Origin of the sequence: Winogradskya humida, assembly GCF_016862215.1 — a bacterium.
GTDB classification, from domain to species: Bacteria; Actinomycetota; Actinomycetes; order Mycobacteriales; family Micromonosporaceae; genus Actinoplanes; species Actinoplanes humidus.
Window position 1 is genome coordinate 1 of record NZ_BOMN01000097.1, and the last position, 57,671, is coordinate 57,671.

At 69.8% G+C, this 57,671-nt stretch carries 46 protein-coding genes (1 of these 46 running past the window's edge); 27 read left to right on the forward strand and 19 right to left on the reverse strand.

All coding sequences use genetic code 11. The features are described from left to right. Positions 1-72 precede the first annotated feature (72 nt). Together Ahu01nite_RS33835 and Ahu01nite_RS33840 are read right to left on the reverse strand one after the other, a co-directional pair. Positions 73-888 (reverse strand): alpha/beta fold hydrolase, encoded by an 816-nt coding sequence (locus Ahu01nite_RS33835; protein ID WP_203840783.1) that lies wholly within the window; start codon positions 886-888, stop codon positions 73-75. Positions 889-1,010: 122 nt separating this feature from the next. Further along, positions 1,011-1,763 (reverse strand): hypothetical protein, encoded by a 753-nt coding sequence (locus Ahu01nite_RS33840; RefSeq protein ID WP_203840784.1) that lies wholly within the window; start codon positions 1,761-1,763, stop codon positions 1,011-1,013. Positions 1,764-1,933: 170 nt separating this feature from the next. Here Ahu01nite_RS33840 and Ahu01nite_RS33845 point away from each other — a divergent pair, with 170 nt between their 5' ends. The 3 genes from Ahu01nite_RS33845 to Ahu01nite_RS33855 all read left to right on the forward strand — a co-directional run bounded on the left by Ahu01nite_RS33845 (position 1,934) and on the right by Ahu01nite_RS33855 (position 6,166). After that, a complete protein-coding gene (locus Ahu01nite_RS33845) occupies positions 1,934-2,371 on the forward strand; it encodes a winged helix-turn-helix transcriptional regulator (protein ID WP_203840785.1) in 438 nt (145 codons plus the stop codon). 21 nt (positions 2,372-2,392) lie between these two features. Further along, complete coding sequence (locus Ahu01nite_RS33850; protein WP_203840786.1) at positions 2,393-5,188, forward strand: ATP-binding protein; 2,796 nt, start codon at positions 2,393-2,395, stop codon at positions 5,186-5,188. Between the two features lie 168 nt (positions 5,189-5,356). After that, on the forward strand, positions 5,357-6,166 hold the full coding sequence (locus Ahu01nite_RS33855; protein WP_203840787.1) for an alpha/beta fold hydrolase: 810 nt from the start codon (positions 5,357-5,359) through the stop codon (positions 6,164-6,166). 304 nt (positions 6,167-6,470) lie between these two features. Here the strand turns inward: Ahu01nite_RS33855 and Ahu01nite_RS33860 are convergent, their stop codons facing one another. The 4 genes from Ahu01nite_RS33860 to Ahu01nite_RS33875 form a co-directional block, all read right to left on the reverse strand. Next, positions 6,471-6,743, reverse strand: coding sequence for a hypothetical protein (locus tag Ahu01nite_RS33860; protein ID WP_203840788.1), 273 nt, complete (start codon positions 6,741-6,743; stop codon positions 6,471-6,473). Between the two features lie 99 nt (positions 6,744-6,842). Then, positions 6,843-8,132 carry a DUF4062 domain-containing protein gene (locus Ahu01nite_RS33865; RefSeq protein WP_203840789.1) on the reverse strand — a complete coding sequence of 430 codons (1,290 nt, stop codon included), beginning with the start codon at positions 8,130-8,132 and terminating at the stop codon, positions 6,843-6,845. A gap of 249 nt (positions 8,133-8,381) precedes the next feature. Then, positions 8,382-9,146: a hypothetical protein gene (locus Ahu01nite_RS33870; RefSeq protein ID WP_239159344.1), complete on the reverse strand. Its 765-nt coding sequence runs from the start codon at positions 9,144-9,146 to the stop codon at positions 8,382-8,384. A 63-nt stretch (positions 9,147-9,209) separates the two neighbouring features. Continuing rightward, the gene (locus Ahu01nite_RS33875; protein WP_203840790.1) at positions 9,210-10,250 is read right to left on the reverse strand and encodes a hypothetical protein; all 1,041 of its coding nucleotides are present in this window, start codon (positions 10,248-10,250) and stop codon (positions 9,210-9,212) included. 64 nt (positions 10,251-10,314) lie between these two features. Here Ahu01nite_RS33875 and Ahu01nite_RS33880 point away from each other — a divergent pair, with 64 nt between their 5' ends. Then, on the forward strand, positions 10,315-11,139 hold the full coding sequence (locus Ahu01nite_RS33880) for a DUF4253 domain-containing protein (RefSeq protein ID WP_203840791.1): 825 nt from the start codon (positions 10,315-10,317) through the stop codon (positions 11,137-11,139). A gap of 123 nt (positions 11,140-11,262) precedes the next feature. Continuing rightward, positions 11,263-13,158 carry a glycosyl hydrolase family 28-related protein gene (locus Ahu01nite_RS33885; protein ID WP_203840792.1) on the forward strand — a complete coding sequence of 632 codons (1,896 nt, stop codon included), beginning with the start codon at positions 11,263-11,265 and terminating at the stop codon, positions 13,156-13,158. A gap of 79 nt (positions 13,159-13,237) precedes the next feature. On the opposite strand, the gene Ahu01nite_RS33890 is transcribed toward Ahu01nite_RS33885, so the two are convergent. Both Ahu01nite_RS33890 and Ahu01nite_RS33895 read right to left on the reverse strand, forming a co-directional pair. Then, positions 13,238-13,957 carry a discoidin domain-containing protein gene (locus Ahu01nite_RS33890; protein WP_203840793.1) on the reverse strand — a complete coding sequence of 240 codons (720 nt, stop codon included), beginning with the start codon at positions 13,955-13,957 and terminating at the stop codon, positions 13,238-13,240. Between the two features lie 112 nt (positions 13,958-14,069). Next, positions 14,070-15,062 (reverse strand): aldo/keto reductase, encoded by a 993-nt coding sequence (locus Ahu01nite_RS33895; RefSeq protein WP_203840794.1) that lies wholly within the window; start codon positions 15,060-15,062, stop codon positions 14,070-14,072. A gap of 57 nt (positions 15,063-15,119) precedes the next feature. Here Ahu01nite_RS33895 and Ahu01nite_RS33900 point away from each other — a divergent pair, with 57 nt between their 5' ends. Beyond that, positions 15,120-16,736, forward strand: a complete 1,617-nt coding sequence (locus tag Ahu01nite_RS33900; protein ID WP_203840795.1) for an amidohydrolase — start codon at positions 15,120-15,122, stop codon at positions 16,734-16,736. Here Ahu01nite_RS33900 and Ahu01nite_RS33905 read toward each other — a convergent pair. Both Ahu01nite_RS33905 and Ahu01nite_RS33910 read right to left on the reverse strand, forming a co-directional pair. Beyond that, positions 16,715-17,563 carry a hypothetical protein gene (locus Ahu01nite_RS33905; RefSeq protein ID WP_203840796.1) on the reverse strand — a complete coding sequence of 283 codons (849 nt, stop codon included), beginning with the start codon at positions 17,561-17,563 and terminating at the stop codon, positions 16,715-16,717. The genes Ahu01nite_RS33900 and Ahu01nite_RS33905 overlap by 22 nt on opposite strands. 107 nt (positions 17,564-17,670) lie before the next feature. Then, positions 17,671-18,108, reverse strand: a complete 438-nt coding sequence (locus Ahu01nite_RS33910) for a hypothetical protein (RefSeq protein WP_203840797.1) — start codon at positions 18,106-18,108, stop codon at positions 17,671-17,673. Between the two features lie 243 nt (positions 18,109-18,351). Here Ahu01nite_RS33910 and Ahu01nite_RS33915 point away from each other — a divergent pair, with 243 nt between their 5' ends. From Ahu01nite_RS33915 to Ahu01nite_RS33925, 3 genes are all read left to right on the forward strand, one after another. Next, on the forward strand, positions 18,352-20,217 hold the full coding sequence (locus tag Ahu01nite_RS33915; protein WP_203840798.1) for a ricin-type beta-trefoil lectin domain protein: 1,866 nt from the start codon (positions 18,352-18,354) through the stop codon (positions 20,215-20,217). A gap of 131 nt (positions 20,218-20,348) precedes the next feature. Then, the gene (locus Ahu01nite_RS33920) at positions 20,349-22,121 is read left to right on the forward strand and encodes a DUF4832 domain-containing protein (RefSeq protein ID WP_203840799.1); all 1,773 of its coding nucleotides are present in this window, start codon (positions 20,349-20,351) and stop codon (positions 22,119-22,121) included. A 95-nt stretch (positions 22,122-22,216) separates the two neighbouring features. After that, positions 22,217-23,599, forward strand: a complete 1,383-nt coding sequence (locus Ahu01nite_RS33925) for a DUF4832 domain-containing protein (protein ID WP_239159345.1) — start codon at positions 22,217-22,219, stop codon at positions 23,597-23,599. A 134-nt stretch (positions 23,600-23,733) separates the two neighbouring features. On the opposite strand, the gene Ahu01nite_RS33930 is transcribed toward Ahu01nite_RS33925, so the two are convergent. Then, positions 23,734-24,144 (reverse strand): hypothetical protein, encoded by a 411-nt coding sequence (locus Ahu01nite_RS33930; RefSeq protein ID WP_203840800.1) that lies wholly within the window; start codon positions 24,142-24,144, stop codon positions 23,734-23,736. A gap of 96 nt (positions 24,145-24,240) precedes the next feature. Between Ahu01nite_RS33930 and Ahu01nite_RS33935 the strand changes: the two genes are divergently transcribed. After that, a complete protein-coding gene (locus Ahu01nite_RS33935) occupies positions 24,241-25,110 on the forward strand; it encodes a Pr6Pr family membrane protein (RefSeq protein ID WP_203840801.1) in 870 nt (289 codons plus the stop codon). Here Ahu01nite_RS33935 and Ahu01nite_RS33940 read toward each other — a convergent pair. From Ahu01nite_RS33940 to Ahu01nite_RS33970, 7 genes are all read right to left on the reverse strand, one after another. Further along, positions 25,064-25,921: a polysaccharide deacetylase family protein gene (locus Ahu01nite_RS33940; protein WP_203840802.1), complete on the reverse strand. Its 858-nt coding sequence runs from the start codon at positions 25,919-25,921 to the stop codon at positions 25,064-25,066. The two genes, Ahu01nite_RS33935 and Ahu01nite_RS33940, sit on opposite strands and share 47 nt — an antisense overlap. Before the next feature lie 303 nt (positions 25,922-26,224). Beyond that, positions 26,225-27,511 (reverse strand): HNH endonuclease signature motif containing protein, encoded by a 1,287-nt coding sequence (locus Ahu01nite_RS33945; RefSeq protein WP_203840843.1) that lies wholly within the window; start codon positions 27,509-27,511, stop codon positions 26,225-26,227. A gap of 58 nt (positions 27,512-27,569) precedes the next feature. After that, entirely contained in the window at positions 27,570-27,932 is a 363-nt protein-coding gene (locus Ahu01nite_RS33950) for a hypothetical protein (protein WP_203840803.1), read from the reverse strand. Positions 27,933-28,165: 233 nt separating this feature from the next. Next, complete coding sequence (locus Ahu01nite_RS33955) at positions 28,166-29,737, reverse strand: hypothetical protein (protein WP_203840804.1); 1,572 nt, start codon at positions 29,735-29,737, stop codon at positions 28,166-28,168. Beyond that, positions 29,727-31,145 (reverse strand): glycosyltransferase, encoded by a 1,419-nt coding sequence (locus Ahu01nite_RS33960; RefSeq protein ID WP_203840805.1) that lies wholly within the window; start codon positions 31,143-31,145, stop codon positions 29,727-29,729. The genes Ahu01nite_RS33955 and Ahu01nite_RS33960 overlap by 11 nt, the downstream gene beginning before the upstream one ends. Continuing rightward, entirely contained in the window at positions 31,145-33,199 is a 2,055-nt protein-coding gene (locus tag Ahu01nite_RS33965; protein WP_203840806.1) for a glycosyltransferase family 2 protein, read from the reverse strand. Before Ahu01nite_RS33965 ends, Ahu01nite_RS33960 begins: the two co-directional genes overlap by 1 nt. Positions 33,200-33,317: 118 nt before the next feature. Next, positions 33,318-36,800 carry a PQQ-dependent sugar dehydrogenase gene (locus tag Ahu01nite_RS33970; protein ID WP_203840807.1) on the reverse strand — a complete coding sequence of 1,161 codons (3,483 nt, stop codon included), beginning with the start codon at positions 36,798-36,800 and terminating at the stop codon, positions 33,318-33,320. Between the two features lie 450 nt (positions 36,801-37,250). Here Ahu01nite_RS33970 and Ahu01nite_RS33975 point away from each other — a divergent pair, with 450 nt between their 5' ends. From Ahu01nite_RS33975 to solA, 4 genes are all read left to right on the forward strand, one after another. Continuing rightward, positions 37,251-38,567: a Rieske 2Fe-2S domain-containing protein gene (locus Ahu01nite_RS33975; RefSeq protein WP_203840808.1), complete on the forward strand. Its 1,317-nt coding sequence runs from the start codon at positions 37,251-37,253 to the stop codon at positions 38,565-38,567. Further along, complete coding sequence (locus Ahu01nite_RS33980) at positions 38,560-40,074, forward strand: glutamine synthetase family protein (RefSeq protein WP_203840809.1); 1,515 nt, start codon at positions 38,560-38,562, stop codon at positions 40,072-40,074. Before Ahu01nite_RS33975 ends, Ahu01nite_RS33980 begins: the two co-directional genes overlap by 8 nt. Next, a complete protein-coding gene (locus tag Ahu01nite_RS33985; protein ID WP_203840810.1) occupies positions 40,052-41,497 on the forward strand; it encodes an aldehyde dehydrogenase family protein in 1,446 nt (481 codons plus the stop codon). The genes Ahu01nite_RS33980 and Ahu01nite_RS33985 overlap by 23 nt, the downstream gene beginning before the upstream one ends. Positions 41,498-41,565: 68 nt before the next feature. Continuing rightward, positions 41,566-43,821 carry an N-methyl-L-tryptophan oxidase gene (solA, locus tag Ahu01nite_RS33990; RefSeq protein WP_203840811.1) on the forward strand — a complete coding sequence of 752 codons (2,256 nt, stop codon included), beginning with the start codon at positions 41,566-41,568 and terminating at the stop codon, positions 43,819-43,821. A 28-nt stretch (positions 43,822-43,849) separates the two neighbouring features. Here solA and Ahu01nite_RS33995 read toward each other — a convergent pair whose 3' ends face one another. Next, positions 43,850-44,530 (reverse strand): GntR family transcriptional regulator, encoded by a 681-nt coding sequence (locus tag Ahu01nite_RS33995; protein ID WP_203840812.1) that lies wholly within the window; start codon positions 44,528-44,530, stop codon positions 43,850-43,852. A gap of 174 nt (positions 44,531-44,704) precedes the next feature. Between Ahu01nite_RS33995 and Ahu01nite_RS34000 the strand changes: the two genes are divergently transcribed. The 13 genes from Ahu01nite_RS34000 to Ahu01nite_RS34060 all read left to right on the forward strand — a co-directional run. Continuing rightward, a complete protein-coding gene (locus Ahu01nite_RS34000) occupies positions 44,705-46,678 on the forward strand; it encodes a primary-amine oxidase (RefSeq protein WP_203840813.1) in 1,974 nt (657 codons plus the stop codon). A 160-nt stretch (positions 46,679-46,838) separates the two neighbouring features. Continuing rightward, on the forward strand, positions 46,839-48,482 hold the full coding sequence (locus Ahu01nite_RS34005; RefSeq protein ID WP_203840814.1) for an ABC transporter substrate-binding protein: 1,644 nt from the start codon (positions 46,839-46,841) through the stop codon (positions 48,480-48,482). Beyond that, positions 48,475-49,356, forward strand: coding sequence for an ABC transporter permease (locus Ahu01nite_RS34010; RefSeq protein WP_203840815.1), 882 nt, complete (start codon positions 48,475-48,477; stop codon positions 49,354-49,356). Before Ahu01nite_RS34005 ends, Ahu01nite_RS34010 begins: the two co-directional genes overlap by 8 nt. Further along, positions 49,353-50,435, forward strand: coding sequence for an ABC transporter permease (locus Ahu01nite_RS34015; RefSeq protein WP_203840816.1), 1,083 nt, complete (start codon positions 49,353-49,355; stop codon positions 50,433-50,435). Before Ahu01nite_RS34010 ends, Ahu01nite_RS34015 begins: the two co-directional genes overlap by 4 nt. Positions 50,436-50,440: 5 nt before the next feature. Beyond that, complete coding sequence (locus Ahu01nite_RS34020; RefSeq protein ID WP_203840817.1) at positions 50,441-51,118, forward strand: alpha/beta hydrolase; 678 nt, start codon at positions 50,441-50,443, stop codon at positions 51,116-51,118. 95 nt (positions 51,119-51,213) lie between these two features. After that, complete coding sequence (locus tag Ahu01nite_RS34025) at positions 51,214-52,200, forward strand: ABC transporter ATP-binding protein (RefSeq protein ID WP_239159346.1); 987 nt, start codon at positions 51,214-51,216, stop codon at positions 52,198-52,200. Further along, on the forward strand, positions 52,197-53,165 hold the full coding sequence (locus Ahu01nite_RS34030; protein ID WP_203840818.1) for an ABC transporter ATP-binding protein: 969 nt from the start codon (positions 52,197-52,199) through the stop codon (positions 53,163-53,165). The genes Ahu01nite_RS34025 and Ahu01nite_RS34030 overlap by 4 nt, the downstream gene beginning before the upstream one ends. Next, positions 53,162-53,920: an amidohydrolase family protein gene (locus tag Ahu01nite_RS34035; protein ID WP_203840819.1), complete on the forward strand. Its 759-nt coding sequence runs from the start codon at positions 53,162-53,164 to the stop codon at positions 53,918-53,920. The genes Ahu01nite_RS34030 and Ahu01nite_RS34035 overlap by 4 nt, the downstream gene beginning before the upstream one ends. Continuing rightward, complete coding sequence (locus tag Ahu01nite_RS34040; protein WP_203840820.1) at positions 53,917-54,357, forward strand: cytidine/deoxycytidylate deaminase family protein; 441 nt, start codon at positions 53,917-53,919, stop codon at positions 54,355-54,357. Before Ahu01nite_RS34035 ends, Ahu01nite_RS34040 begins: the two co-directional genes overlap by 4 nt. After that, complete coding sequence (locus tag Ahu01nite_RS34045; RefSeq protein WP_203840821.1) at positions 54,351-55,097, forward strand: creatininase family protein; 747 nt, start codon at positions 54,351-54,353, stop codon at positions 55,095-55,097. Before Ahu01nite_RS34040 ends, Ahu01nite_RS34045 begins: the two co-directional genes overlap by 7 nt. A 10-nt stretch (positions 55,098-55,107) precedes the next feature. Then, positions 55,108-55,746 carry a cyclase family protein gene (locus tag Ahu01nite_RS34050; RefSeq protein WP_203840822.1) on the forward strand — a complete coding sequence of 213 codons (639 nt, stop codon included), beginning with the start codon at positions 55,108-55,110 and terminating at the stop codon, positions 55,744-55,746. Further along, positions 55,743-57,287 (forward strand): gamma-glutamyltransferase family protein, encoded by a 1,545-nt coding sequence (locus Ahu01nite_RS34055; RefSeq protein WP_203840823.1) that lies wholly within the window; start codon positions 55,743-55,745, stop codon positions 57,285-57,287. Before Ahu01nite_RS34050 ends, Ahu01nite_RS34055 begins: the two co-directional genes overlap by 4 nt. Further along, positions 57,284-57,671, forward strand: the 5' portion of a protein-coding gene (locus Ahu01nite_RS34060; protein ID WP_203840824.1) for an amidohydrolase. 1,106 nt of this gene lie beyond the right edge of the window; the window shows 388 of its 1,494 coding nt (coding positions 1-388); its start codon is at positions 57,284-57,286; the stop codon falls past the right edge of the window. The genes Ahu01nite_RS34055 and Ahu01nite_RS34060 overlap by 4 nt, the downstream gene beginning before the upstream one ends.

Genomic DNA, 57,671 nt, shown 5'->3' on the forward strand with positions numbered 1-57,671 from the left:
CCCCCCCCCCCCCGGCCGAACGATTCGGACACCCATCTCACCGCGGTCTCCCCGCCTCGTCCAGCGGCCCGGTCATGGCAGGAAGTCCAGGAGTTCCTTGTTGAAGTCCTCCTGGAACTTTCCGACCAGGCCGTGCGGCGCACCCGGGTGTACGTGCAGCGTGGCGTTGGGCAGCAGCTTGATCGAGCGTTCCGAGGAGGCCTGGATCGGTACGATCTGGTCGTCGTCGCCGTGCGACAGCAGCACCGGAACGTCGATGCCGCGCAGGTCCCCGGTCATGTTCGTCTCGGAGAACGCGGCGATGCACTCGTACGCCGCCTTGAGCCCGACCGTCATGCTGATCAGCCAGAACGCGTCCCGGACCCCCTGCGAGACGTTCGCGCCGGGCCGGTTGTTGCCGTAGAACGGCTCGGCGAGCCCGCGGTAGAACTCGGAGCGGTCGGCGAGCCCGGCGCGCAGCTGGTCGAAGACCTCGATCGGGGCGCCGCCCGGGTCGTCGCTGGTGCCGAGCAGGTGCGGGGGCACGGCACCGCGCAGCACGACCCTGGCGACGCGTGCCGTGCCGTGCCGGCCGAGGTAGCGGACCACCTCGCCGCCGCCGGTCGAGTGCCCGACGAGGGTGACGCCGGTGAGGTCGAGGGTGTCGAGCAGCGCGGCGAGGTCGTCGGCGTACGTGTCCATGTCGTTGCCGCCCGACGTCTGGGTCGAGCGGCCGTGCCCGCGCCGGTCGTGGGCGATGCCCCGGTAGCCGTGGTCGGCGACGAGCTTGAGCTGCGGGTCCCAGATGTCGGCGTTCAGCGGCCAGCCGTGGCTGAAGACGACCGGCTGCCCGTCGCCCCAGTCCTTGTAGAAGATCTGTGCGTTGTCGGCGGTGGTGATGAAAGGCATGGTGGGTTCCTTCCGTGGTGGGTGCCTTTCCAGGCAACCGCCATCGCCGCCGGCGCGGATCACCCGACCGGATCAGAGCGTCCGCGTGGCCGGTGCGCGCCACCGCGCCGGGGCTCACCCGTTCAGATGAGGAGCGCCTTCCTGACCAGCTCCTCCCGGAACCGCAGCCGCCCACCGTCCTCGATCAACAGTCCGTCCCGCAGCAGCGCCGCGAGGAGCTCAACCGCGAGCGAGTCCGCGGGGAACGACGGGCCGAGGGCCGCGGCGGCGACGAGCGGTTCCCGCACGGCCGGGGGCAGCGAGTCCAGCAGGGTCCGCACCGCCCGCTGTACCCGTTGCTGCGCCAGCACGACGGCGGTCAGCGGCTCCGGGGACCCGAGGGTGATCTCCTGCACCGGCACGTCGTCCGCGACCAGGTCGAGCGGGATCCTGCTGGTGAGGGTCCAGACGATGGGCGAGGCCGCGAGCTGGCCGGGCAGGACGCGCAGGGCGTAGCGGGTGACCGCGTCGGCCCATTGCAGGTCCTCGACGCAGACGAGCAGGGCGGTGGTGGCGGCCCGGGCCCGTAGCTGACCGGCGAGCCGGTCGACGAGCCAGATCGGCTGGGACGCGTACGCCGCGAGCGCCCCGAAGTCCGCCTGTGACAGCACCGGGGCGGGCCCCGAGCGCAGCGCGGTGAGAAGGGGTGCGAGCGGCGCGATGCCCCCGGACGCCGGTGCCGCGGCACGCCCGGTCGCGAAGCCGGCCGCCCGGTCGCGCAGCGCTGTCACGAAGGCGGCGCTCCCCTCGCCGGTGACCGCGATGACGGCGCCGGTCCCGCGGGACAGGGTCCGGCGCAACACTGCGGCAGCGGGAGTGAGATGTCCTGGAAACATCTGTTCAGCAGACCAGGGTCCGGTGTGCCGGGAATCACCTCAACGGATCACCTCGGCGGGCGACAGCGAGCGACGCACCGGCCGGCCTGGTCGTGGACTCATCCGAACAGGTCAGTCCTGACCGTCGGTGACAGCCAGATCCCCAGAGGGAGCCGGAGTAACGTACGCCCATGAAGCGCTCCTCCGTCGGACATCTCCCCTGCTCGATCGCCCGGTCGCTGGATGTCGTCGGCGAGTGGTGGACCCCGGTGATCCTCCGCGAGATCTTCCACGGGCACCGGCGGTTCGAGCAGGTCCTGGGCCGGATCGGGATCAGCCGCAACATCCTGACCGAGCGGCTAGGCACCCTGGTCGAGGCGGGCGTGATCCGCCAGGAGCAATACCAGGAGCGCCCCGCACGGTACGAGTACCACCTCACCGAGCGTGGCCGGGAGCTGCTGCCGGTGCTGGTGGCGCTGATGCAGTGGGGCGACAAGTGGCTGCCCGGGGAGCCGGAGCAGATCGCGGTGCACGGTCCCGCGCAGCATCCCGTACGCGTCATCCTGTCCTGTGTGGAGTGCGGTGAGGTCGACGTCGCGGATGGTAACTTCGCCCCGTCCGTCTCGTAACGCAACTGATAAGGTCCGCGGATGGCGGAGACCGAGCTGCGCGGGCGTGGCGCCGAGTTGACCCGGGCGATCGCGGCGCTGCGCGCGGCGGCGCACACCGGCCAGGGCACGATCATCCTGATCACCGGTGAGGCCGGCATCGGCAAGACGGCGATGCTGCACGCGGTCGCGGAGCAGGCCACCCGGCAGGGCTACGCGGCCGGGTTCGGCAAGGCCGAGGAGATGGACCAGATCGCGCCCGGCGCCCCGCTGCTGGTGGCGCTGCGCTCCGGCGCCCGGCCCCTGCTCGACAGCGACGGCTTCACGGGGCTCGCGAGCCTCTACGGCCAGCACCTGTGGCTGATCGACCGGATCGCGACGCTGCTGGAGGAGCTCGCCGCCCGCGGTCCCGTCCTGATCGCGATCGACGACGCGCAGTGGGCCGACCGGCTCAGCCGCTTCGCGCTGCGCATCCTGCCCGGGCGGCTCGCCGGTTCCCCTGTCGTGTGGCTACTGACCAGCCGCGAGGACCGCGGCACGGCGATCGAGGAGCTGACCGCCGCCGCGGACGCCGACGGCGTCGTGGTGCACCGGCTGGAGCTCGGACCGCTGACCTCGGACGACGTCGAGCACCTGGCCGTCGCCCGGCTCGGGGAACTGCCGGGCGGTCGTGCGTACGAGCTGCTCAGGGGTGTCGGCGGCAACCCCTTCCTCACCGTGCAGCTGCTCGACGGCCTCGCCCGGGAGCAGGCCGAAGGCCGGATCGAGGGCGCCGTCCCGGCCGGGCTGATCACCCTCACCCGCCGCCGGATGGCCACGCTCCCCGCCGGCCTGGCCGACCTCGTGCGCGCCGCCGCCGTCCTGGGCCGGCCACTGCCCGTGGAGGAGGCCGCCCAGCTGCGCGGCGAACCGCTACCGCCCGGCTGGTCCGAACTGGTCGTCGCGACCGGGCTGATGACCGGGCTGATGACCGGGACCGGCGCCCGCGTCACGTTCCGGCACGACCTGGTGCGCGAGTCGGTCTACGCCGACCTGCTCCCGGCGGACCGGCGCGCGCTGCACCGGCGCTGCTGGCACTACCTGATCGCCGCGGGTTACGGGCCGGCCGCCGCGGCCCCGCACGTGCAGGCCTGCGCCGAGCCGGGCGACAACGAGGCCGCCGCTGTGCTGCGCGAGGCCGCCGCGCTGAGCCCGCCGGACACCGCCGGCGACCTGCTCCGGCACGCCCTGAAACTGATCGACCCCGGCCCGGAGAAGTGCCAGGTCGGGCTCGAGGCCGTCGACGCGCTCGTCCGCGCCCAGCGCCCCGCCGACGCGATCGCCACCGCGGACCGGGTGCTCGCGCAGATCCCCGGCGACGACGGCGCGGCCCGGATCCAGGTGCTGGTCGTCCGGGCGCTCTGGCACATGGGCCGGCACGCCGAGATGGTCCGCCGGATCCACGAGACCCTCGCGCTGCCGGCCGTCTCCGCGGACCAGCGGGCCCGGCTCATCTCCGCCGAGGCGCTCACGATGACCCGGACCGAGCCCGCCGCCGTCGCACTCGCCGCCGCCCGGGACGCCCTTGCCGAGGCGCTTCGGCTCGGCGACGTCACCGCGGAGGAGATCGCCACCGAGGCGCTCGGCGAGGTCGCCCGCAACGAGGGCCGGCACGCCGACGCCCTCACCTGCTTCCGCCGCCTCCGGGAGCTCGCCGGCGACCGCTACCTCGGCGAGGAGATCACCGCGCTGCAGCTGCTCGACCGCTACGACGAGGCCGGCGAGCTGCTGGCCGCCGCCCGGCGCGACGACACCCTGCCCCCGTCCGTGCTGTTCGCGCAGATGTGGCAGGACTTCAACCTGAGCCGCTTCGACGACGCGGAGGCCGACGCGCTCACCCTGGTGCGCATCGGTGACGAGCTGGGCAGTCACGCGTACGCCGTCGAGGGCTGGATGATCCTCAGCGCCATCGCCCTCGGCCGCGGTGACCTGGAGAAGGCGTACGAGTACCTGGCCCCCGCCGAGCGCCGGGCGCAGGCCGACGCCGATATCCCGATGCCGGGCCTGGTGCTGATGCGGGGCTGGATCGCGTCGGCGCGCGGCGATGCCGCGGAGAGCGTACGCATCCTGAAACCGCACTTGATGGGCGCGCGGGAATCCCGCAGCTACTGGCCCTGGTGGCCGGGATGGATGCGGGTCTTCACCCAGATCGGGCTGGCCACCGGGGACGAGGAGTTCGTCGCCGAGGCGACGGCCCTGGCCGCCCTCGGGGCCGAGCGCAACCCGGGCGTCCGCAGCTTCGCCGGCCTGGACGCCCAGATCCGCGGAATCGTCGCCGGCGACCTGACCCTGCTCGCCGAGGCCGTCGAGATCCTGCGCCCGGCTCCCCGGCCGATGCTGCTGGCCAGCGCCCTGATCGACCACGGCTTCGCCCTGCTGGAGGCGGGCGCGCACCGGGAGGCCGTCGACCAGCTCGGCGACGCGTGGCACTTCTTCGACAGGGTGGGCAACAAGCCGGCGCTGGCGGCGCTGCAACGGGGCCTGCAGGCCGCGGGCAGCCGTCGCAAACCGTGGGCGGCACCGGCCCGGCCGGTCAGCGGCTGGGGTGCGCTGACCGACAGCGAGCTGCGGGTGGCCCGGCTGATCGGCGCGGGCCGCACCAACCGGGAGGCCGGCGCCGAGCTCGACCTGTCCCCCAACACCGTCGCCACCCACCTGCGGGCGATCTTCGCCAAGCTGGGCGTCCGGTCCCGCGTGCAGCTCGCCAACCTGATGCACACCCTGCCGGAATCCTCCGATGTGGCCCAGGACACGGCGGTGGTCGCGCTCTCCGACCTGGGTCACCCTGAGCGTCCCTGACTGCGGAAACCCGGTCACGCTGATCTGTTCGGGTGAGGCCTTTTTCACCGTACGCGGTGACGGGCCCCACCCCACGTGATCTGTTTCGAGGGTCCCGCGGCCCGCCGTGGCTGATGTCCTGCGGTTACGGGTGCCGAGCACGGCGCCCCCTTCGCGCAAAGGACCACCATGAAACTCTCCCTCCGTAAGGCCGTCATCGGCCTGGCCCTGACCGGTGGCGTCGCAGCGCTGATCCCGGGTGTGGCGGCAGCGTCCACCACCCACGGCCCCAAGCCCACCGTCGTCCTGGTCCACGGCGCCTGGGCCGACGGCTCCAGCTGGAACGGCGTCACCAAGCGTCTCCAGGACGACGGCTACACCGTCGCCGTCCCGCCGAACACCCTGCGCGGCGTCACCGCCGACTCGACCTACCTGGCCGACTACCTCGCCACGGTCAAGGGCCCGATCGTCCTGGTCGGACACTCGTACGGCGGCTTCCTGATCAGCAACGCCGCGCTCGGCAACACCAATGTCAAGGCCCTGGTCTACGTCGACGCCTACGTCCCGGCCGCCGGCGACACCCTGACCAGCCTCACCGCCCTCAACCCGGGCGGCCAGGTCACCGAGGCGAACCTCAACTTCGTCCAGCCCCTCGACAAGACGGCGTCGTACACCGACACCTACATCAAGCCGGAACTCTTCCCGGCCATCTTCGCCAACGACCAGCCCGTCAAGAAGGCCGCCGTCCTCGCCTCGGCCCAGCGCCCCCTGAACGCCGCCGCCCTGCAGCAGCCGTCAGGCACCCCCGCCTGGACCACCATCCCCGTCTGGGACGTGGTCGGCACGGTCGACAACGTCATCCCGGCAGCCACCCAGCGCTTCATGGCCAAGCGCGCCAACGCCCACACCACCGAGATCAAGGCCGCCCACCTCTCCATGGTGTCGCAGCCGGAGAAGGTCGAGAACGTGATCGTCGAGGCCGCCCGTAAGACCTCCTGACCTCGGTCACAAGATGACGGGCCCGGGATCACCCTCCCGGCCCGTCATGCCTCTCCCGCGTTCTGGGATGACGTTCAACGCTCGAAGTACTCGCTCGCCACCGCTTCGTCCCCATTGAAGGTCGCCCGCTCTTCCCACGGCGTTCAGGTGGTGCACCACTCAAACTTCAGTCCGCCGATGATCACTGTGTTCGGCGTCGACCCACCCGCCCCCACCGCGATCCCGTACTCCCCGGCCGCAGCACCACCGACATGCCCGTCCAGCACCAGTCGATCGGCCCGCGCAAACTCGCCACTAACCCGCGCTACATCCGCGGAATCCCCGCTGTGGCCCCGTCGATTGGCCGGCCGAGCTGCCCGGCGCCGGCTTCAGGCGATTCCCCTATGTAAGCGCCTCGCAGCTCGCGGTTGTCAAGGCGCAGATTCACCCCAAGTCGACGGTGAACATGTTGACGACATGTGTGCGGCGGAGAAACACCCAGATCCAGCAGATGAGCCTGCTGCGAAGCAAGCGGCACCGCCTGCAACGACATGAACACCGTCGCCGCAGCCGCCACCCGATTGTCGAAGAGCTCCACCGGGTAATCGGTCGTTGATCCTGGCGCCAAGGGTATCGATGGTGAAGAACGTGCAGCAGCGGGACACTCGACAGTGACTTTTCGCATCAAAACGCTGCACTACTCATCTTCAAATTCCCGCAAAATTTCCCGGTAAGTAATTTTTCGTTGAACTACCTGCACAGTCAACTTAAGCTGCGTCTCCGCAGGCATGCCACTATTCGAATATATCTTGGCGACGAGAACCATCTCCGTATCCAACGAGGATTTTATCTCCAATTCGTTGCTCGAATACACAGTCCGCTGAGGTTGCACGGCTGGAATTTCCAATTCAAGTCTCGACGCCGATCCACCATCGTCGCCTTTCTCTGACCTGATAAATCCTTGCACGTCCCGCGCCGAGGTCATCGTGAAAATGTTGTCACCTACAAAAATTCCACTTGAGCGCTTTTCGGGTGCAGGACGGTACTCACGTGGCCCGACATGAATGCTCTCATATTCACTGACAGGTCGCATCTCTATATATACGTCGCGAACCCCTTCCTCGGAGATATTTGTGACAGCAAGCCTAAAAACTTGTCGGCTCTTTTTCCATTTGAAGTACTCAACCACTTCACGAATGTAGTTTGGGTTTGATCTGCCAACACCGCCGATGCCAAGAATCTCCGCAGCGCCCACCCGGTTTACAGAAATATCAGCCGACGAAGTTGACATCGAACGACCTCCCCGCTCCCCCTCTTCCACGTATTCTGGTATTGAGTCCTCATCAAGGCAGATTACGTGTTCTAACGTTAACAACACTGGCGACGGTGTCGGCGCTGGAGGGTCGCCGATACCAAGAGAGATAATGAGAGGCTGAGGCTTTTCTTCAGCGACCGCGTGCGCATCATCCACACCTCGCGCAATTACTTCCATGATCTTGATTGCAAGCTGCCGACTTATCTTTGTACGGAATTCAGCAATTGATTCATAGCTCTCATTCAGGCCCTCAGGGTATGTGCGATCTTTAAATTCCTTGAGTCGTGAGTACTCAGCTAGATCCAGGCTGTCCAAGTCAGCTTTGGCTCTAGAAAAATACAACATTACAGGCTTACCCGCATCTCCTACACGGCCAATCTCTTCGGCAGTACCACTCACCGCGCTTGCCGTAGGCGTGCCGAGGCGCGTCCAGAAAACCCCGATTGCCATGTCACACTGATCAACTATTTGCCTATTAATCGAAACCTGCGGCGAGGCGTTCATTTCCGGGGCGGTGTCCATTTCCCAGCGCAGCGGGAGGAGCACAAGCCGACGATCCCGAGAGTTAATCGCGTTCCACTCGTGCATTACCTCAGTGAGAATCTGTCGTTCAGTCTGCACATCGCCGGGAGAAGCGATAAGAATCTGTAGCACGCGCGCTTCGAATGACATGCGGTTACACCCTCCAACCCGACCACTATACGGGCATCCACCTAATAAGACAGCGGTGTAGCGAGTGCCTGCAGTCTCTCGCTTGCCGAGCAGATCGGCCATCATCGGATCAGGTAATCGTGGCCACACCGGTGGAAAGATCAACGGGGCGCCCTCGCAAAATCACCGACCCCTTTCCGACTCTAGAGCTCTCGACAGTCCCCGCACCTATGACCTGTCCCCACCCGGGCCCGGCGCATCCCGTTCGAGTCAGACCACCGAATCGTTGGCCAGGAAGGTCCGGGCCTGGTCGGTCAGGCGGGATGCTCCGATGGCGTCTGCCCAGCGGGCGATCTCCGTGGCGAGGCGGACAGCGCCTGCTTCGTCGCCGGTCTCGCGGGCGAGCTCCGCGAGGAGCATCTGCTGGGAGAGGGTGCCGCACACGAGCCCGTGGCGGGCGCCGAGCTCAGTTGCCCGTTCCCAGCGGGCGCGGGCCGATACGAGATCGCCGCGCTCACGGTCGTGGTCGCCGAGGTGCCGCAGCGCTTCGCGGGTGAGCAGGTCGTCCCCCGCATCCAGGGCCGCGGCGTAGTGAGCGGGAGCCGCCTCCCGCTCACCGAACACGTTGTCCGTGATGAGCCCCAGATACATACGCGCCCAGCCCCGGCGTACGGCGTCGGGGGCTTTCTGCGCGAGCTCGCCGGCTCGTTCCCGCAACCGGGGCTCCTGCCCGCCCGCACCGGTCACCTGCCGCAGGTAGTCATGTCGCAGCCGGAGAAATTCCAGATCCCAGCCGCTGCCACCCGGCCCCTCGGCCGCACCCTCCCGGTCCGCGCCGGCCAACCGCCCGGCGGTCAGCGCCGTCCCGGCGAACCAATCGCTCTCCAGGGCAACCTCGACCGCCGCCACGGCCATCCGGCGCCGGTCGCTCTCCCCGACCGGCTGCACGGCGTCGAGCAGCCGCAACGCCATTTGCCACCGTGCCGCGCGGGCGAGGTCAAGCGCGGCGGCGATCGTCTCATCGAGCGAAGTCATGAGCAGCAGGCTATCCACAAGGGATCTGTTATCTGCTCCGAGCGACCGCTTGCGGCCCGCAGGTCAGGCGGGAAGCGCGCCGACCGGGTCAGGGGCCTCGCCTGCGGGGTGCGGACGGGCGGCGATGGCGGCTACCGCGATGAGGGTGAAGCCGGCCAGGGTGCAGTTCAGGTAGGTGCCGGTCTGGCCGAAAAGTCCCTGAACACCGGCCGCCCGCACCAGGTCCGTGGTCGGGCCGAAGGTGAAGGCATCGCCGGCGTGGAGGCGGCCGCCCGTGCCCGCGGTGTCCGGGCCGGTCAGGTAGTAGGCCAGTGACGCGAAGAAGGTGGTCGCCGGGAGGAGCAGGAGGGTGAGGCCCGCCCCGCCGAGCAATGCGACCGGTCGCCGTCGCCGGGCTGCCGCGATGCGGTGGGTGAGCGCCGCCGCTACGAGCCATCCGACGATCATGCCCAGCATGAGCCCCGCGATGGTCAGCGGCACGAAGGCGGCGGGGCGGGAGGGCCATCCGGCGATGGAGATCATCGGGTCGACGTCGGCGGTGGCGTAGTACGCGTACACGCTCAGCTCGGTGTTGCCGTTCGTCGCGTGGAAGTGGGCGTTCCGCAGGAGACCGTCGGAGCCGTCACCCGTACCGACGGATGTGGTGTCCCAGCCGTCGGCTTCCATCCGCTGCCTTGACACCTCGGCCGCTTCGGCGGGGTCCAGGCCGGCGGCGATCGTGTCCATCACATTGAGGTACGAGCTGTCCCCGGTATGGCTGAGCGGCGCACCACCCGGAGGCAGCATCTGCGCCGCGACCGACTCGGCGCCGGGCAGGTCGGCGTACAACGTGGTGCCCACCCAGGACCCGCCTGCCGCCCCCAGCGCCCCACCTACCACCAGCGCCAGCACCGCGGCCACCACGGCCAGCGGCCGCCCACCCGGCAACCGGAACCGCTCCCGCAGCCCATCGGCGGCCAGCTGCCACCGGGCAGCCCGGCTCGGCCTCCCATCCGGCCCGGCCATCTCAATCAAAGTCGCGATCAGTTCCGCCCCGTGCCGCCGCCGCATCCGAGCGGGGTACGCAGCGAGCAGCGGCCCGAAGCCGTGAGTTGAGTTCTGCACGGGCCACACAGTACGGAAGCCGTCATATAACGTCAACCGAGTGGTGGCGTGCATAATCGGAAGCATGCTCGGATTGACGGAAGTGACCGCCGCCCTGCAGGGCAGGCCGGTTCAGGAAGGGCCCAAGGGAGCACTGGTGGTGCCTGGGATCGACCCTGACGGTCTGCACGAGGCCTGGCGGTCGGCGCACGCGCTGCTCCCGGTGACCGGTCGGTGGCCCATTCTCGTCACCACCGACTGGGACGAGGACGTGGTGGCGCCTTCGCCCTTCGACGACGAGGCACAGACGGCGCTGGCCGCCCTCGATCACGCGGCACGCACGGTCGACCCCTGGCTGCATTACCGGCGGGACGACGACGAGGATCCCGAGGTTGAGTCGTCGTTCTACACCGAGGGCTTCTACGGCGTCGACGTCACAGCGCACGTGCAACCGGCGATCGGACCGGGCGCGGGAGCTCAGCAGGTGCTGCGCGCCGCCTACGATCACGTCCTGTCCGATCCCGAGCTGACCGGCCGGGTGCGCGAGCGCACGCGTAACGCCGTGAGCACCGACTTCTGGTTCAAGCCGGACGAGGTGTCTCTGCTTCTGTTGCCCACCGCGTCGCCCTGGCTCGCGCCTTTCTGGGTCGACTTCTACGGCGCCCTGCACGGCATCGACGACTTCGCCGCCGCACTGTGGCAGTGGCACCGGCGATGGGACGTCAGGCTGGTGGCGAGCTGGGACACGATGCTCCAGTTCGAGGTGCACCGGCCGCCGGTTCCGGGCGATGACGCGTGGACGGCGGCCCGGCAACTGCTCGCATTGGGCCCTGACTTCGACATCCATGAGTGGGAGTTGGCGGTCGCGGTGACCAGCGGGGACGCCTGGTTCGTGCACAACCGGCCGTAGTGAAAGGGCACTCGCGATCCCCTCCCCTTAGGCAGCTCTTAACTTTGCTTACTGACGCTGCGTCGCTGGTGGGCGGGTCTATAGCGTCCGGGAGGCTGTCGGCTTTCTTGGAGGTGTCCGCTGATGAGTTTCCACGGCGAAGGTCCCGGTGCGCCCGCTCGGCACCGGCGGGCGCGGCGGCGGGCGACGACCGGGGTGGCTGTCCTGGGGGCGGCGGCGGTTGTCGCTGCGGGGTTGAGCCTGTCGTCGTGGTGGTCGTCGCCGTCGGCTGATGCTGCAACGACCGCAAGCACCGCCGCGACCACGGCCGCGTCGCCGTTCGCGGTGGATGGGCGGGGTGCGCGGGTGCCGTTCACCGAGCTGGAGGCGGAGGATGCGGCGACCAATGGGACCGTGCTGGCGCCGGACCGGCGGTACGGGACCCTCGCGACCGAGGCTTCGGGGCGCCGGGCCGTCACTTTGGACGCGGCCGGGGAGTATGTCGAGTTCACGCTGACCGCGCCGGCTGATGCGATGTCCTTCCGCTACAGCGTGCCGGACAACGCGGCCGGGACCGGGCGGACCGCGAGCGTCGATGTGCAGGCCGGGGGCAACAGCATCGCGGTGGGAGTCACGTCGCGGTATGCGTTCTACTACGGGTCGTTCCCGTTCACCAACACGCCGGGTACGGGTGCGCATCACTTCTACGACGAGACGCGGACCATGTTCGGGCAGACGCTGCCGGCCGGGTCGACGGTGCGGGTGGAGCTGGCGTCGACCGCGCAGACGCCCTCGATCACCGTGGACCTGGCCGACTTCGAGCTGGTCGGGGCGCCGGTCGCCAAGCCCGCCGGCGCGTTGGACGTCGTGGCCGACTTCGGGGCTGACCCGACCGGCTCAGTCGACGCGACGGCGAAATTCCAAGCAGCAGTCGATGCGGGGCGTACGCAGGGCCGCGCGGTGTTCGTACCCAGGGGCAATTTCCTGCTCTTCGGGCATGTGACCGTGGACAAGGTGACCGTGCAGGGGGCGGGACCCTGGTACTCCGTGCTGGGCGGGCGTGACCCCGGCGATCGGTCGCGGGCGGCAGGGCTGTTCGGAAGGTACGCGGGGGCGGGCGGCGCGCCGAGCACCGACGTGACCATCCGTGACCTGGCGATCATCGGTGACATCACCGAACGCGACGACAGTGCGCCGACCAACGCGATCGGTGGTTCGCTGACCGACTCCGTCGTCGACAACGTGTGGTTGCAGCACACCAAGGTCGGGCTGTGGCTGGACGGGGTGACGACGAACTTCACGCTGCGCAACAGCCGGATCCTGGACCAGACCGCGGACGGCGTGAACTTCCACCGGGGCATCACCGGGTCCACCGTGGAGAACACGTTCGTCCGCAACACGGGGGACGACGGTCTGGCGATGTGGTCCCAGACCAACGTCGACGCCGGCAACACGTTCCGCGACAACACCGTCGTGGCGCCGATGCTGGCGAACGCGATCGCGGTCTACGGGGGCACCGACATCACGGTGACGGACAACGTGGTGGCCGACACGATCGTCAGCGGCGGCGGGGTGCACGTGGGCAACAGGTTCGACGACGTGAGCGGGCCGACGGCGGTCGCCGGGACGTTCACGCTCGCGCGGAACACGCTGATCCGGACCGGGTCGCCCAGCGAGTGGGAGTCGGGCATCGGGGCGCTGTGGTTCGACGCCCTGAACGCGCCGCTGACCGGGGCGTCGATCAAGGTGAGCGACACCGACATCATCGACAGCACGTACGCCGCGGTGCAGACCGTGGAGGGCAGCGCGGTGACCGGGCTCGACCTGGACGGTGTACGGATCGCGGGCGCCGGGACGTACGCGCTGCTCTTCCAGACGGCCGGCGCGGCGACCCTGAGCGGGGTCACGGTGACCGGTGCCGCCCAGTCGCCGCCGGTCTACCGCTGCGGCACCGGCTTCACCATCACCGCCGGCGCCGGCAACTCGGGCTGGTCGTCCGACGCCACCACCTGCCCGCCGACCTGGCCCGCCCCGCAGTAGACCGGCGCCGCAACCGGGCGGCCGGCAGCCCCCGTTGCCGGCGTGTCCGCGTCACCGCGAACACCGGCTGGGAGGCCGGTCAGACCGCGGGCTTCACCTCGGCGACGCGGCTCGACTGGTTCACGACGCCGGTGACCACGACTCGTACCTTGGTGGTCGTCACCGGGTCCGCGAAGGCGATCGTGCGGGTCATCGCCGTGCTGGCGCTGACCTTGCCCTGGGTGACCCAGGCGCTGCCGTTCCAGGTCTGCACCTGGTATTCGGAGATGATGCCGTCGACGTGCGAGGTGACGGCGACCCCGGCGACGGTGACCTTGGCCGGGGTGGTGATCGTGAGGGTGTCGGGCTGCTGGTCGGCGGTGTCGTCGTTCCAGAACGTGGCGGCGTCACCGTCGATGGCGCCGGCGGCCTCGTAGTGGCGGGTCACGCCGTCGACCACGTTCGAGGCGTGGACGGTGGACGCGCTCGCCTTCGTGCCGGACGGCCAGGACTTGATCGGGGGTGTGGTCTTCGAGGGGGTCGGCGACGGGGATTTCGAGGGGGTCTTCTTCTTCGACTTGCTGGGATGAGCCGAGGGGGAGGCCGGCGCCGACGCCGACGGTGAGCCGGACGGCGAGGGCTCGGGAGAAGAGGACGGGACCACGGGCGGCGACGCCAGGTTCACCGCGCTCTCGGTGATCACCTGAGTCGCGGGCGGCTCGCTCGCCATCATCATGCCGACGGTGACGACAACGATCGAACCCGCTGTGACGAGGCCGGCGGCGAGCGCCATACCCAGCTGCTTCCTGGTCAGTGACACCGGATTCCCTCAGTTCGCGCATCGACGGGCAGAACGCCGGAACCCTACGCCATCGGTGATCACCGCACGAATTCACGATCCTGTTTAGACGAGCGGCTACTGACTCGTCCGGTCAGGACAGGAGATCCAGCTGGTCGGGGGTCAGTTTGAGGTCGAGGGCGGGAACGGCGGCCTCGAACTGCTCGATCGTCCGGGGGCCGATCAGCGGGATCGCCGTGGGGGCGTCCTGGTGCATCATCCAGGCCAGGACGAGCTGGTTCGGGGTGACGCCGAGGTCGCCGGCGAGGGAGGTGAGTGCCGCGAGCCGGGCGTCGGAGTCCGCACCTGCATACGCTGACATCGCGCTGTGCCCGGCCCGTTTCGCCGGGTCGTCGTAGATGCCCTTGAGGATCGGGGAGTACGCGACGAGCGTCTGGTCGTCGTGTTCGGCGAGGTAGTCGAGCTGTTCGGCGTTGCTGACCGAGAGGTAGGAGCCGTTCGGGCGCAGGTACGAGTGCTGCTGCTGGACGGCGACCGGCAGCGGCCAGCCGTGGCGCTTGCAGAGCTGGCGGATCCGTTCCAGGCGCCAGGTGTAGACGTTGGACCAGCCCAGGTGGCGTACCTTCCCGGCCCGCACGAAGCCGGCCAGGGTCTCCAGGGTCTCCTCGAGCGGGGTGACCCGGTCGTCGACGTGGATGTAGTAGAGGTCGACGTGGTCGGTGCCGAGGCGGCGCAGGCTGCCGTCGAGCGCGTCACGCAGGACCGTGGCGCCGGCGCCGGCGAACGTACGGCGGGCCAGGTCCCAGTTCGCGGTGCCGTCGGCGGCCCACAGATCTGGGGAGTGGACGGGCAGGGCGCTGCCCTTGGTGGCCAGGAAGACCTCGTCGCGGTGGTTGCCGGCGCGCAGCCAGCGGCCCAGCAGTTCCTCGCTCTCGCCGCCACGGCTGCCGGGGGTGGCCCACCACTCGTAGCAGTCGGCGGTGTCGATGAAGCTGCCGCCGACCTCGAGGTAGCGGTTCAGGATGTGAATCGAGTCGGGCTCACCGGTGGCGTTGCCCATCTGCATGGCGCCGAGGGCGAGCCGGCTGATCTGCGTACCCGTGTGTCCCAGTTCTGTCGTCTGCACGGAAACGACGCTAGGACCTGGAGCGCGCTCCAGGTCAAGGACTGCCATTCTCAGTGCATGGACGTTCTTTTCACCGGCGGCCGGCTCTTCGGCACGGACGCTTCCTTCCTGTTGGTACGCGGTGAGCACATCGTCGCGCTCGGCGGCGACGAGGTGAAGGACCGCGCAGCACCCGGCGCGGAGACCGTCGACCTGCGCGGCCGGCTGCTGCTGCCGGGGTTCCAGGACGCCCACGTGCACGCCGTGCTGGGCGGGCTCGAGCTGGGGCTCTGCGACCTGAGCGGCACCACGGACGCCGGCGAGTATCTGCGTCGGATCCGGAACTACGCGGACACACATCCCGAGGCCGGGTGGATCACCGGGGGCGGGTGGTCGATGGAGAGCTTCGCCGGCGGCGTACCCGGCAAAGCGCTGCTGGACGGCATAGCCGGCGGCAGGCCGGTGTTCCTGATGAACCGCGACCACCACGCCGGGTGGGTGAACAGCCGTGCGCTGGAGCTGGCCGGGATCACCGCGGGTACGCCCGACCCGGCGGACGGGCGCATCGACCGCGACGCGGACGGCGAGCCCGTGGGGTGCCTGCAGGAGGGGGCGATGGCGCTGGTCGCCGGGCTCGTCCCGGATTCGACGCCCGGCGATCGGCTGGCCGGGCTGTTGCGGGCCCAGGAATTGCTGCATTCGCTCGGGGTGACCGCGTGGCAGGACGCGATGCTGTGCGGCGCGAACGGTTATCCCGACCATTCCGACGCCTATCTGGCGGCGGCGGCCGACGGTTCGCTGCTGTCGCGCGTCGAGGGCGCGCTGTGGTGGAACAGGGACCGCGGCGCCGAGCAGATCGAGACGTTGCTGGGGCAGCGCGACACATTCAGCGTGGGAAATCTGCGCAGCCGGTCGGTCAAGTTCATGCTCGACGGCGTCGCGGAGAATTTCACCGCCGCGATGACCGCGCCCTATCGCGACAGGTGCGGGCACCCGACCGGGAACAGCGGCCTGTCGTTCATCGATCCGGCGGCCCTCGCGGAATACGTGACGGCGGTCGACGCGCTCGGATTCCAGGCGCATTTCCACGCGCTCGGCGACCGGGCCGTCCGGGAGGCTCTCGACGCGGTCGCCGCCGCCCGGAAAGCCAACGGGATGCGGGACACGCGGCCGCATCTCGCGCATCTGCAGGTCGTGCATCCCGATGACGTACGCCGCTTCGCCGCGCTCGGGGCCACCGCGAACATCCAGGCCTACTGGGCGACGCACGAACCGCAGATGGACGAGCTGACCATTCCGTTCCTGGAACCGTCGCTGGCGGGATGGCAATACCCGTTCGGCGATCTGGCGCGGGCCGGGGCCCGGCTCGCGGCGGGCAGCGACTGGCCGGTGACGACCGCGGATCCGCTGCTCGGCGTGCACACCGCGGTGAACCGCGCGCATCCGGATTCCGGGGAGCCGCCGTTCCTGGCGGGCCAGGCGTTGGGGATTTTGCCGGCGCTCACGGCGTACACACAGGGGTCGGCATTTGTGAATCACCGGGATGACAGCGGTGAACTCAGGCCCGGCCACCGCGCGGATCTCGTCGTTCTGGACCGTGACCTGCTCGCGGGCCCGGCGGAAGCGATCGCCGAGGCCCGCGTGGACCTCACCTACGTGGGTGGTTCGCTGGTCTACTCGTCGCGCGACGCGTGAGCACCCTGGCGGGCGTCCTCGGTCTCCCCGGCTTCTTCGGTCTCGTCCTCCTCAGCCTCATCGGACGAGGAGGAAGCCGTGGCCTGCTGAGGGATGATCATGGGCAGCTGGCCGGTCGGCTGGCGCAGGGCCGGGGTGAACGTGACAGGCTCGGGCTCCTGCTTGCCCAGGTCGCCGCTGACCTGCGGCTGGTCCACCCAGAGTGAGCGCAGCTGACCCTGCATGAAGCTGGTCAGCCGGCCGCGGTAGTCCCGGTCGAATGCTTCCAGTGCCTCGATCTGCTGCTGCAACGCCTCGCGCCGGGCGCCGAGGCTGCCCACCACGTCGTCGTAACGCTGCTGGGCGGCCAGGCGCAGCTGGTCGGCGTTGGCCTGGGCGTCGGCGGTGATCCGGCCGGCCTCGCCCCGGGCCTCCAGGACGACCTTGGCGGCGTTGCGCTGCGACTCCTCGACCCGCTCGTGGGCGTCGCGGACGACCTGCTCGGCGTTGGCCCGGGCCTCGAGCAGCACCTGCTCGGCCTCGCGGCGCACGTTGTGGCCGTGCATCTGGGCCTCACGGCCGATCTCCTCGGCCGCGGCGAGCGCGTCCGTGCGGATCTTGTCGGCCTGCTGCTGGGCCCGCTGGAGGTGCTCCTCCGCGGTGCGCTGGGCCATGGTGAGCACCTGCAACGCCTGGTTCGGCGGGATGCCCTGGCCCTGCTGGTTCTGCTGCGCCTGCCCGTGCTGGGGCTGACCCTGTTGCGCTTGACCGGGCGCGAGCAGCTGGTGCTCGGAGGTGGCATTGTCCGGGGACGTCCCGTTGAACATCACTTTTACACGATCCTTCATCCGATTGTCTGTCACCGGAGACCTCCGCACGTGGCCCTGGAACGGCGGGATGCTACCAACCGAACCAGGGCACGCGCGAGAGTGGTTCGCGTTCCGGGGTTAACTGATTACGGCGAGGTGCTGCCGCTGGACGCGATCGAGATCAGGCTGCCGCCGCACGCGCACAGGATGATGAACAGCGCGACGCCCAGCATGATCCAGGTGGCGACCATGCCGGGGAACTTCTGCGGCGGGCTGCCGAGCGCGCCGCCGAGGAACGCGATCGTGGGCGCCTTGTACTCGAGCTCGACGGTCTCACCCGGCTGCACGGTGACGCCGAGGTCGGCGCTGCCGATCCGCGACGGGATCAGGTAGGGCACGTGCACGTGGACGTGGTGCTGGCCCGCCGGCACGGGGACGACGGTGCGCCCCCAGGCCTTCGCCACGATGTGGCCGTTGAAGCTGATCTCCGGCTTGAAGAGCCCCATCAGGAATGCGAGCCAGAAGTACTTGGTCGTGATGGCGATCGCCCCGCCCGGAGCGCCCTGCTGCTGTCCTGGATACACCGTGGTCCCCTGCCCCGTTCAACTGTGCCTTCATCCTGCCGTTGCGGCAGTCGGCAGAGGATAGGGCACAACGCGCCCACCAGGGAAGAAGGTCCCTCCCGTGAGGTAACAACGGGCTGAAACTCCCCATTTGTTACACCGGTCATGGACAGCGCCCGATCCGTTCGGCCATGGTCGCGACGCCGCGGATCCCCGCGCGCCTTCCCCCTTGAAAAAAACCGAGCCCCTTGGAAAGGAACCGAGTTGCGCAGAACCACCAAGCGGCGGCTGTTCTCATCGGGAGTGGTGGCCGCCGTCGTCATCGGCGCCGCGGCCTACGTCACCGCCACCGTGCTGCCGTCATCCGCGGCGACGAGCGCCAACGTCTGGCTCACCACCCCCGACCGGACGAATCTGCTCACCCAGCAGGCGGCGGTCGCGTTCGGCGGCACCGGATCGGGCACCGTCATCACGGTCGATCCCGCGAAGACGTACCAGAGCATGGTCGGTTTCGGTGCCTCGTTCACCGACTCCGCCGCGTACAACATCTTCCATTCCCCGCAGCGCGACGCGGTGATGACAAAACTGTTCGACCCGGCCGCCGGAATCGGCCTGAGCTGGGTGCGCCAGCCGATCGCGGCCAGCGATTACTCACGCTCCTTCTACACCTACGACGACGGCGCGGGCTTCTCGATCGCGCACGACCAGGACTACATTCTTCCGCTGCTCACCCAGGCCCGCGCGCTGAACCCCCAGGTCACTTTCATGGGTACGCCGTGGAGCGCACCCGCCCGCATGAAGACCAATTCCGCGTTGATCGGCGGCTCGCTGAAAGACGCCAGCATCGGTGACTACACGGACTATCTCGTCAAGTTCGCGCAGGCGTACCGCGATGCGGGCGTACCCATCGGATATCTGAGCGTGCAGAACGAGCCGAAGTTCTCGCCGCCGGGTTATCCGGGCATGCTCATGACCGCCGACCAGCAGGCCCGCGTCATCAACGCGCTCGCCCCGAAACTCGCGGCGGCTGGGCTGAGCACCAGGATCCTCGGGTACGACCACAACTGGGACGACACCACGTACGCCCAGAGCGTCAACTCCGCCGCCGGCGCCAACGTCGCGGGCTCGGCCTGGCACTGCTACGCGGGTGACCCGGCCGCGCAGAGCACCGTGCACAACGCCCAGCCGGCGAAGGACCTGTTCTTCACCGAGTGTTCGGGCACCGAGTCGTCGGACACCTCGAAGACGTTCGGCGACAGCCTGTGGTGGCAGGGCCGCAACCTCGCGATCGGCGCGACCCGCAACTGGGCGAAGACCGTGACCACCTGGAACATGGCCCTGAACGCCCAGCACGGCCCGGTGATCGGCAGCTGCACGAACTGCACGGGCGTGGTGACCACCGACGGCGGTTCGGTGAGCTACAACGCGGAGTACTACGTGCTCGGGCATCTCAGCAAGTTCGTCAAGCCGGGCGCGGTGCGCATCGACTCGACGGCGGTCGCGCAGGGCGGCATCGAGAACGTCGCCTTCCGCAACCCGGACGGGACGATCGCGCTGGTCACGGTGAACACCGGTGGCGCGCAGGACTTCCAGGTCTCGTTCCAGGGCCAGAAGTTCGGTTACCGCCTCCCGGCCGGTTCCATGGCCACCTTCACCTGGCCCGGCGGTGGCGCGACGACGCCGCCTGCCACCACGCCGCCCACCACCACGCCGCCCACCACCACGCCGCCTGCCACCACGCCGCCGGCCTCGGGGGTCAAGCTTGTCGGCGCGGGTGGGAAGTGCCTCGACGTCACGGGCAGCTCCGCCGCGAACGGGACGCTGCCCCAGGTCTGGGACTGCTTCGGCGACGCGAACCAGCTCTGGCAGCACCCGGCGGACACCACGCTGCGCTCGCTCGGCAAGTGCCTCGATGTGAAGGACAACCTGACAACTGACGGCGCGGCGGTCCAGATGTGGGACTGCTTCGGCGGCCCGAACCAGCAGTGGACGTACACCGCCGGCCACGACCTGGTGAACGTGGCGAGCGGTAAATGCCTCGATATCAAGGACGCCGCCACCACCAACGGTGCAAAACTGCAGATCTGGACGTGTACGGGCGCGGCGAACCAGAAGTGGGCGGGCCTCTGACGGTCCCCGCCGCACGACAGCGCCCCCGGGTTCTCCCGGGGGCGCCCTTTTTTACCAAAGTTTGTTCACCATCACCCGAATTCCCCTGGAGTACCTCAATATATGAATAGACACCTGCCGATAGGAGAGCCATGCCCCTGAAGCGAGCCCTGCCCCTCAAACGAGCCCTGCCCCTCAAGCGCTTACTGGCCGCGGCCGTCGCCGGGCTGTTCGGTGCGACCGCCCTCGCCGTCACCCCGGCCCATGCCGCGATCACCTCACCGGCGGCCACGAACACCGCCACGACGGTCACCTACACGTTCGGCTACACCGGCGCTCCGGCCTTCCGCCGGGTCTATGTGGACGCCGACCGCAGCACCGCCACCGGCTTCGCGACCGCCGGGGTCGGCGCCGACTTCCTGCTCGAGAACGGCACCCTCTACCGCAATTCCGGCAGCGGCTGGAGCTGGACCTCGGTCGCCACGGTCACCCACACCGCGGCGAACGGCACCGCCACCTGGACGGTCAACCGGTCGGACCTGGGCGAGACGGCGACCCCGGGCGACGCCGACCTGGTCTTCCAGATCGAGTCCCCGCTCGAGACCTCAGCGAAGATCACGCAGACCTACACCGGCGGCTCGGACGGCTCCGTGTCCTACGCCGCGAGCACCGAGGACATCACGAACCCGGAGCGCGGGCTCTACCACCACACCCAGGACTGCGACGCGGCCGACTTCAACCAGTCGACCCTGGCGGCGTACCGCGCGAACGATCACATCTCGCTGGTCATGTGCATCTTCTACCTGGCCGCGTTCAAGAACTCCGCGATCAGTGCGGACGCTCTCGCGAAGTTCCAGCGCCAAGCGGACACCGTGCGGGCAGCCGGGCTCAAGATGATCGTCCGGTTCGCGTACACCACGAACACCGCCGGCGACGACGCCCCGCTGAGCCGGGTTCTCGCCCACATCGACCAGCTCAAGCCGCTCCTGCAGGCGAACAGCGACGTCATCCACGTGATGCAGGCGGGCTTCATCGGCGCCTGGGGCGAGTGGTACTACACGCAGAACTTCGGCAACGCCGGCGTCGTCTCCGCCACCGACAAGGCGAACCGCAAGGCCGTCGTCGACAAGCTGCTCAGCGCGCTGCCGGCCGACCGCATGGTCCAGCTCCGCACACCGGCATTCAAACGCGACTTGTACGCGACGGAGCCCGTTTCCGCCGCGCAGGCGTACACCGGAACGCCGGTCGCCCGCCTCGGGCACCACAACGACTGCTTCCTGGCAAGCCCCGACGACTACGGCACGTTCGTCAACCCCGCCGTGGAATACCCGTACCTCGCCGCGGACACGAAGTACGTCGTCATGGGCGGCGAGACCTGCGGCGTGAACTCCCCGCGCTCGGACTGCCCGACCGCGACGCAGGAGCTCGCGCTGTTCCACTACAACTACCTCAACACCGACTACAACCAGTCCGTCCTGAACACCTGGACGGCCGGCGGGTGCATTACCACGGTCCGGCGCAGCCTCGGCTACCGCTTCGCCCTCACCACCGGGGTGTACCCGGCCACCGCCACCCGCAACGGCACCCTGGCGGTCCGGTTCACCGTCCGCAACGACGGCTGGTCGGCGCCCGCCAACCCGCGCAAGGCCGTGCTCGTGCTGCGCAACACCGGCACCGGGGCGCTCTACCGGCTCCCGCTCGCCGCCGACCCGCGCCGCTGGGCGGCCGGCACGACCACCACGGTCAGTGAGTCGCCGTCGCTCACCGGCATCCCCGCGGGCAGCTACCGGTTGCTGCTCAGCCTGCCCGACCCGGCGACCGGCCTCGCGGCCCGCGCCGACTACGCGATCCAGCTCGCCAACACCGGCGTGTGGGAGGCCACGACCGGTTACAACGACCTGCTGCGTACCGTGACCATTGCTTGAGAAATGCTGAAGGGCGCTCGGGGCAGATTCCCCCGAGCGCCTTTCTTTTATCGTGTTATGCGGCTTTTCATCGGAGTTTGTCCTAGCGTATTCTCATGCCTCTGAAACGCATGCCGGCCGCGGCTCTCACCGGTCTGCTCTGTGCCACCATTGTCGGCGCGGCCCCGCCCTTCGCCACGAAGGCCCGCGCCGCGGACAACTCGGTTGCCTACAGCGCGGACGGCGCCGACATCGCCAATCCCGAGCGCGGTTTCTACCACTACCCCGGAAACTGTGACTCGCACGACTTCGACCGTGATCGACTTCTGTCGTTCCGCAGAAAAGAGCACATCTCACTTGTGATGTGCATGTTCTATCTCACGCCGTACAAGCATTCCCCGATCAGCGACGCGGCCCTGAAGCAATTCCAGCAACAAGCCGATGTCGTACGCTCGGCGGGGCTCAAAATGGTCGTCCGGTTCGCCTACACCGCCGATATGGGCGGCGACGATGCCACATCGGACCGTATCCTCGCGCACATCGACCAGCTCGCACCCGTACTGCGCGCCAACGCCGACATCATCCACGTCCTGCAGGCGGGTTTCATCGGCGCCTGGGGCGAGTGGTACTACACGCAGAACTTCGGCAACCTCGGCCAGATCTCCCCGGCCGACTGGGCCAACCGCAAAGCCATCCTGGACAAGCTGCTCACGGTGCTACCGGCCGACCGCATGCTCCAGGTCCGCACCATGGCCTACAAGCAGACGTTGTACGACCCCGATCCCGTCTCGGACGCCGAGGCCTACTCCGGCACCATCCCCGCCCGCCTCGGCCACCACAACGACTGTTTCCTGGCCGCCGCCGACGACATGGGCACGTTCCGCAACCCGAACGCGGAGTACCCGTACCTCGAGGCGGACACCCGGTACGTCGCCATGGGCGGGGAAACCTGCGCCAAGAACTCCCCCCGCACGGACTGCCCGACCGCGGTCCAGGAGCTGACCCAGTTCCACTACAACTTCCTCAACGAGGACTACCACCCGGACGTGCTCGCCAGCTGGTCCTCCGGCGGCTGCATCGACACCATCCGCCGCAGCCTCGGCTACCGCTTCACCCTCGTCAGCGGCTCCTACCCGGACACCGCCGCCCCCGGCGGCACCCTGCCGATCACCTTCACCGTCCGCAACGACGGCTGGTCCGCCCCGGCCAACCCCCGCGACGCCGCCCTGGTCCTGCGCAACACCGAAACCGGCATCAACTACCTCCGCTTCCTCAGCACCGACCCCCGCCACTGGGCCCCCGGCACCACCACCACAGCCACCGAAACCGTGTCCCTGAACGGTCTCGCACCCGGCACGTACGACCTCCTTCTCGACCTGCCCGACCCTGGCGCCCGCCTGGCCGGCCGCCCCGAGTACTCCATCCACCTCGCCAACGAGAACCTCTGGGAACCCAGCACCGGCTACAACAAACTCCGCCACAAGGTGACCATCAGCTGACCCACCACAACACCCGGCCCGGGCCGACGGCGCTCCCTACGCCGCCGGCCCGTCAGTAACCGCCCGTCAGTACCGCGCGTCAGTGGTGACCCGTCGGCGCTGGCCCGTCGGCAGCGGTTTGTGGCCGTCAACGGTCAGGGCTGCCGGCGGAGCAGCACTCGGATGGTCAGCCAGCACAGATGGGCGAAGCAGAACGCAGCGACGGCGTAACCCGTGAGCTGGCGCCACCGCACGTCGTCGGAGTTCGCGAAGATCAGCCCGATCACGACGCCCGCGATGTCGAGCCGGGCCGTGCGCCACGCGGCTCCCCCACGCCCGACCTGCCGGAACGGGTCCCGCCCGATCGCCACCCGCAGCGCGTCGGCGAACTGGACCCGGCTGAACTCGTTGCGGCCACCGGCTTCCACGGTCTCGTCGAGGATCGGCCGGACGATCTCCAGCTCCTCGGCGGACAGCCGCGCGACGTGCGGGCGCGGCCCGGCATGGATCGTGACGACAAAGCCCTTGCCGCGCGGTACGGCTTCCCAGGTATCGATGACAACCATCGTAGGGGTGCCGCGCGCCCGCCGCGAGACTCCCGCATAATCCAGAGAATCGATCAAGCCCCCTTGAGCATGACCCGCCGGAAGGACCCTCCCCCGATGACCGTCCTGTCCCGTCCCGAGCTGTGGTGGCGGGTGGCGATCGTCGCCTGCGGCTACACCGGCTTCCAGATGGACCAGCACCGGTTCGCCTACTACACGAACCAGAGCAACCTGATCGTCCTCGGCTACTTCGGCGCCACGATCTACTGGATGCTGAAACGCGGCACCACCGCTCCGGCCGCACCCCGGCTCCGCGGCCCGGTCACGCTCTGGATCGTGATCACGTGCCTGATCTCGCATTTCGTGCTCAACCACGGCGCCAACCCGCTACCCGGCCTCACCCACGGCGACCCAGCGACCGAACTCACCAACCGCTCGCTCTTCCTGATGCACTACGCGGTGCCGATCATGGTCCTGCTCGACTGGCTCCTCTTCGGCCCCCGCCGGGCATCACCCTGGCGAGACCTCCCGCTCTGGCTCATCTACCCGTTCGTGTACGGCATCACGTCCATCTTCCGAGCCATCCTCTTCCCCGAGGTCCCGGACCGCTACCCGTACTTCTTCTTCAGCCCCGAGGGCAAGGGCTACCTGGGCGTAGCGCTCTGGATGGTCGCCCTCCTGGCCCTCTTCGCCCTCCTCGGCGCAGCCCTCCTGACCCTCGACCGCCTCCTCGCCGCCCTCCCCCGCAGAACCGCCCCTGCGCCCCCAGCCACCGCGAGCCAAACCGCCACCGCAGGCCAAGCCCGCGCACCACGCCAAGCAGGCCCAGCCGACGGCCGGGCCAGCCACCCGAGCGACGACTCAGGGAAGCCCGGGCTGGTTACAGGGCCGGGAATCGCAGGACCGGAAATCACAGGGCCAGGAATCACAGGGCCAGGAATCACAGGGCCACGAAGCGGTAGCCCTTCGCCGACAGCGCGGGGATGACCTTCTTCAGCGCTGTGTAGGTCTGGGAGCGATCGCCGCCGCCGTCGTGGCAGAGCATGATCTGCCCGGGGCGGGCGGCCATCAGGCGGTGCTCGATGGCGGGGGCGCCGGGGCGGGACCAGTCGCGGGGGTCGGTGCTCCAGTCGACCGGGAGCAGGCCCGCGCGGGCGGCTTCGCGGAGGACCGTCGGGGACCAGTCGCCGCCGGGGGAACGGAACAGCTTCGGGGCGTACCCCGTGGTCTTCTGGATTTTGGCCTGGGCCCTGGCGATCTCCTTGGCCACCTGCGGGCCGGACTTGCCGGCGAGCTTGGTCGGGTGGCTCCAGGTGTGGTTGGCGAGCTGATGACCGGCGCCGACGACCGTCTTGGCGATCTGCTCGTGGCCGAGCACCTGGTTGCCGATCATGCAGAACAGGGCCGGCACGTGGTATTTGTCGAGCAGGTGCAGGATCTTCGGGGTCCAGATCGGGTGCGGCCCGTCGTCGATGGTCAGCGCCACGGCGTCGGTGGGGAACGGCGGCGCCGAGGACATCCGGCGGTAGTCCGCCAGCGTGAAGATCGGCTTCTTCTGCGTCGGCAGCCCCCGCGGCTTGGCCGGGGCGCTCTCCTTGGGCGGGGTGCGCGGCTTTGTCGTCGCCCGCGGCGTGTGCTCGGGTCTCGCCGCCGACACGGACCCAGCCGTCGCCGCCCCGCCGAGCACGAGCAGCCCGGCAGCTCCCGGCACAGCGGTCAGCAACCGCCGCCTTGTCACGGTGCCCTCGCCGACCTCGTCACGAAGCCGATCGAGGCCGCCGCTGAGCCTCTCCAGCACCAGCGACACCTCCACTGAACACGATCCACACGGATCGACCATCGCCGACCGCCGGGAACGCTAGCAGTATGCGTCAAACCGGTTCCAGCTGACACATGTACGTCGATATATGCCCCAACCCGGAGAGTGCGACACCTGACACGGCGCGTACGCAGGACACGGCGCCTACGCAGGACACAGGGCGTACGCAGGACACGGCGCCTACGCAGGACACAGGGCCTACGCAGGACACGGCTCTTTGTGGACGGTCGTCACGAGGTGGACACCGGCCGGCCGATCCTGGGTGGCGTGGGACAGGGGTTGCTATTGGCGGAGGTGGTAGAGGTTTCGCCGGGGTCGCTGGGTGGGGTCGATGGTGGGCGGGGGGATGAAGCAGGGATGCCGGTCAGGCCCGATACGGATCTTCCACCCGGTCGCCGGATCGTGGACGATGCTGTGGTGGCGCCTGCACAAGAGCACCAGATTGGCCAGGTCAGTGCGGCCACCGGCGGTCCACGGCCGAATATGGTGGGCATCCGTCCACCGGGACGGCAGTTCACAGTCCGGGAAGGCGCAACCGCCATCTCGGACATGCAGCGCCCGCCGCAACGACCCCGTCGCGCGACGACGACGGCGGCCGACGTTGAGGACCTGCCCTTTCCCGTCCAGCACAACCGGCAGAATCCGGGCATCGCACGCCAGCCGCCGCACCACGTCCGCGGACACACGCATACCGGTGTCGGTCGTGCCGATGCCCAACGCCTGGGTGAGCGGATCATAGGCGACCGTTACCGAGAGCTGGGGCGGCTCACCACCGTCGGCGGGAAGCTCCCCCGAACGTAACGCCAACCGGCACACCTCGAGCAACGCATCCACACGACGCTGCGCAGAACTCCGCTTGTCACCGATAACGGGCCGGCACAACGGATGCAACGCCGCCTGCACCGTCGCCGCGTCCTCGACACCAAGTACCCCGGATAAATACACCAGGCCATCAATCGGCACCGACAGGGTGAGGCCACGCTTACGGTCAGCACGGGCCTCCTGACGCGCCAGCAACGCCCGCTCGGCACGATCAGCCACCTGCGGAGCCACATAGGTCAGGATCCGCTCGCCGGCACGACGCAACTGATTGACCGGCAATCGCCCCGTCATACCGATCAACGTCGTCTCCGCGTCCTGCACGATCTGCCCGGCACCCGAGACCCCACAACCACCCGCACCGGCAAGATCAGCAGGGATCGCGTCAACGGTCTGGGCAATCACCACGGCCTGGCGCAGGTCGGCATCACCATCCAGCACCGCCTGCGCAACCGCCGGATGATCCAGGACAACAGCGTCCGCGGCCAGCTCCCGAGCCGGCCCCCGGTCCAGAACCAGCACCGCCCGCAACCACTCCACCGTCGAGCGATACCCCTGAGCAGCCGGAAGCCCCCGGGCATCACCCTGACGAGCCAGCCGCGCCTGCACGAACCGGGCAACCTGCTCCAGCCAGCGGGCCGCCCGCAACGACTCCGTCAACTCCGTATCCGACAACTGCCACAACGGAGCCACCGCGACACCCGCCGCGGCCACTCCCAACTGCTGCACCTCCGCCAACACAAGAGCCATATTAGTACTGGTGTTCGAATCGATGGCCAGGATGTGGCAGGGGTTACGCGCAGAGAAATCAGGGCTTGTGCTCGACCAGGGTGGCGAGGGAGGCGACGAGGCCGGTGTCGCGGTCGCTGACCATTTCCCAGGCGCGGGCAACGCCGACCAGGATCGAGGTGCAGAGCGCGTAGCCGATGAGGTGCATGGCGATCTCGGGGTTGATGCCGGCGATGACGAGGCCGCCGCAGATCAGTTCGGCGCCGAAGATGCTGAGCAGCAGGACGATGAGGCCGGCTTGGCGCAGGCGGGCGCGGGTGGCGGCGACGCTGGCCAGGACCGTGCGGATGCTGGCCGCGGTGAAGAGGATGCCGACGACTCCCATGGAGGCCGCCGGGTAACCGAGGTTGGTTTCGGGGACGAGGCCGAAGAGCGAGACCACCAGGGTGTTGGTGAAGGCGATGAGGGCGGCGCTCGCGCGTACCTGTCGAATGACTGGATTGTCGAGTTGGGGCTGTTGTGCGGGGTCAGTGACAGTGCCACGAACAGGAGGCCGGTCAGCGCGCCCGCCGCGCCGGCCATCGCCACGAAGAAGTCCCTGTATTCACCAGTCACCATGGTGATCACTGTAGGGGGCACCGCCCGGCGGGAGGCGCTCCCGCCGGGCAATGACGGTCAAGCTGCGATCAGGGTCCACTGCAGGTTGCCGTACGCGTCCGACCACGTACGCACGCCGGTCGTGGGGACCGATGCGGCGTCGGGGCCGTAACGCCCCGTGCGGACCGCGTCCGTCGGGGCGTCCGCCGAGAGCAGCAGGTAGCGGATGTTGTGGCCGCGGGGGTCGGTGACCGCACCGGGGAAGTCGCGGTCCGGGGTGGTGACGTAGTCGTGGGGGTGGTCGCTGGCGAGGATGACGCCGTAGGCGACCGCGGCGTCGGCCAGGATGGCGCCGTCGGGAAGGTTCATGGCATCGAGGTCGGCGGCCACCTGGGCGTCGACGTGGAACAGGTTGCTGCGACGGGCTGAGCCGGCGGCCGTGACGTATTCGGATTCCTCGCGGGCCAGGTCGGGCTGGGTGAGGGTGTAGAGCGTGCTCGGGACGGCGAGTGCCGCCAGGGTCAGGGTCACGGCGGCGCGGGCGGTGCCGAGCGGGCGCCAGGTGGCCAGGACGTGCCCGGCGAGCAGGACGCCGAGCGGGATCAGGGTGATCTGGAAGCGGAGCCAGCCGAAGGACATGCCGGTCAGGAACGCGAGGGCGTCGAAGGCCAGCACCGACCCGAGGATCGTGACCGGCGCCAGGATGCCCGGGTTGCGCGTACGCCAGGCCAGGATCGCCGCCAGGACCAGCAGCACGAGCAGCAACGGGGCGATCCCGAGCCACTGCTGGGACCAGTACGCGAGCCGTCCGCCCAGGTCGTCACCGGTGACCGACGAGATCCCGGTCGACCCGCTCGACACCTGGGCCGAGTTGCCGTACTCCGAGGAGAACGTGGCGAACCACTGGTCGACGATGATCTTGCTGGCGACCGCCCAGAGCACCACCGCGAGCACCCCGGGCAGCCCCGCGATCACCGCGTCGACCCTGGCCAGCGCGAGCCGGCGTTGATCTCCCCCAGAAAGCCACGTCACCAGGGCGACCACCACCGGAAGCGCGACGACCGGGGCGAGGGCCTCGTAGCGCGCGCCGTACGCCAGCGCGACCGCGAGACCGGCCGGGACCAGCGACTCGACCTTCCGCACGGTCAGCCACTGGTACAGCGCACGGGTGGTGAGCAGCAGGAACAGCAGGAAGCAGGCCTCGCTCATGCCGTTGCCCGCGTAGAGGACGGTCATCGGGTTCAGGGCGAACGCCGCGGTCAGGATCAGCCGCGGGGTCCGGGTGAGCGTCATGCGGCGCAGCAGGTCGTGGACGATGCCGACGGTGGCCGTCATGAACGCGGCGGACACCAGGGGCGCCAGCAGGGACTGCTGGGTCAGCGCCGGGAGCAGCACTTTCAGGGGCAGGAACGGGAGCAGGATCATCGACGGCAGCGGGTTCCAGACGAAGCCGACCGCTGCGAGGTGCGGGTCGCGGCTGAAGAGCGTGTAGTACGCGTTGGCGAGCCGGCTCGTCGAGTCGCTCGGGATCACCTGGTTGTGCCAGAACCACAGGGCGACGGCCAGGTAGACGATGCCGCAGGCGAGCAGGACCGCCCGGTGCTCGGTGAGGGTCGGGCGCCGCCGGGCGACGAGGGTGTCAGTCGACATCGGAGGCCGCCGGCGCAGGGGTGGGAAGGTGCAGGCCGTGGGTGGTCTTCTCCCAGTAGGAGGGCTTGAAGACGAGCTGCCAGGCGGCTTTGGCGCTGGCCAGGCTCATCATCGCCCAGTAGAGCGGCGACAGCAGCGCGGTGCCGAGCAGGTCCGGGCGGTCCATGCTGCGTACCGAGAGGACGTTGAGGTAGATGACCGTGGCGTTGCCGAAGACCAGGCAGAACACGCCGACGTAGTAGAAGGGCGGGATGAAGATCTGCTCCATCACGGCGGGCTGGGCCAGGAACCAGAGCAGAGTGGTGGCCCACAGTACGGCGTTGAGCAGCGCGGCCAGCGGAGTGCCGCCGACGAACAGGTTGAGGCAGAGCAGCCCGCGCCACCCCAGTTGCTTGAACGTCGCGCGGGGACTGCGCAGATGGACCAGCCACGTCATCAGGTAGCCCTTGTACCAGCGGCTGCGTTGCTTGATCCAGTTGATGAAGTCGGAGTTGGCCTCCTCGAGCGTCACCGACTCCAGCACGCCGACACGGAAGCCGGAGCGGGCCAGCCGGATGCCGAGATCCGCGTCCTCCGTGACGTTGTACGGGTCCCAGGCGCCGAGTTCGCGCAGTTCACGCGTACGGAAATGATTGCTTGTGCCACCCAGAGGGACCGGCATGCCGAGCGCGACCAAACCGGGCAGCAGGGACCGGAACCAGGTCGCGTATTCCAGAGCGAACCAGCGGGTGATCCGATTCTGGTCGGTGTTGAAGTAGCCCAGCTCCGCCTGCAGGCACACGTAGTCCGGGCCGAGCCTGCGCAGCGCCACGACGGCCCGGCGCAGCTGCAGCGGGTCGGGGATGTCCTCGGCGTCGTAGATCGTGACGAACTCGCCGGTCGCCTCGGCCAGCCCGACGTTGCAGGCCTTCGGCTTGGTCTTGGGCATCGACTCCGGCACGACCAGGATCCGCAGGTGCTCGCCGGTGAGCGCGGCCCGTGCGGCCTCGATCGTCTCGGTGTCGTCCGGTTCGAGCAGGAGGATCACCTCGAGCTTGTCGCGGGGATACTCCAGTGCCGAGAGGTGCGCCATCAGGGCACCGATCACACTGGGCTCACGGTACGCGGGGACGAGCACCGTGTAGACCGGCAGCTCGGCGTCCGGCACGGCCCGCGCGTCCTCGTCACTGATCCGCACCCGGTGCTCACCGCGCCCGGCGGCGTAGACCAGCGCGACCCGGAACGCGATGGCCGCGCCGTAGCAGAGCGTCACGAGCGCGACGATCACCTGCAGCACCAGCATCGGGCGCAGCACCGCAACCCCGGCCAGCAGGGCGAGACCAACGAACAGGCCGATGCGCTGAAGCCGGGTCAGAACAACATGCGCGGAGTACGCGGTGAGCTTGCGCTCGATCACCTCAGCAGGCATCAGCGGTCTCCCCGCGACGAACCCTGCGACGAGCCTTGAGACGAAGCGCCGGACGTGGCCGGGATCTCCGCGGGTTGCCACGTGAGCTCGGGCAGTGTGCGCAGCCCCAGCAGCACGGCGATGACGGTGAGGGTCACGAGGACGAAGCGGGCGCGGGGCAGGAACGGGCGCCCGGCGGCCAGGACCCGGACCGGGCGGCTCCGGGACCAGAACACCACGATCGCCGCCACCACGATCGCCAGTGACACGTCGGTGAGCGCGGGCAGCCCGGTGTAGCGGCCCGAGGAGAACATGCCGGCCACGAACGGGACGTTGGCCGCCACCGCGACCACCGCGAGGGACGCGACGGCGGCGCGTGCGAAGGCACCCCACCGGGACCCGAAGATGACCAGCGCGCTGACGATCAGGCAGGCCACGGCGCCGAGCACGGCCGGTGCGTCGTTCGAGGTCAGGCCGAGGTCGGCGATGGACACGAGCGGGAGCAGCAGGGCCCAGCGCAGCCGGGCCGCCGTACGCGTACCGAGCAGCAGGATCGCCGCACCCGCCAGGTAGAACAGCGACGCCGGCAGCAGCCAGGTGAGCCGGTCGGGCGCCGGGGCGAGCAGCAGCAGCGCCGACGCCGAGACGAGGCACCCGACCGAGAGCAGGCCGTCCACCTGCCGGTCGTGCACGTCCGGCTCGCCGCGGTCGGGGCGCAGCCGGCCGAGGACCAGGGCCGTCGCCGCGGCCAGCGGGATGATCAGCGGCACCGCGCCGCTGCGGGTCCAGAGCCCGTTCCAGGAGACGGCGAGCAGGGCGGGGAACGCCAGCGCGGTGAGCAGCAGGGTCAGGACCACGCGGACCTGCCCGGTACGCCGGACCAGCCGCATCAGCTCCGCGGCGGGCAGACCGCCGCCGGCCGGGGTGCCGTACACCCAGGAGCTGGTCACGATGTAGCGCAGCGCGAACACCACGATGATGGCGACCACGTTCGCGCCGAGATAGTGCAGCCCGCCCCAGCGGACCAGGGCGAACAGCAGGCCCAGGTGCAGGGGGGTGAGGCTGTTGTTCAGCAGCAGGAAACGGCCGAAGCGGTGGTGTCTCGCGCGTGCACCGGGCGGCATCACCAGGTGGTCGATGACCGCGAAGTTCCAGACGATCGCCACCTGCACGGCCAGGAACGCGGCGAGCAGGTACGGCAGCCCGGCGAGCTCACCGAGGGCCCACAGCGCCACCGAGTTGACCGCGGTGCCGGCGGCGCCGGCGAGGGCGAAACCCGCCATCCGGCCGTACGCCGACTGTGGCCGCCGCATCATCGACAGCCGCAGCCCCGCGAGGTGCCGGAAGTAGCGCAGGCCCTCGGGCAGCGACGCCTTGCTCTCCCCCGCGGTCCGGGACCGGAACGTGTACGGCACCTCGGCGACGCGTTCGATCCGGTTGCGTACCAGCATTTCGAGCAGGATCTTGTAGCCGTCCGGGCGCAGCTCCGCCGGCCGGACCGCGTCGCGGCGCACGGCGAAGAACCCGCTCATCGGGTCGGTGACACCGCGCAGCCGGAGCGGGAAGAACAGCTTGGCGAGCCGCCCGGAGCCGCGCGAGACGGTGCGCCGGAACCAGCCGCCCAGCCCGTCGACCCGGCCGGACTGCCGGTAACGGCTGGCCACCACGGCCTGGGCGGTCTCCGCGCGACCGGCCGCCAGCAGCTGCGGCGCGGTCTCCGGCGGGTGCTGCAGGTCGCCGTCCATGACGACCACCCAGGGCGCGCGGGCGGCGGAGATCCCCGCGACCACGGCACCACCGAGTCCGCCGGCCCGCTCCTGTGAGACACGATGTATCAGACGTACCTCGTCGGGGTGGCGCTCGGCGATCGCCTCGATGGCCGACGGGGTCGCATCGTCGCTGTCGTCGACGAAGACGATTTCCACGGGCTGGTCGCCGAAGGCGGCGCGCACCCGGTCGGCGAGCGGGCCGACGTTGTCCGCCTCGTTGCGGGTCGGCACCACGACGGTCACCGCCGGTGGAGCGCCGGCGACCCGCGCCGGGGCTTCGAGCCGGGCCGGCGATATCTCCGCCATGAACGGACTCCTTCTCACTGGGGGGTATTTCACAAGGGGCTCACTGGGGGGTACTTCACGAGGGGCTCACTGGGGGGTACTTCACGAGGGGCTCACTGGGGGGTACTTCACGAGGGGCTCACTGGGGTGTCTCCGTGAACACGGCCACGGCGCCGACGAAGCTGTCGTAGTACTCGACGACGACGGTGTGCTCGCCGGCTCCGAGGTCGAGGTCTGTGGTGAACGTGGTGGGGCCGTGGTCGGACCAGCCGTCCAGCACCGTGACGCCGTCGAGCAGCACGCGGATGCCGTCGTCCCCGGTCGCCGCGAACCGGTAGGTACCGGCGGCATAGTCGGCGGTCTTCGTCCACCGGGCGGAGAACTGGTTCGCCGGGACGAGCGGGTCCGGCGAACCCAGCCCCCAGTCGAAGTCCACTGTGTCGTCGGATCGGGACACCACGGGCGTACCTGTGAGGGTGGTGTTGGCGAAGTACTCCGCGGACCAGGTCGCGACCGGGTGGTAGGCGCCGATGCGCTGATACCCGAACTGGAGTGCGGCGCCGACGCCGTTCTCGTAGTACTCGACGCGGATCTGGTGGATGCCGGCCAGCACCAGGCGGTCGGTGCTGAACGTGGCGTGCTGGTCGGCCCACTCGTCGACGATCGGTACGCCGTCCAGGAAGACCCGTACCCCGTCGTCGCTCAGGCCCGAGAACCGGTAGAGGCCCGCGGACAGCGTGTCGGTGCGCGTGAACCGGGCCGCGAACTTGTCGTCGCCGATGGTGGGGGCCGGGGAGCCGCCGCCCCAGTCGAACGCGATCGCGGGGTCGGTCCGCGTCACGTCGGGCTCGCCGGTGGGAAACGGCGGGGCGCTGCCCGCGCCCGGGGTGTTCCAGAATTCCGACGTGTAGGCCTGCGGGTCGAGCTGGTCCGCGAGCTGCCGGTAGGCGAGCCGGGCCACGGCGCCGCCGGAATTCTCGTAGTAGTCCAGCACGACCGTGTGCGGGCCACCGTCGAGCACCGTGGTGGCGGTGGTGGCGACCGGCCCGGAGTCGGTCCACCGGTCGATCACCCGCACCCCGTCCACGGTGAGCCGTACCCCGTCGTCCGCGGTGGCGGTGAACTCGTACTCCCCCGGGGCCAGGCTCAGGGTCCGGGTCCAGCGTCCGGCGAAGTGGTCGGTGTTGATAGCCGGGGCCGGCGACCCGCCCGCCCAGTCGTGGTCGACGGCGTCCTCGGCGCGGGTCAGGTCCGGTGGGGCGCTGGGCACCGTCGGGGAGCTGCCGGTACCGGGGAGGTTCCAGTATTCGGCGCGCCAGGTGTCGTCGGGCTGCTCCACAGTGGCGGCCCAGTCGAGTTTGGCGATCGCCCCGCCGGCCTCCTCGAAGTACTCCAGCGTGATGGTGTGGTTGCCCGCGCCCAGGTCACCGATCCAGTCGTACGCGGTGCCGGGCTGGCTGGACCAGTGGTCGAGCACGAGGGTGTTGTCGACGTAGAGCCGGAACCCGTCGTCGCAGACCGCGGTGAAGCGGTAGCGGCCGGCGGTGAAGTACTGCTTCTTGGTCCAGCGTGCGGAGAAGTTGTCCGCGGGCACGCCGGCGCCGGGTGAGCCCCCGCCCCACGCGAAGTCGATGCGCGGGTCGTTGCGGGTCAGGACGGGCGCCCCGGCGAGGGCCCTGCCGGCGTAGTACTTGGCGGCGAACGGCGTCGACGGTGCGTAGACGGCCGTGTACGTGGTGGCGTCCTCGGGCGTGACGATGGTGTGCCGGATGCTCCCGCCGTCCGACCAGCCGGTGAAGTGGTACGTGGTGCCGTCCGCGGCGACGGCCACCGGTGGGGCGTACAACTCCCGCTTGAAGCCTTCGACCCCGGCGACCTCGTGCGGTGCCGTCTCGGGGATGCCGTCCAGATAGGCCGTCAGCCCGGGTGGGCTGGTGGCGACGGTGAACGTCGTCGTGATGGGCCGGATGGTGACGGAGCGCGAGGTGCTGAGGCCGTTCGTGTCGGTGGCCGTGACGGTGAGCTCGTACCAGGTGTCCGCGGACGACTCCCCGGTCGCCGGGATGGTGAAGGAGCCCGCCCTTCCGGTCAGCGGGCCGACGAACGGGTGGATGTGGGTGCCGTGGTGCAGCACCGCGTTCATGATGATGTCGTTGTCGTCCAGGTCGAAGCCGGCGGCGTCGCTGGCGAACGCGTTGTAGGTGATGACGTCGCCGGCGCGGTAAAGGGTGCCGTCGGCGGGCACGGCGACGTTGAGCGTGGGCGCGATGCCGACCTGGATGACGATGGGTACCGCCTCGGCGGCTTGCCCCTCGCTGTCGGTAACGGTGAGCGTGGCAACGTACACACCGATGTCGGGGTAGATCTTGACCGGCTCTGCCGCGGTGCTGCCGGTGCCGTCCCCGAAATCCCATTGATAGGTGAGGGGGTCGTTGTCGGGGTCGACGCTGGCCGCGCCGGAGAAGTGCACGGTCAGCGGGTCCACGCCCTTGGTCACGTCGGCGGTGGCCGTGGCGCTCGGCGCGTGGTTGCCGACCTCGTAACTGATGCGGTAGAGCCGGCCCGGGATGAACGTGAGGTAGTACAGCGAGCCGTCCGGTGCCACCTTCAGGTCGACGACGCTGCCGGCGACGGTGTCGAAGGGTTGCACGGAGGTGGCGTTGCCGTCCGCGTCGAGCACCGCGCGGCGGATGAAGCCCTTGGCGTAGTCGCCGAAGAAGAGGTTGCCCCGGTATTCGGCCGGGAACATGGTCCCGCGGTAGACGGGCCCGCCGGTGACGGCCGCACTCTCGCCGTCGTGCGGGTACGCGTAGATCGGGTCGACGTATCCCGTGCACGCTGACGTGCAGACGCCCTCCTTGAGCGGCCACCCGTAGTTGCCGCCCTTGACGACGTGGTTGACCTCCTCCCACGAGTAGTCGCCGACGTCACCGCCGTAGAGCTGACCGGTCGCGCTGTCGAACTGGAAGCGCCAGGGGTTGCGGAAGCCGTACGCCCAGATCTCCTGCTGCTTGCCGGCCTGGCCCGCGAACGGGTTGCCGGGCGGGATCGTGCCGTCGCGGTTGATCCGCAGGATCTTGCCGTGCGGGTTGGTCAGCAGCTGGGCGTTCGGCGGGTAGCCGTTGTCCCCGACCGCGAAATACAACTTCCCGTCCGGGCCGAAAGCGAGACTGCCGCCGACGTGCAGCTCCTGCGACAACGATTCGGTCTGGAAGATGGTGAACGGCCCGGTGGTGGCGACATCGGCCGAAGCGTCAAATCGGACCAGCCGATTGTGCAGATCGAGGCCGGTGTAATAGAAGTACGCGTAGTGGTTGGCGACGCCGAATTCGGGGTCGAACGCGATACCGATCAGGCCGCGGTCGCCGCTGGGCTGCGACGGCAGGTCCGCGAACGGCGTGGCCAGCAGTCGCCCGTTCTTGACAATCTTGATCTTTCCCGACCGCTCGAGGACGAAGATCCGCCCGTCGGGGGCGATCTCGAAACCGGACGGCCCCTCCAGCCCGGCCCCCACCACGAGTTCGGTCCGGAAATCCGCTGGTGGCGCCGCTTGCGCCGGCAACGGTGCCAGGACAACGACCACCAGGAGAGCCGGAACGAACAGAGCTAATAGTTTTCTCACGGCACCTCCCCCACACATACCCGTGCCGCTGTAAAAGGTAGGGCCTGATTGTTAAAAAGGAATGGCGTGAACCCGAAAGGAGTAATGAAGGGGGTGCTTCCATTGCGTTTCCGAAACGGGCATCCCTCTCGTAACGACTGTCGCATCACGACGGTCGGCCAAGAAATCCAAGCTCAGCCCGGGAGGATACATTTTCATGATCATCACAGATGGCGAAAGGATACGCGAACCTCGCATCGGTTCGCGCGAACGTAATTCGCATGGGCCAATGGCCGGTGAAATGCAAGAGAACTGTCGCAACCCCGATTGTCGCATCCAATGACATCGATCAAGGGCCGCCGGGGCTGTACGGGCGGAGGCCGCTGTGGCAAGATTGGATCCAATCTTGTACCGACTGGATGCGTCTTGTACCGACTGGATGCGTAATTGAGGGATGCGGGAGGTGGGGCCATGCTCAGGCACGAGGACAACGAGCGGGTGACCCGGACCGGGCCCGGGACACCGCTCGGCAAACTGATGCGGGCGTACTGGCAACCGGCCGCCCTGGTGTCCGAGATGTCACCCGAGCGGCCCGTCAAGCCGGTGCGGCTGATGAGCGAGGACCTGGTCCTGTTCAAGAACGAGGACGGCGGCTGGGCCCTCGTGGGTCGGTTCTGCGCGCACCGCGGGGTCGACCTTGCCTATGGGCGCCATGAGGACGGCGGCCTGCGCTGCCTCTACCACGGGTGGCTCTACGGGCCGGACGGGCGCTGCAAGGAGCAGCCCGCCGAACCGGCGCACAGCCGGTTCGCCGAGAAGATCAGGATTCCGAGCTACCCGTGCGTCGAGCGCAACGGCATCGTCTTCGCCTACCTCGGTGACGGCGAGCCGCCGCCTTTCCCGCACTACGACGCGTTCCAGGCGCCGGAGGAGTACACCTTCGCGTTCAAGGGCCTGTGGGAGTGCAACTGGCTGCAGGGCGTCGAGGGCGGCATCGACCCGAGCCACGTCTCCTTCCTGCACCGCTTCATCGACGAGGACCCCCGCGATGTCTACGGTCAGCAGTTCAGCGAGGTCGTCGAGGGCACCGGCAAGAAACTGTCGAAGCTGGTCGGGGACAGCTACCGCCCCGACATCGAGGTCGAGCAGGCCGACCACGGGCTGCGCGTCTACGCGATCCGGCAGCTGACCGAGGAGATCCGCCACGTGCGCATCACGAACCTCGTGTTCCCCAACGCGTTCGTGGTGCCGTTCGGCAACTCCAAGGTCTTCATCCAGTGGCACGTGCCGATCGACGACGAGAACCACTACTGGTACATGATCTTCTACGACTTCGCCGAGGAGACCGACAAGGAGACGCTGCTCGCCCAGCGGCTCTCGGAAGTCTCGCTGCCGGATTACCGGCCGCTGCGCAACCGCTCGAACAACTGGGGCTTCGACCCGGCCGAGCAGCGTGACCTCACCTATACGGGCATGGGCCTGGACATCAACGTGCACGACCAGTGGGCCGTCGAGAGCATGGGCCGCATCCAGGACCGCAGCACCGAGCGGCTCGGCGTCTCCGACCGGGCGGTCACCGCCAACCGGCGGATGCTGCTGCGCGCGATCGAGGCGTTCGAGGCCGGGGGCACCGTCCCCGCCCGGGCGGTCGACGAGGCCACCGCGGCGGCGCTGACCGGCCCACTCGCGGTGGACACCGTCGCGCCGACCGAGGGCTGGGAGCAGGCGTGGCGTGACCGCGAGGCCGAGCGCCGCGAGAAGTCACCATGGGGAGCCGGCAATGCCTAGCGTCGACGAGCGCGCGGTGGCCGAGGGCGGTGGCGGCTGGAACGCGCGACCGCTGCTCGCCGCCGACCGCGGTGGCTTCATCGACCGGCACGGCCTCTGGAGCGAGGCGCAGTACTCAGCCGCGGGTCAGCTGCGCCGGGTCGTCGACGAGCTGGGCCTGGAGCTGGTCCGCTTCTCCTTCGCCGACCAGCACGGCGTCCTGCACGGCAAGACGCTGACCCGGTCGGCGCTGGCGGCCGCGCTGCGGTCGGGCGTCACGGCACCGAGCTCGCTTCTGCTCAAGGACACCTCGGGCCGATCGGCTTTCGGGGTGTTCAGCGCGGACACCGGCGTGGGCGTGGACGGCTTCTCCGGCGCCGGTGACATCGTGATGGTGCCGGATCCGTCGACGTTCCGGGTGCTGCCGTGGGCGCCGCGCACCGGATGGGTGCTGTGCGACCTGCGGTTCCCCGACGGCTCCCGCGTGCCCTTCTGCGGCCGCAGCATCCTGCGCGACCAGCTGGGCCGGCTCGCCGACGCCGGCTACGCGATGACCGTCGGGGTCGAGCTGGAGTTCCACGTCTTCCGCTCCACGGAAGCGGAAATGACAACCGACCGCACGGGTACGCCCGGAGCGCCCGGACGCGCGCCCATCGTCGGACCGGTCAGCACGGGTTCGCAGCTGCTCCTCGAGGACGGCCTGGACCGCGTCGACGGTCTCGTCCAGGACATCCAGCGCGGGCTGCACGCCCTCGACCTGCCGCTGCGCTCGGTGGAGCTGGAGTTCGGGCCCAACCAGCTCGAGATCACGCTGCAGGCCTCGGACGCGCTGCGGGCCGCCGACGACGTCATCCTGACCCGCTCGGCGATTCGGCAGATCGCGCGGCGCAGCGGTCATCACGCCACGTTCATGGCCCGCCCGGCCGGAGCGGGTGGTGCGTCCGCCGGGTGGCATCTGCACCAGTCGCTGCGCGATGTGCGTACCGGTGAAGCGGTTTTCGACGATCCTCAGCTCATGAGCGACACGGCGCGGCACTATCTCGCGGGGTTGCTGGAGCACGCGAGCGGTGCGGCGGCGTTCACGACGCCGACGGTCAACGGATACAAGCGCTACAGGGCGTATTCGCTCGCGCCCGACCGGATCTGCTGGGGCGCCGACAACAAAGGCGCGATGGTCCGGGTCGTCGGCGGCGGTCAGGACACGGGCGTGCGCCTGGAGAACCGCTGCGGCGAACCGGCCGCCAACCCGTATCTCTACATCGCGTCCCAGGTGATCAGCGGGCTGGACGGGCTGCGCCGCGGCCTGGACCCCGGGCAACCCGTCACCGACCCCTACGCGGCCGACGCGATCACCCTGCCCGGCTCGCTCGCCGACGCCGTGGACGCACTGGTCGGCGACCCTGTTTTCGCGGAAGCACTCGGGCCGGAGGTCGTGGCGTGGTACGCCCACCTCAAGCGCGACGAGTTCGCCCGCTACCTGGCACACGTCTCGGATTGGGAGCAGCGTGAATATTTCGATCTCTTCTGAGGAGCCGTTCCTGATCGACGGCGCGTGGATCAAGCCCGGCGAGCGGGAGACGTTCGCCGTGCTGGACCCCGCGTCCGGCGACGAGCTGACCCGGGTCGCGCAGGCCACCCCCGCCGACGTCGACGCCGCGGTGGCGGCTGCGCGCCGGGCGTATGCGGACAGGCGCTGGAGCGGACTCGCGCCGCTGGAACGCACCCGCATCCTCACCCGCATCGCGGACCTGATCGAGGAGAACCTCGAGGAACTCGCCGTCCTGGAGACCCGCGACAACGGCAAGCCGATCGAACGTTCCCGGGCCGACACCGCGTTCGCCGCCAAGGATTTCCGCCACTTCGCCGGAGCACCGAGCCGGCTCTCCGGCACCGTCGTGCCCATCGACGGCGGCGGCCACCACGTCTACACCGTCCTCGAACCGGTCGGTGTCGCGGCGCTGATCCTGCCCTGGAATTTCCCGATCATGACGGCCGCCCACAAGCTGGCCCCCGCGCTCGCCGCCGGCTGCCCGGTCGTGGTCAAACCCGCCGAGCAGACCCCGGTCACCATGCTGAAACTGGCGGAGATCTGCCAGGAGGCGGGCCTGCCCGACGGCGTGCTCAACGTCCTCACCGGCGACGGCGCGGTCGGCGCGGCCCTGGTCGCCCACCCCGGCGTCGCGAAGGTCTCGTTCACCGGCTCGACCGACGTGGGCCGCAAGGTCATGGTGTCGGCGGCCGCGACCACGAAGCGCCTCACCCTGGAGCTCGGTGGCAAGAGCCCGAACATCGTCTTCGAGGACGCCGACCTGGACGCCGCGGTCACCACGGCGATGCGCGCGTCGTTCGGTCACTCCGGCCAGATGTGCACGGCGGGCAGCCGGCTGCTCGTCCAGCGCTCGATCGCCGACGAGATGCTGACCCGGCTCGCCGAGGCCACCCGCAGGGTGCCGGTCGGCAACGGCCTCGACGGGGGCATCAGCGTCGGCCCGCTCGTCTCCGAGGAGCAGCGCCAGCAGGTCCTCGGCTACATCCGCAAGGGCGTCGAGGAGGGCGCGACGCTCGCGGTCGGCGGCGACGTCCCCGACCGCCCCGGCTACTTCGTCTCCCCCACCCTGTTCACCGGCGTCACCAACGACATGGTCATCGCCCGCGAGGAGATCTTCGGCCCGGTCGCCGGCGTCATCACCTTCGAGGACGAGGCCGACGCCATCGCGATCGCCAACGACACGTCGTACGGTCTCGCCGCCGGCGTCTGGACCAAGGACCTCTCCCGCGCCCACCGCATGGCGTCGGCCCTGCACTGTGGCACGGTCTGGGTCAACACCTACAACATCTTCGACCCCGCCCTGTCCTTCGGCGGCGTCGGCGACTCCGGCGTCGGCAAGGACCTCGGCGACGAAGCCCTCCTCGGCTTCTGCGAGCGCAAGGGCGTGGTGATCGCGCTGTGAGTTCGTACCCTCCCGGGATCCAATCTCCCCCACTTGATATCCCAGCCCTCCGGGCAGCTACCCCTGGCATGCGGCATGCGCGGCACTTCAACGCGGCTGGAGCATCACTGCCGAGCTCGTATGTGCTCAAGACCGTCGTCGAGCACTTGAATCTCGAGTCGCGGATCGGGGGGTACGAGGCTGCCGAGCTTGCACGACCCCGGCATGAGGCCGTCTACGACTCCGCCGCGCGGCTGGTGGGGGCTTCGGCTGACGACATCGCGCTGGTGGAGAGCGCCACGGTCGGGTGGCAGCGGGCCATGGACGCGCTCGCGTTGCCGCCGGGCAGCCGGGTGCTCGCGGCTGCTTCGAGCTATGTCAGCTCGGCGATGCATCTGCTCGAGCTGCAGCGTACGCATGGTGTCGTGGTGGAGGTCCTGCCTGTCGGCCCGAGCGGGGAAACCGATCTGGAGGCTCTGGCGAAAGCCCTGCGCGAGCCCGCCGCGCTGGTTACCGTCGCGCATGTGCCGACTTCCTCGGGCCTGGTGGAACCGGTCGCGGAGATCGGCGCGCTGACCTCGGCCGCCGGGGTGCCGCTCCTGCTGGACGCCACGCAGTCGCTCGGGCAGCTGCCGCTCGATGTGCTCGCCTGCCGGGTGGACATCGCGGTCGGGACCGGTCGCAAGTTCCTGCGCGGGCCGCGGGGCACCGGGCTGCTCTACGTGAGCCCGGCGATGCGGGAGCGGATGCGGCCCAACCACCCCGATGTGCGTGGCGCCACGTGGCATGCCGACGGTGGGATCGAGATCGAGGCCGGGGCGCGGCGGTACGAGACGTGGGAGACCTCGCACGCGTTGCGGCTCGGGTTCGGGGCGGCGCTCGACGAGGCGCTGGCTCTGGGCGTGCCGCGGATCCACGGGTATGTCAGCGGACTGGCTGCGCACCTGCGGGAGACGCTCGCCGGGCTGCCCGGGGTCAGGGTGACGGATCCGGAGGCCTCGACCGGCGGCATCGTGACGTTCGTCCGGGAGGGTGAGGAGCCCCGGGAGACCGTCGCGCGGCTGCGGCGGGCCGGGGTGCACGTGACCCAGGTTCCGGCCGGGCACGGGCAGTGGGACCTCGGGCGGCGCGGGCTCGACGCGATCGTGCGCGCGTCCGTGCACGTCTACAACGACGAGAGCGACGTCGGCGCGCTGGCAGATGCGCTGACGGGCAGTCGCGGGGCGCCGGCTTTTGTGCGGTCGGGCAGTCACGCGGACGTCATCGTGGTCGGGGCGGGCATCCACGGCAGCGCCGCGGCGTGGCAGCTCGCGCGTCGTGGTGTGCGGGTCACGCATCTGGACCAGTTCCCCGACGGGCACACGGAGGGGTCGTCGCACGGGCACACCCGGATGATCCGCCGGGCGTACCCGTCGGCGTTCTGGGACGACCTGGTGGATCGCGCGTACGGCGCGTGGGACGAGCTGAGCAACGCGGCCGGCACCCCGCTGGTCACCACGACCGGCGGGCTCTACGCGCGGGCCGACGGGGTCGAGGGGCTGCGCGGGCCGGACTGCCGCACCGTCGACGACCAGGAGGCCGCGAAGATCTTCCCCGGGCTGCGCCTGGAGCCGGGCTGGACCGCGCTGTTCGACCCCGCCGCCGGGGTAATCGACGCCGCGGCGGCCCTGGCATGCCTGCGCGAGCTGGCCCAGGCGCACGGCGCCGACCGGCGCCCGGGCACCATGGTCACGTCGTGGCGGGCCGACGGCGGTGGAGTGCGGGTCAGCACGGACGGCGGGGAGCTGGCCGCCGACCGGTTGATCGTCTGCGCCGGGCCGTGGACGTCGCGGCTGCTGCCGGCGTTCGCGCCGCTGCTCGAGGTGACCCGGATCGTCAACGTCTTCCTCGGCGCCCGCGACGCGTCGCTGGTCACGCCGCCCGGGCTCGGCGCGTTCTCGATCGAGGTGCCGGACGTCGGCCTGCTGTACGGCCTGCCGGCGTTCGGGGGCAGCGCGATGAAGGTGGGGCTCGAGCCCGGCCCGGCCGACGATCCGGGGCAGCCGCAGCGCCCGCCGGCCGAGGCGGAGGTCGCCCGGCTGGTCGGGCTGGCCCGGCGGTTCCTGCCCGGCGTGGACGGCTCGGTGGTGGACACCGTCGCGTGCCGTTACACGATGGCGCCGCGCAACCGGTTCGCGATCGGGGCGATGCCCGGCCTGCCGCAGGTGCTGGTGGCGGCGGCCTGCTCCGGGCACGGCTTCAAATTCGGTCCGGCGATCGGCGCGGCCCTGGCCGACCTCGCGACCGGCATCGCCCGCCCCGATCTGGACGGGCTCTCCCCCGCGGCCCTCGGGGTGACGGCATGAGCCTCCCGCCGCTCGATGGGCCGCGTCGTCAGCCCCGGAACACCGTGGCGGACCGGCGTTCGTACCACCGGGCCAGTTGCTCGCCGGCGCTGATCACGTGTGCCTGCATCTCGCGGCGGGCCGTCTCGGCGTCATCGGCGGCGAGCGCGGTGATGATCCGCTCGTGCTCCGCGAAGTTGTCCTCGCGGTGGCGCGGGTTGTCCTGCAGCACCAGCGCGGAGACGTTGCGCGGGAACGCCTCGTTGATCTCCTTGATCACGCGGGCCAGCCGCTCGTTGCCGGCGATGCCGTGGATCAGCGTGTGGAAGCTGTCGTTGGCGACCGTGCTGGAGCCGTCGGGGCGGATCGCGCCGGGCCGCAGCGCCTCGTTGGCCTTGCGCAGGTCGTCGAGGCCGTCGCGGGTGATCCGGGGGACGGCACGCTCGCAGGCCAGGCCCTCGAGCTCGGCGCGGACCTCGTATGTCTCGCGCACGTCCCACGGGGCGGGGACGCGGACCACGGCGCCGCGGTGCGGGACGACCTCGATCAGGCCGCCGGTCTGCAGCTGGCGCAACGCCTCGCGCACGGGGGTGCGGCTGACGCCGAGTGTCTTGGCCAGCTCCGCCTGGCGCAGTTGCGCGCCGATCGGGATGTCGCCGGACATGATCCGGGCCCGGATGGCAGCGGCTGTGGCGTCGACGAGCGCGTCGCTCTGGGGTGCGTCGTCCATGGTGGCCTCGCCCGCTCTGGTCAATGTGGTCCCCGGGTTCGATCGGTGCCGCGAGGGCGGCTCGGGTGGAAGCACGATAGCAAGCCCCGAAATCTCACTTCGGGATCCAAGCATCATTTTGTTGGATCCAAAAGTAGCGTACGCTGCAGGTAACCGGAATGCTGGAGGACTGGAATGAACTGCCATCCCACGCCGGCGCAGACGCCGACTCCGCCGCTAACGCCGAGCGGGACCTCGGAACGCGCGCATCCGCTCGACCCGCCGAGCGCCGCCGAGATCACGCTGGCGGTCGCGACGGCGCGGGCGGACGGCCGCCTCGGCGAGCGCACCCGCTTCTGGGGTGCCTACCTGGACGAGCACCACGCACGCAGGGTCATCGCGGGCGAGGAGCCGGCCGGTGAGGTCAGGATCGGCCTGGTCGCGATGGACTACAGCGGCAGCGCGGCGTGGGAGATCGACGTTCTGCTGGGCGCAGACCCTCGCTGCCTCGATTGGCGCCCGGTCGATCCGCGGCGCCCCGGCATCACCTCCGACGAGGCCCGCGCCGCCGCGAAGGCGTGCCGCGAGAGCCCGCTGTTCCGCGAGGCGCTCGCCAAGCGCGGCATCGACGATGTCTCCCTCGTGATGATCGACGCCGAGAGCATGGGCGGCTTCGAGCCCGAGAAGTACAAGGGCCGCCGGATCACCTGGGGCACGGTGTGGCACCGCACCACCGAGGAGGACAACGGCTACGCCCGCCCGGTGCAGGGCGTCATCCCGATCATCGACATGCACACCATGGAGGTCCTCGAGGTCGAGGATCACGGGGTCGTGCCGGTCTCCGACGAGGCCGGTCCGCTGCAGCGCGGCGGCTGGGGCGAGGACCGCCCGGGCCTCAACCCGCTCGACGTCGTGCAGAGCGAGGGCCCGAGCTTCACCGTCGACGGCTGGCAGGTCGAGTGGCAGGGCTGGACGTTCCGGATCGGGTTCACCCACCGCGAGGGACTGGTCCTGCACGACCTCACGTTCCTGGACCGCACGGTGCTCAAGCGCGCGGCCTGCAACGAGATGTACGTCCCCTACCTGGACAGCAACTCGACGCAGTACCGCAAGAATTTCTTCGACTGGGGTGAGTACGGCGCCGGTCCGCTGACCAACTCGCTCGCGCTGGGCTGCGACTGCCTGGGCGTGATCCGTTACTTCGACGCGACCGTGCTGGGCGGCGACGGCGAGCCGGCGGTCATCCCGCAGGCGATCTGCATGCACGAGGAGGACGCCAGCATCCTCTGGAAGCACAATGACCTGCGCCGCGGCGTCAGCGAGGTCCGCCGCAGCCGGCGCCTGATCATCTCGAACTTCCAGACCGTGGCGAACTACGACTACGGGTTCTACTGGACGCTCTACCAGGACGGGCGCATCGAGCTGGAGGTCAAGCTCACCGGCATCCTGTCGGCCTCGGGCATCAACGAGGGCGACGACGCGCCGTACGGCCGGGTTGTCTCCAGCCGCGTGCAGACCCCCACCCACCAGCACTATTTCGGGGTGCGCCTGGACACCGCGATCGACGGCGACCTGAACCGCCTGGTCGAGGAGCACGCCGAGGCCGAGCCCGACCCGGAGCTCAATCCCTACGGCAACGCCGTGCGCAACGTGCGGACCGCGTTCACCAAGGAGTCGCAGGCGGCGCGCCGGACGGACCCGTCGACGGCGCGGCACTGGCGGGTGGAGAGCGCGGACAAGACGAACCGCTACGGCGAGCCGACCGCCTACCGGCTGAACATCAAGAACACGACGCGCTCGTTCGGGCTGCCCGGCTCGGTCATGGCCCGCCGCGCGCCCTTCATCCACCAGCACCTCTGGGCCACCCCCTACTCCCCTGCGGAGCAGTTCATCGGTGGCCAGTATCCGAACCACGCCGAACCCGGCGAGGACGGCGTGCACGTGTGGCAGCAGCAGGACCGCTCGATCGACGGCGTACCCCTGGTGCTGTGGCCCGTGCTCGGCGTGCACCACCTGCCGCGCCCCGAGCAGTGGCCGGTCATGCCGGTGGAGGCGATCCACCTGGAGCTGGCGCCGGACGGCTTCTTCGACCGCAACCCCGCCCTGGACATCCCGGACCCCGCAGCCGTGGTCAGCACGGACACCAGCGGTGATTCCTGTTGCTCGTGAGGCCCGTGGCCTGCGTTTTCACAGCCTCGGTAATCGAACGTTCACATTCGTGACACCAGAATGCATCGCCGCGGCATCACGCTAATTGGATCCAATATCTGCAAAATATGATCCCATTCTTGAGAGATACCACGCACCGCTGGATGTAGGAGTTGCCCTCATGACGGATTCCCTCGCTTCCCGCTCCTTCTCGCGACGCAACATATTGCGCGGCGCCGGCCTGCTCGGCATGGGCGCCGGGCTCGGTATGACCGGACTGCTCAGCGCCTGCGGCGTCGCCGCGGACGACGACAAGGACTCGGCCAACGGCGGCCGCAGCGGCGGCACGCTGACGATGGCCATCGACGGCACCAGCGCGGTCAACGACCCCGCCTTCTACACCACCCTCGGTGACTGGATGGCCGTCGACTGCATCTGCCGCGGCCTGACGTTCATCTCCTTCGAGACCAACGATCCGCAGCCCGACCTCGCCGAGAGCTGGGAGCTCTCCGCCGACAAGCTGACCTACACGTTCAAGCTCCGGCAGGGCGTCACGTTCCACGATGGCACCACGTTCACCTCCGCCGACGTGCTGGCCAGCCTCGGCCGCCAGTTCAACGCCGACGACAAGACGCTGCCCGAGGGCTCCTCGCGGCCGCTGCAGAGCCTCGGCAAGAACATCAAGAGCCTGACCGCGCCGGACGCGAACACCGTGCTCATGGTGCTGGCCTCCCCCGACGCCACCGTGCTGAACAGGCTCTCCGACATCGGCGGCCGGATCATCTCCAAGGCCGCGCTCGACAAGTACGGCAAGGACATCGGCAAGAACCTCGTCGGCACCGGCCCGTTCAAGTTCTCGGCGGCGACCTCCGGGCAGTCCGTGACGCTGGAGGCGTTCGACGGGTTCCGCCTCGGCAAGCCCCCGATCGACCGGCTCGTGCTGCAGCAGGTCACCGACCCGTCGACGATCGTCAGCTCGCTGCTGTCCGGCGACATCAGCGCCACCCAGTTCACGCCCTACTCGGCGCTGGAGCAGCTGCGCAAGAACGACGCGGTGACCGTCTACGACACGCCGTACAGCTTCGACGCGATCCTCATGATCGACGCTCGCAAGATCAAGGAGCTGGACGTCCGCAAGGCGATCAACCTCGCCGTGGACCGCCAGGCCATCCTCAGCCAGGCGTTCTTCGGCGCGGGCGCGCTGCCCGTCGGCTACACGATCCCGCCGTCGCAGAACGGCCACGACCCGGCCCTGGCCGACCTGAGCACGCAGAACATCGAGCAGGCCAAGCAGCTCATCGTCGCGGCCGGCGCGACCGGGCGGACGGTCCGGCTGATGGCCGCCAGTGACAGCTGGCACCCGAAGGCCGCGCAGATCGTCGCGCAGAACCTCACCGACATCGGGCTCAAGGTGGTCACCGACTCCGTCGACCCGGCCACCTACTTCGGCCGCGTGGTCAACCCGGCCGACGAATACCACGACCTCATGATCTGGGAGCGGAACTCCTACGTGCCGGACCCGGACAACATGATCGGGTCGCTGGCCATGCCGGCCGGTGTCTACGGCGACTTCGCGACAGGCTTCAACACCCTCGACGGCTCGGCGGTGTTCGCGACCGATCTCACCGCCGCCAAGAACATGCCCAACGGCGCCGAGCGGACGGCCAAGTACAGCGACATCCAGCGCCGCTTCGCCGAGCAGTTCATGGTGATCTCGATGCTGGGCTACTCCTGCAACCCGGTGGTCAGCGGGGCGAAGGTGAAGGACATGAACTTCGCGGCCCTCGGCAGCCACCGCTGCTTCATGGAGAAGGCGAGTGTCTGACCGAGCCCTGAGCGCACGGCCGGTGCCGGCCGGGCGACTGCGGGCCGCATATTCGCGGCGCCGGGTCGCCCGGTCGGCGCTGGGCGCCTGCTCCTGGGCGATCGTGCTGCTCTTCGTGCTGATCGCCCTGCTCGGCCCGCCGCTGGTCGGCGCCGACCCGGCCCGCCAGACCAGTGACGCGATGGCGTCGATCGGCGCGAGCGGGCACCTGCTCGGCACCGACGACCTCGGCCGCGACATGCTGGCCCGGATGCTCTACGGCGCCCGGCCGCTGCTGCTCGTCGCCTTCCTGTCCACGGCTCTCGCGGCGGTGCTCGGGGTCGCGATCGGGCTGGTCGCCGGCTTCTTCGGGCGCTGGATCGAGTGGGTCCTGATGCGCCTGATGGACCTGGCGCTCGCGTTCCCCGCGATGCTGCTGATCATCCTGGTGGTGGCCGCGTGGCGTCCCGGTGTGCCCAGTCTCGTCGTCGGCATCGGCGTCTCGCTCGCTCCCGGCCTGGCCCGGCTCACCCGGGCGCTCGCGGCCCGCGAGGCCGGGCGCGACTACGTGCTCGCCGCGCGGCTCGGCGGCACCCGTGCACCGCGGATCATGGTGCAGGAGGTGCTGCCGAACATCGCCGGGCCGCTGCTGGCCCAGGTCGTGATGACGCTGTCGGTCGCGGCCGGGTTCGCCGCCGGCCTGTCGTATCTCGGCCTCGGCATCCAGCCGCCGACCCCGGACTGGGGCTACATGGTGCAGGCCGGGCAGGAATTCCTCTACACCGCGCCGCGCCTGGTCGTGCTCCCGGCGGCGGCCACCCTGATCTTCGTCGTGGCCTGCAACTTCGCCGGTGACGACCTGCGCGACGCACTCGACCCCCGGGGGACGCGATGACGACCGTGGCAGCTGTGGTCCCCCGGCGCCCGCTCCGGGATCGGCTCGGCACTCCCTGGCTGGTCGTCCGGCGTCTGCTGGCCGTCCCCATCGTGATGTTCTTCCTGGCCAGCGCGGTCTTCGTGGCGATGCGGCTGCTGCCCGGCTCGCCGGCCACCTCACTCGCGGCCGGCGGTGCGTCCGGCGACACCAGCGCGGCGGCGCTGCGGGAGAACGAAGCCCAGATCAACGAGGCGCTCGGCCTGGACAAGTCCCTGGCCCATCAGTACGGCTCGTTCCTCAGCGACATCGTGCACCTGGACCTGGGCACGTCGTTCTACGGCGGTAACAGCATCAGGACGCTGCTCGGCGGGGCGCTGCCGGCGACCATCGAGCTGACCGTCGCCGCGATGCTGATCGCCGTGCTGCTCGGCATGGTCACGGGCGTCATCGCGGCGCTGCGCAAGGACACGTGGATCGACAACCTCACCCGCTCGGTGGGCACGGTCAGCTTCTCGCTGCCCTGGTTCGCGCTCGGCGTGCTGGCCATCGTGATCTTCGGGGTATGGCTGCAGTGGCTGCCGATCATCGGGCGGATGCCGTCGGCGCTCGATTACCGGCCGACGACCAACTTCGTGCTGCTCGACGCGATCCTGCAGGACCGCCCGGAGCTGATCTGGCCGTGGTTCCAGCACCTGATCCTCCCCGCGACCACCCTGGCACTGAGCATGGCCGGGTTCATCACCCGGATCGTGCGGGCGTCGGTGCTGGAGGTGCTCGGCGACGACTTCGTGCGGACCGCCCGGATGAAGGGCCTGTCCGGTGGGCAGATCCTGCGCCGGCACGTGCTGCGCAACTCCTCCCTGCCCATCGTCACCGTGCTGGGCCTGCAGTTCGGCTCGCTGCTCGGCGGCTCGGTGATCACCGAGACCGTCTTCTCGTACCCGGGCGTCGGCAACATGCTGGTCAACGCCATCCTGCAGCGCGACTACCCCGTCGTGCAGGGTGCCGCGCTGGCCATCGCGTTGCTGTTCACCCTGGTCAACGTGGCGACGGACCTGCTCTACCTCGTCCTCGACCCGCGACTGCGAAAGGCCTGACACCCATGAACATCGTCCTGGTGCACGGCGCCGGCGGAACCCCCGCGACGTGGACGGAGGTCGTGCCGCTGCTCGAAGCCGCCGGTCACAGCGTCACCGCGGTGACCAACCCGATGACCTCGATGCACGACGACGTCGCGCACACCGCGTCGGTGGTCCGCGACATCGCGGGGCCGGTGCTGCTGGTCGGTCACTCGTACGGCGGCGCGGTCATCACCAACGCCGGCCACGAACCCCAGGTGACCGGGCTGGTCTACGTCGCGGCGTTCGCCCCGGACGAGGGCGAGTCGGTGAACGGCATCGTCGAGCGCTATCCCCCGGCCGAGGTGTCGAAGTACATGCGGCGCGGCCCCAACGGCGAATGGTCCTCGGAGCACACCGAGGACTACTGGAACGAGATCGCCTGGGACGTGAAGCCCGAGCAGCGCCCGGTGTGGGACGCCGAGTCCCGGCAGAGCGCCGCCGAGATCTTCACCGACAGGACCGGTGAGCCCGCCTGGAAGACCAAGCCGAGCTGGTACCTCATCGCCGCCCAGGACAAGACGCTCCCCACGGTCATCCAGCGCGACATGTCCGCCCGGATGGGCGCCGCGATCTCCGAGGTCCCCGGCAGCCACTTCACGCCGCGAGTGCATCCGGATGCGGTGGTGGCTGTGATCGAGAAGGCGCTGAACCCGACATGACCGATCGCACCGAGCCTCGCCGTGCGCAGGTGGGGGACGGCCGTGACGGCGAGGGCCGTGAGGGCATGTCCTTGATACAGGGCGATAGTCAGCCGTTGCTCTCGATCAGGGGGCTGAAGGTCGAGTTCGACGTGCCGGGCGGGCGGCTGCCTGCCGTCGGGGGCATCGATCTCGATCTGGGCCACGGGGAGGTGCTGGCGCTGGTCGGCGAGTCAGGGTCGGGCAAGTCCGCGCTTGCGATGAGTTTGGTGGGGCTGAACCGCGGGCCGCGTACCCACATCTCCGGGGTGGCGGCGCTGAACGGCCAGGACCTGGTCGCCAAGAGCGAGGACCAGCTGCGCAAGGTGCGGGGCAAGGACATCGCGGTGGTCTTCCAGGACGCGCTGGCCGCGCTCAACCCGACCCAGAAGGTGGGAACGCAGATCGCGGAGATGATCCGCACGCATCAGCGCGTCACCCGTAAACGCGCGTGGGAACGCGCCGTCGAGCTGCTTCGCGAGGTCGGCATCGCCAACCCGGAACAGCGGGCGAAGACGTACCCGCATCAGTTGTCCGGCGGGATGCGCCAGCGGGTGATGATCGCGATCGGGCTGGCCAACGAGCCGGCGGTGCTGATCGCCGACGAGCCCACGACCGCGCTCGACGTGACCATCCAGGCTCAGGTGCTGCGGCTGCTCAAACGGCTGCAGACCGATCACGGGACCACCGTCGTGCTGATCACCCATGACCTGGGCGTGGTGGCCGAGGTCGCCGACCGGGTCGCGGTGATGTACGCCGGCCGGATCGTCGAGCAGGGCACCCGCGACCAGGTGCTGTTCGCGCCGCAGCACCCGTACACCCGGGCTCTGCTCTCGTCGGTGCCCCGGATCGACGGCCCGGCGCAGGAACGCCTGCCGGCCATCGCGGGCAGTCCGTTGTCGGGGGTGGACCGCCCGTCCGGCTGTGCCTTCGCACCGCGCTGCACCTTCGCCCACGACGCCTGTAATTCCGCCCAGCCCGCTCTGATCCATCGGTACGGCATGCCCGGGCAGCTCGATGCGTGCGTGCTCGGTCCTGACCGCGAGAAAGTGGCCGTGTCATGAAGGTCCAGACGCCGTTGATGCAGGTCGAGAAGCTGTCGGTGGAGTTCGGCAACAAGGTGCGCGCCGTTCGCGACGTCGACCTGACCGTCTACGAGGGTGAGACGCTGGGCCTGGTCGGCGAGTCCGGCTGCGGTAAGTCCACTCTCGGCAAGGCGATGCTGCGCGTGATCGAGCCCAGCTCGGGCGCCATCCGTTACCGCGGCCTGAACATCACCGACCTGCGCGGGACGGTGCTGCGCAGCACCCGCGCCGAGCTGCAGATGGTGTTCCAGGACCCGTTCGGCTCGCTGAACCCGCGCCGCAAGGTCGCGGACATCGTCGCCGAGCCGCTGCTGCGGGCCCGGGGCGCCGACAAGAAGACCGCCCGGGAGACCGCACTGGACCTGCTGGACCTGGTCGGGCTGGGCCGCGAGGCCGGGGAGCGGCGCCCGCACGAATTCTCCGGCGGGCAGCGTCAGCGCATCGGCATCGCCCGCGCGCTGGCACCCGGGCCACGGTTCGTGGTGGCCGACGAGCCCGTCTCCGCGCTGGACGTGTCGATCCAGGCGCAGGTCATCAACCTGCTCGCCGACCTGACCCGCGACCGCGAGCTGACGATGTTGTTCATCTCGCACGACCTGGGCGTGGTCCGGCACGTCGCCGACCGGGTCGCCGTGATGTATCTGGGCGAGATCATCGAGATCGCGTCCCGGGACGCGTTCTTCGCCGCGCCCGCCCACCCGTACAGCGAGGCACTGCTCTCCTCGGTGCCGCAGCTGAGCCAGGAACCGCGTGAGCGGATCGTCCTGGAGGGCGAGCTGCCCGACCCGGCCGCACCACCGCCGGGCTGCACGTACCACACCCGATGCCGGTACGCGGTCGACAAGTGCCGCACCACCCCACCGCCGCTCGCGGAAGTACAGCCGGGCCGCTCCGTCCGCTGTCATCTTCCGCTGATCGCCATCACTGAGAGGCCGAACGCGTGATCATCGACGCCTACAACACCACCCAGGACGTCCGCGGGCGCTCGGACTACCTGACCGGGGCCCGTCCCGGCCAGGCGCCGCCGCCGCACGTGCCGTTCGACCCGCAGCGCATCCTCACCCGGATGGATGCCGCCGGCGTGGACATGGCGATGGTCTGCTCGCTGGCCCAGCGCATCGAGAACGACTTCATCATCGACCTCGTCAAGGCGCATCCGACCCGGCTGTTCGGCTTCGGGCAGGTCATGCCGCAGGCCGACGACGCGCTCGACGAGATCGAACGGATCGCGGCGGCCGGGCTCTCCGGGCTCAAGCTGCACCCGAGCCTGCACGGCTATCACGTCGCCGACCACGGGCTGCTCGACCCGGTCTTCGCGAAGTGCGCCGAGCTGGGCCTGCCGATCCTGATCAACGCGCTGGACGACGCGTTCTGCGCGCCGCTCGCGATCGAGGAGATCGCCAAGGGGCACCCGGACGTGCCGACGATCATCGCGCACATGGGCGCGGTCTGGAACGTGCCCGAGGCGATCATCGTGTCCGAACGCAACCCGCACATCTTCCTGGAGACGTCGGCGACGCTGGTGAGCGACGTCAAGCGCGCGTACGCCCGGCTGGGCCCGACGAAGATCCTGTTCGGCAGCGAGTGGCCGGGCTCCGACTTCGACCTGGAGCGCTTCAAGATCGCCAAGGCCATCCCGGACGAGGCCGACCGCGCGCTGGTCGAGGGCGGCAACATGGCCGGGATCCTCGGGCTGTGATCACCCCCGTTCCCGCACCGGCGGACATGACGGCCGGTGATCTGTCCCTGTTGCGGCTCGCCGAGGAGCTCCTCGAGAAGGTGTACGTGTTCGGGCGCCACGAGGTCGCGACCGCGCTGCGCACCGCCGACGGCGGGGTCTACACCGGCGTACACCTCGAAGGCTCATGCCGCCGCAGCTCGATCTGCGCCGAGGGGATCGCGCTCGGCGCGGCCCGCGGCGGGCTCCCGGCCGGTGCACCGCTGACCGTCGACACCGTCGTGTCGGTGCAGATCAAGCCCGCCGACACGTTCCGGATCATCGCCCCGTGCGGGGTGTGCCGCGAACTGATCAGTGACTACAGCCCGGACGCGACCGTCTGGCTGACAACCCCGGACGGCCCGGCCCGTATGAGGGCGCTGGACCTGCTGCCGGAGAAGACGAGGCGAGCATGGTGAACCAACCGATCCTCTGGGACTCCCTGACCTGGCAGGACAGTGCGTCGGCCGGCGACGCGGTGATCATCCCGGTCGGCGCGATCGAGCAGCACGGCCCGCACCTGCCGCTGAGCGTGGACGCGCGGATCTGCGAGGCCGTGGCGCACGCCGTCTCCGCTGTCTCGCGCGTGCCCGTGATCCCGACGCTGACCTACGGCGTCTCCGGCTCGCACGGCGACTTCAACGGCACCATCGCGCTGCGGCCCGAGACGCTGATCGCGGTGGTCGAGGACATCATCGAATCGCTGTACGCGAGCGGCGTACGCCAGTTCATCCTGCTCAACGGCCACATCTGGAACAACGGCTCGCTCGACGTCTCCGCCGAGAAGCTGCGGGTACGCCACAAGGACGCCCGCGTGCGCGCCCTGGGCTACGTGACGATGTACCCCGGCCCCGAGGTCGACGGGCACGTCACCTACGGCCGCGGCCTGATGCACGCCAACTTCTTCGAGACGTCGGTGATGCTGCACCTGCACCCCGAACTCGTCCACATGGACCGCGTCACCTCGCACACCGACGTCGACTCGTTCTGGGACTACCGCATGGACCAGGTCAGCGAGACCGGCGTCTGGGGTCGCGACGTCGACGAGGCCAACGCCGGGCACGGCAGGTCGGAGTTCGAGCGCTGCGTCGACACCACCGCGCGGGCCGTCACCGCCGCCGTCGCCGAGCCCTGGCCGAACCCGAAGCACCGTCCGTAAGGGGAATACCATGGAGATCTTCGACATCACGCTCCCGATCCACCCGGAGATGCTGCACTGGGGCCGCAAGCCCGAGGTGGAGATCGTCGAGTCACTCGCCAACGGCGACGCGTCCAACGTCACCCGCTGGCGCCTCGGCGCCCACACCGGCACCCACGTCGACGCCCCGGCCCACTTCGTCGACGGCGCCACCCCCATCGACAAGGTCTCGCTGCACTCCCTCGTCGGGCCTGCCATCGTGGTGGACATGACCCACGTGACCGGTGACATCACAGTGGAGGATCTGACGGCGGCCGGCGTGAGCGGCCAGCGCCGGGTGCTCTTCAAGACCACCAACTCGGGCGGCCCGCTCAAGGAGACCGACCGCGCCCCCAGCTGGGTCGGGCTGTCCCCCGCGGCCGCGAAGGCGCTCATCGACGACGGCGTCGAACTGGTCGGCATCGACTACCTGACCATCGAGAGCCACACCCTGACCGACACCTGGGACGCGCACCACGCACTGCTCGGCGCCGGTGTGCTGATCCTCGAGAACGCCGACCTCGACGCCGTCCCGCCGGGCGACTACGAGCTGGTCTGCCTGCCCGCCAAGCTCGTGGACGCCGACGGCTCGTTCACCCGCGCCATCCTGATCAAGCGGGACCCGGCATGACCGAGCCCGGCACGTCCGCCGGCGACGTCGCTGCTCCAGCGGGTGCCCCTGGTACGCCGGCCGTTGCTCCGCCCGGTGGCGGCGGGCGGGTCGCTCTCGCGGCGCCGCATCCCGCGGCGGTCGAGGCGGGGCGGACCGCGGTGGCGGCGGGTGGGAACGCGTTCGATGCCGCTCTGGCAGCCGCGGCGGCGCTGACCGTCGTCTACCCGCACCAATGCTCGATCGGCGGCGATCTCATCGCGATCGTCCGCCCCGCCGGTGGTGCTCCCAAGGCCGTGCTCTCGATCGGCGCGGCTGCCCAAGCCGTGGACGTCGACGCGCTGCGGGCCGCCGGTCCCCGGATCCCGATGACCGGGCCGCTCTCGGTCACCGTTCCCGGTGTCGTCGCAGGCTGGGCCGCCGTCTTCGCCCAGGGAGCGCGCCTGCCCTGGGCGGCGTTCCTGGAACCCGCCATCACCCTTGCCGCCGGCGGTGCCCCGGTGAGCCCCGGCCTGGCCCGCGCGATCCGCGACCGCGCGGAGATCATCGCCGCCGACCCGGGCCTCAGCGCCGTGGTGGGTGGCCTCGCCGAGGGCGACCCGCTGGTCCAGCCCGCGCTCGCGGAGTCCCTGACCGCGATCGCCGCGAACTGGCGCACGTTCTACAAGGGACACCTCGGCCACCGTCTCGCCGCGGGCCTGGAACGCCTCGGCAGCCCTCTGACCGCGGCCGACTTCGCCGCGCACGAGGCGGAGGTGACCGAGCCGATGACGACCGAGGCGTACGGTGCGACCTGGGCCGCCGCTCCCCCGCCGAGTCAGGGTGCGACGTTCCTCGCCATCCTGGGCGCCGAGGATCTGCTCCCCGTGACCCGCAGGGCCCAGCTCGCCCGCGACGCGCTGCTCGGCGACCCGCGCACCGGCCCCGTCGACGTGGACGGCCTGCTGCTGCGCACCGCCCGCGAGCATGCCCCGGTCACCGCCGGTCCGCGGCCGACCGGTGACACCGTGGCGGTGACCGCAGTCGACGAGGACGGCAACGCGGTGACGCTGATCCAGAGCGTCTTCCAGAGCTTCGGCTCCGGTCTGCTCGACCCGGACACCGGCATCGTGCTGCACAATCGCGGCTCGATGTTCAGCCTCGACCCGGAGCACCCCGGCCGGATCGCCCCCGGTGCCCGCCCGCCGCACACCCTGTGCCCCTCGATCGCGATCTCCGGCGACACCGTGCTCGCGCTGGGTTGTCAGGGCGGCCGGTCCCAGCCGTGGATCCTGGCCCAGGTGGCCGGTGACGCCCTGAACGCCGCGGACCCGGCCGCCGTCGTGGGCCGCCCACGCTGGGTGATCGGCAGCCGCGACGTCGGCTATGAGGCCATGACGCTGCTCCTGGAACCCGGTCTCCCGGACACCCTCGCAGCCGCGGCGCGCGGGCTCGGCCTCGACGTCGCCACCACCGCGGGCCCGCACGACGACGCCGGTCACGTCCAGGTCGCCCGGCTCAGCGGCGGCACCCTGGCCTGCGCGAGCGACCCCCGCGCCGACGGCATCGCAGCGGTGCTGTGACCACACTGCTGGTGATCGGCGCGATCCGCACCCAGGACCCGGACCGGCCAGTCGCTTCGGCCCTGGCCGTCGCCGGCTCCCGCATCGTGGCCATCGGAGACCTCGCATCAGTACGCCGTGAGCTGCCCTCCCGCACCCCGATCCTCGAGGTTCCCCACGTCACACCGGGTTTCGTGGACAGTCACGTGCACCTGCTCTGGGCCGGGCGCCGCGCGACCCGCCTGGTCCTGACCGACGCCGCCACGCTCCTCGACGACCTGGCCGCCCACGCCGCCGCGCACCCCGGATCGCAGTGGATCGAGGCGGACACCGAACTCGACGGCCCGCTGCCCGATGCGACCGAGCTGGAGACGGCGGCGCCCGGCATCGGCGTGGTGCTCGACA

Bases quoted from the DNA above. Each gene is read 5' to 3' on its own strand.
- Ahu01nite_RS34030 (WP_203840818.1), top strand. From the start codon at position 52,197: ATGAAGGTCCAGACGCCGTTGATGCAGGTCGAGAAGCTGTCGGTGGAG.
- Ahu01nite_RS33880 (WP_203840791.1), top strand. From the start codon at position 10,315: ATGCTCGGATTGACGGAAGTGACCGCCGCCCTGCAGGGCAGGCCGGTT.
- Ahu01nite_RS34020 (WP_203840817.1), top strand. From the start codon at position 50,441: ATGAACATCGTCCTGGTGCACGGCGCCGGCGGAACCCCCGCGACGTGG.
- Ahu01nite_RS33930 (WP_203840800.1), bottom strand. From the start codon at position 24,144: ATGGTTGTCATCGATACCTGGGAAGCCGTACCGCGCGGCAAGGGCTTT.
- Ahu01nite_RS33855 (WP_203840787.1), top strand. From the start codon at position 5,357: ATGAAACTCTCCCTCCGTAAGGCCGTCATCGGCCTGGCCCTGACCGGT.
- Ahu01nite_RS34050 (WP_203840822.1), top strand. From the start codon at position 55,108: ATGGAGATCTTCGACATCACGCTCCCGATCCACCCGGAGATGCTGCAC.
- Ahu01nite_RS33905 (WP_203840796.1), bottom strand. From the start codon at position 17,563: ATGAAGGATCGTGTAAAAGTGATGTTCAACGGGACGTCCCCGGACAAT.
- Ahu01nite_RS33925 (WP_239159345.1), top strand. From the start codon at position 22,217: ATGCCTCTGAAACGCATGCCGGCCGCGGCTCTCACCGGTCTGCTCTGT.
- Ahu01nite_RS33840 (WP_203840784.1), bottom strand. From the start codon at position 1,763: ATGTTTCCAGGACATCTCACTCCCGCTGCCGCAGTGTTGCGCCGGACC.
- solA (WP_203840811.1), top strand. From the start codon at position 41,566: ATGCGGCATGCGCGGCACTTCAACGCGGCTGGAGCATCACTGCCGAGC.
- Ahu01nite_RS34015 (WP_203840816.1), top strand. From the start codon at position 49,353: ATGACGACCGTGGCAGCTGTGGTCCCCCGGCGCCCGCTCCGGGATCGG.
- Ahu01nite_RS33835 (WP_203840783.1), bottom strand. From the start codon at position 888: ATGCCTTTCATCACCACCGCCGACAACGCACAGATCTTCTACAAGGAC.
- Ahu01nite_RS33965 (WP_203840806.1), bottom strand. From the start codon at position 33,199: ATGGCGGAGATATCGCCGGCCCGGCTCGAAGCCCCGGCGCGGGTCGCC.
- Ahu01nite_RS33935 (WP_203840801.1), top strand. From the start codon at position 24,241: ATGACCGTCCTGTCCCGTCCCGAGCTGTGGTGGCGGGTGGCGATCGTC.
- Ahu01nite_RS33900 (WP_203840795.1), top strand. From the start codon at position 15,120: ATGGACGTTCTTTTCACCGGCGGCCGGCTCTTCGGCACGGACGCTTCC.
- Ahu01nite_RS33920 (WP_203840799.1), top strand. From the start codon at position 20,349: ATGCCCCTGAAGCGAGCCCTGCCCCTCAAACGAGCCCTGCCCCTCAAG.
- Ahu01nite_RS33955 (WP_203840804.1), bottom strand. From the start codon at position 29,737: ATGTCGACTGACACCCTCGTCGCCCGGCGGCGCCCGACCCTCACCGAG.
- Ahu01nite_RS33960 (WP_203840805.1), bottom strand. From the start codon at position 31,145: ATGCCTGCTGAGGTGATCGAGCGCAAGCTCACCGCGTACTCCGCGCAT.
- Ahu01nite_RS33870 (WP_239159344.1), bottom strand. From the start codon at position 9,146: ATGACTTCGCTCGATGAGACGATCGCCGCCGCGCTTGACCTCGCCCGC.
- Ahu01nite_RS33845 (WP_203840785.1), top strand. From the start codon at position 1,934: ATGAAGCGCTCCTCCGTCGGACATCTCCCCTGCTCGATCGCCCGGTCG.
- Ahu01nite_RS34045 (WP_203840821.1), top strand. From the start codon at position 54,351: ATGGTGAACCAACCGATCCTCTGGGACTCCCTGACCTGGCAGGACAGT.
- Ahu01nite_RS34055 (WP_203840823.1), top strand. From the start codon at position 55,743: ATGACCGAGCCCGGCACGTCCGCCGGCGACGTCGCTGCTCCAGCGGGT.
- Ahu01nite_RS33975 (WP_203840808.1), top strand. From the start codon at position 37,251: ATGCTCAGGCACGAGGACAACGAGCGGGTGACCCGGACCGGGCCCGGG.
- Ahu01nite_RS33850 (WP_203840786.1), top strand. From the start codon at position 2,393: ATGGCGGAGACCGAGCTGCGCGGGCGTGGCGCCGAGTTGACCCGGGCG.
- Ahu01nite_RS34000 (WP_203840813.1), top strand. From the start codon at position 44,705: ATGAACTGCCATCCCACGCCGGCGCAGACGCCGACTCCGCCGCTAACG.
- Ahu01nite_RS33995 (WP_203840812.1), bottom strand. From the start codon at position 44,530: ATGGACGACGCACCCCAGAGCGACGCGCTCGTCGACGCCACAGCCGCT.
- Ahu01nite_RS34005 (WP_203840814.1), top strand. From the start codon at position 46,839: ATGACGGATTCCCTCGCTTCCCGCTCCTTCTCGCGACGCAACATATTG.
- Ahu01nite_RS33980 (WP_203840809.1), top strand. From the start codon at position 38,560: ATGCCTAGCGTCGACGAGCGCGCGGTGGCCGAGGGCGGTGGCGGCTGG.
- Ahu01nite_RS33885 (WP_203840792.1), top strand. From the start codon at position 11,263: ATGAGTTTCCACGGCGAAGGTCCCGGTGCGCCCGCTCGGCACCGGCGG.
- Ahu01nite_RS33945 (WP_203840843.1), bottom strand. From the start codon at position 27,511: ATGGCTCTTGTGTTGGCGGAGGTGCAGCAGTTGGGAGTGGCCGCGGCG.
- Ahu01nite_RS33865 (WP_203840789.1), bottom strand. From the start codon at position 8,132: ATGTCATTCGAAGCGCGCGTGCTACAGATTCTTATCGCTTCTCCCGGC.